We start from the raw sequence: 57671 nt of genomic DNA on the forward strand, positions 1-57671 counted from the left end.
TCAATCCGTTGCAGATCGCGCTCGCTCATCGCAATCAATCCCATCCGCAACCTCCCAGGTCATCAAAACCCGGGGAGAGTGACATTCCAACTTTGCAGGATCAGGACACTTTAACTTTGCGGCTACACATACAGATCGCATAAGATAGATTATGGAACTAACGTATATGCCGGAAAGCATGGATTGCGGCTGAACGTTGCCTTGGCGAGCTTGACCCGGCCTTTCCAGCCTGCTTAGCGTTCCCGAACCAAACACCTCATTTTCAAGGCCAGATGTGATGAGCGAATTGCGCGTTCTTTCAGATGCTTTCATTCCGGAACTGCCAAACCGCTACAAAGGCAAAGTTCGCGAAAACTACGACCTGCCCGATGGCAACCGCATTATAATCGCGACGGACCGCCTCAGCGCCTTCGACGTCATTCTGACGTCGATCCCGAACAAGGGTCACGTGCTGACGCAGACGGCGCGCTACTGGTTTGAGGAAACCGCCGACATCTGCCCGAACCATGTGGTCAGCTATCCCGACCCCAATGTCGTCATCGGCAAGCGGCTCGACATCCTGCCGGTCGAGGTCGTCGTGCGCGGTTATCTCGCCGGAACGACCAGTACCTCGATCCTGACGAAATACCGCAACGGCGAGCGCGAGATGTACGGCATCACCCTGCCGGACGGAATGTGCGACAATGAGAAGCTTCCCCAGGCAATTATCACGCCCACCAGCAAGGCTTTCGACGGCGGCCATGACGAGCCGCTTTCGGTCGAAGCGATCATCGAGCAAGGACTGCTGACGAAGGAACAGCTCGATACCGTCTGGCAATATGCGCTTGCGCTGTTTGCCCGCGGTCAAGAGCGCGCCGCCGAGCGCGGCCTGATCCTCGTCGACACCAAATACGAGTTTGGAACCGACGAAAACGGCACGATCATTCTCGCCGACGAGATCCACACACCCGACAGCAGCCGCTACTGGATCGCCGACAGCTACCAGGAAAGCTTCGAGCGCGGAGAACGTCCCAGGAGTTTCGACAAGGATTTCGTCCGTGCCTGGGTCACTGCGCGCTGCGATCCCTACAAGGATCCGATCCCGGAAATTCCACTTGATCTCATCGAGCAGACCTCGGCGGTCTATATCGAAGCCTTCGAAAAGATCACCGGCCAGCGCTTCGTTCCGGACCTGTCGGGTGCGACGGTTCTGGATCGCATTCGCGCCAACCTGACGCCATATTTCTCGAAATAAATCAGTATATTATAGATTTATTCTAATCTGATTTAGGCGCCGGGCGTAGGATCATCGACATCGAATTCGAGCCGCATCAGGTCGTATGCCGGCTCGATATGATCAGGCGTCTCGCCTTGCACCGTGTCGTAATCCAGCGGCACGTGCATGTGTGTTAGCACCGCCCGCTTCGGCTTGAGGCGCTCGATCCAGCCGAGCGATTGCACCAGTGACAGATGGCTCGGGTGGAACTTGTACTGCAGCGTATCGATCACCAGCAGATCGAGGTCGCCGAGCTTGGCAATGGTCTCGGCCGGAAAATCGCTGACATCGCTGCAATAGGCAAAGTCGCCGATGCGGAAGCCCAGAGAATGAATATTGCCGTGAAACTGCATCAGCGGCCGGAACGCGATCGGCCCGCCGGCGCCTGATATCACCACCGGCGACAGATCATCGGCAATGATGTGCGGCTCGACGATCGGTGGATAGCCGCTGCCTGGCGGTGATTCCAGGCAATAACCAAACCCCTCGCGAATACGGCCCATCGTATAGGCATCGGCCCAGATCGGCACCCGTCTGCGGTTTTCGATGACGTAACCGCGCAAGTCGTCGATCCCGTGCAGATGGTCGGCATGGGAATGGGTATAGATCACCGCATCGATGTGGCGCACGTTCGTTGCGACCATCTGCGCACGAAAATCCGGCCCGGTGTCGATGACGACGGTCGTCTTGCCGCCGCCGGGCGCGATTTGCTCGACGAGCAAGGCCGCGCGCATGCGCCGGTTTTTCGGATTGTCAGGATTGCAGGCGCCCCAGTCCCCGGTAATGCGCGGCACGCCTGGTGACGAGCCGCAGCCGAGGATGGTGAACGTGCGCCGGAACGCCACGTCAGAGCCTCGGCATCTTGGAGAAGACGCGGAAGGCATTCTCCGTGGTGATCCTTGCAATCTCCTCAGTGGTCACGCCGATCGTCTCGGCAAGCACGGCTGCCGTATGGGCAACGTAAGCCGGCTCGTTGCGCTTGCCGCGGAACGGCTTCGGCGCGAGGTACGGCGCGTCGGTTTCGACGATCATCCGGTCATGCGGCACGGTCTTGGCGATGTCACGCAGCTCTTCGGATTTCGGGAAAGTTAGGATGCCCGAAAAGGACACGTAGCCGCCGAGCTCCACGCCGACACGGGCGAGCTCCGGACCGGAAGAGAAGCAGTGCAGAAGGAAAGGGAAGGCCCCCTTCCCGGTTTCCTCGGTCAGGATCGCCGCCATGTCTTCATCGGCCGAGCGGCTGTGAATGACGAGCGGCAGGCCGGTCTCGCGGGCAGCCGCAATGTGACGACGCAGGCCCTCGACCTGGGCCCCGCGCGGCGCATTGTCATAGAAGTAATCAAGACCCGCCTCGCCGATCGCCACCACCTTCGGATGGGCCGAAAGCCGCACGAGATCCTCGGTGGTGATATCAAGCTCCTCGTCCGCATTGTGCGGATGGGTGCCGACGGAACAGAAGACGTTCGGATAGGCCTCGGCGATCGCAAGGATCGTCTCGAACCGCTTCACGCGGGTCGAGATCGTGATCATCTGCCCGACACCGGCCTCGCGCGCCCGCGCGACGATTGCGTCGCGCTCCGCTTCGAAATCGGGGAAGTCCAGATGGCAATGGGTATCGATCAGCATGCTCAAGATGCCTTACTGCGCTTCGGGTGCCACATAGCGCGGGAAGACCGGCTTCGGCGCCTCGAGCGGCGTGCCCGAGACGAGACGTCCGGCCTCGCCGAGCGCTGCGAAGTCGCGCTTGTCGGCGGGTGCAGCCACCAGGTCGAGCAGCTTCGCCGAGGATTCCGGCATGAACGGCTGAAGCAGGATGGCGATCTGGCGCACGACTTCGGCGGTCACGTAGAGCACTGTGCCCATGCGCGCTGGATCGGTCTTCTTCAGTGCCCAGGGCTCCTGGCCGGCGAAGTAGCGGTCGGTCTCGGAGACCACGGCGATGATCGCCGCCAGCGCCCGGTGGATCATCTGCTTACCCATCTCGTCGCGCGTGATCTCGTGCAGCGCGTCGGCGGCGGCCAGCATCGCTTTATCTTCGTCGGTCAAGGGGCCGCAGACCGGAACTTGACCATCGCAGTTCTTGACGATCATCGACAGCGAGCGGCTCGCCAGGTTGCCGATACCGTTGGCGAGGTCGGAGTTGATGCGGGTCGCGATCCCCTCCTCGCTATAGCTGCCGTCCTGGCCGAAGGAGACTTCGCGCAGAAAGAAGTAGCGGATCTGGTCGAGACCGAAATGTTCGACGAGGTTGAAAGGGTCGACGACGTTGCCGAGCGACTTCGACATCTTCTCGCCCTTGTTGAGCAGGAAGCCGTGCGCGAAGACGCGCTTGGGCAGCGGCAGGCAGGCCGACATCAGGAACGCCGGCCAGTAGACCGCGTGGAAGCGGATAATGTCCTTGCCGATCACATGGATGTTCGCTGGCCAGAACTTGGCGCGCGGGCCCTTGGGATCGTCGAGATAACCGGTCGCGGTGATGTAGTTCGTCAGCGCGTCGACCCAGACATACATGACATGCGCCGGATCGTTCGGCACCTTGATGCCCCAGTCGAAGGTGGTGCGCGAAACCGAGAGGTCCTTGAGGCCGGACTTCACGAAGGAGATCACTTCGTTGCGGCGCTCGGCCGGGCCGATGAAATCCGGATTCTCTTCGTAGTGCTTCAACAGCTTGTCCTGGTATTCGGACAGCTTGAAGAAGTAGCTCTGCTCCTCGACCCACTCGACCGGCGTCCCCTGCGGGCCGTAGCGCACGCCGTCGGCGCGCAGCTCGGTCTCGTTCTCCTGATAATAGGCTTCGTCGCGCACCGAATACCAGCCGGCGTAGGAGTCCTTGTAGAGGTCGCCCGCCTCGCCCATGCGGATCCAGATGTCCTGCGACGCCTGATGGTGGCGCGGCTCGGTCGTGCGGATGAAATCGTCGTTGGACGCGTTCAGGGCCACGGCCATCTTCTGGAACTCGGCCGAATTGCGGTCGGCAAGTTCCTGCGGCGTCACGCCTTCCTTGCGCGCCGTCTGCTGCATCTTCTGCCCGTGCTCGTCCGTGCCGGTCAGGAAGAAAACCTCACGCCCGTCGAGGCGCTGGTAGCGCGCCATAGCATCCGTCGCGATCAGTTCATAGGCATGGCCGATGTGCGGCTTGCCGTTCGGGTAGGAAATCGCTGTCGTGATGTAGAAGGGGGACGTGTCTCTCATAGGCGGATTCGATCTATCTCGGATTAAGCTACGCACGCTCTTAGCGCATACGCTGCTAGGAAGAAACATGCGATCCATGAAAAGCCCGGCCGAAGCGGCCGCCGCCACCGCCCTCCTCCTTGCGCGCCCCGCGTGCAAGATTTAGAACAAACAGGAAACAAATGAAGGGGTGAGTCGTGCTGGATCAACTTGGCAGCCAATTTGAAACCGCGTCGGCCGGCTATGCCGCCGCGCACGGGATCGAGCGCGATCCCGACTGGTTCATCTTGAAGATGCAGGAGGAAATGGGGGAACTGACCCAGGCCTGGAACAAGCTGAGCGGTCGCGGGCGGTCCCAGGGGAAATCGCCGGACGACCTCCGGACACAGATGGCCGACGAGACCGCAGACCTTCTTGGGCACGTCCTGCTCTTCGCGCAGCACCACAAGCTGGACCTCCAGGCGGCGATCGAGCGAAAATGGCGTTTTCAGCCGGCGCTATAGCGCCGCTTTCATATCGTCGAGCAGCGACAGAATGGTCTGCTTTCGGTCGAGATTATAGGCATCGCTGACCGTCAGTCGCTCGGTCACGGAGGCTGACAGCCGGGCGAAGCGTTCGGCGCGCATGATATCGCCCGAAACGGCCGCCTCCCGCGCCTCCCGCATGATGCGATCGCTGGCAAGGGCCCGGAAGAAATCGAAGATCGTTTCGCTGTCCTTGCCGGCGAGGGCATCGGCGAGCTTGTGCATGTCTTTCCGGACAGACGGTCCCTGCCCTGCAAGGATGCCCTCGAAGGTTGCCGCGATTTCCAGTCCGCCATAGTTGATCAGCTTCAGCGCCTCGGCGACGCTGCCGCTGGCGGCAGCGATGATGCGCTCGGCATTCTCGCCCTCGAGATCGAAACCGAGATGCGCCAATGCCTGGCCGAGCGGTGCTGCGTCGAGCGGCTTCAGTCGCAGCGGCAGGCAGCGCGAGCGGATCGTCGGCAGCAGTTTTCCGGGTGCATGCGTCAGCACCAGGAACAGCGAGCGGCGCGGCGGTTCCTCGAGGATCTTCAAGATGGCGTTGGCCGCATTGCGATTGAGATCGTCGGCCGGATCGATGATGACGATGCGCCAATTGCCCGTGCCGGAGGTCTGGCTGAAGAACTTGCCGGCGCGCCGGACCTCGTCGACGGTGATCGCCCCCTTCGCCCTGCCCGTCTTTTCATCGATCGGGCGGGCCAGGTGCAGGAGATTGTGTGAGGCGCCGGAGGCAAGCTGCCTGCCGATCGCAGAGCTCGGGTCCGGGTCGGCAAGCGTTTCAGGCGCATCGGCCGGTTCAGGATTTTTTAGGATGTGATGGGCAAAGCGGAAGGCAAGTGTCGCCTTGCCGATCCCTTCCGGCCCTTCGATCAGGATCGCGTGGTGCCCCTTGCCGGAGCGATAGCTCTGCGCCAGAAAGGCTTCCGCCTGCTCATGGCCGAACAGGCGATTGTTCTCCGCGGGCGCAATGGCGCCATCAAGGACCCCGGCTCTTTCGCTCATGACACGGCTTCCTCGGCCGACGTGTCCGTGCCGTCGCCATGCGGCAGAAGCGCTTCGACAAGCGAAAGCACCTCGGCGGTGATGGCCTCAACCGGCTGCGTCGCATCCACCACCCGGCACCGCTCGGAATCGCGTCTGGCAATGTCGAGAAAGGCGTCGCGCCGCTTCTCGTGGGTCTCTAGTTGTTCCTTTTCGAAACGATCGGGATTGTCGTCGCCGGCGCGGCGTTGCGCCCGCTCGAGGCCGACGCTGGCGGGCAGGTCGAAGATCACGGTGCGGTCCGGCACGACACCGTTGATTGCTACGCGCTCCAGGCTTTCGACGAAGCTTTGTTCGAGATTGCCGGTGATGCCCTGGTAGACGCGCGAAGAATCCATGAAGCGATCGCAAAGCACGATGATGCCCTTGTCGAGCGATGGCCGGATGACCTCCTCGACATGGTCGCTGCGGGCTGCGGCAAAGAGAATCGCCTCCATCCGCACTCCGAAGGATTCCGCAGCCCCCGAAAGCAGCACGTGACGCACCGCCTCGGCGCCGGGAGAACCACCCGGCTCGCGCGTCGTCAGCACCTCGTAGCCGCGGGCGCGCAGGGAATCGGCTAGCAGGCGGAGCTGCGTCGACTTGCCGGCACCTTCCCCGCCTTCGAATGTTACGAATAGACCTTTTTTCAGCGACACCATGCTTTCCCGTATCGGCATGCGGTTTGGCCCTGTTTAGCCGATTGGTCCTCCGGGCGAAACCGTCAGGTGACGATTTGAAGAGGCATTCGAGTGAGCGCGGCTCAGAGCCAGAAGAAAAGCAGTTCCTGCAGGGCGTCGACCGCGCGGCTCGTCAGGGTTCCCTGCCCCACCGCGCCGGCCGTCTTGACCGGGACCTCGCGCAACAGTTTCTCGCCGTTCCACAGCTTGACGACGCCGACTTCCGTGCCGGCCGTCACCGGCGCCCGCAAGGGCCACTTGTAGACGATGCGCGCCGTCAGCCGCTCGGGATTGTTGACCGGCAGCAGCACGTCGACCGGACCGCCGGCCACCAACGCGACGTGAGACGCGTCGCCGCCATAGACGGCTGCCTCGCCGATCGCTTCTCCATCGGCGAAGATCCGCTTCTTCTCGAAGGCGGTCATCGCCCAGTCGAGAACCTTGCGGCTTTCTTCGATGCGTTCCTTGTCGGTTTCAAGGCCGCCCATCGCGAGATAAACGCGGCGGTCACCGCGTTGCAGCGACGCGGCGAGCGAAAAGCCGAAACCTTCGGCAAAGCCCGTTGCCAGGCCGTCCACGCCGATATTGGCGGAGATCAGCGGGTTCTTGTTGCGTTGGAGGATCTTGTTCCATTCGAATTCCGGCTGCGAATAGAGCCGGTAGAGATCGGGATGCGCTTCGTGCAGGTGGCGGACGAGCGTCACCAGTTCGCTCATTGTGATCTTGTTGCCGGGATCGGGCAGCCCGGTCGCGTTGCGGAAGGTCGCGACCGGCATGCCGAGTTCGCGCGCGCGCGCCGTCATGCGCTCGGCAAATGCACCTTCGCTGCCGGTCATGCCCTCGGCGAGAATGATGCAGGCATCGTTGGCCAGCTGAACGGCTACGCCCTGCAGGAGATCGGCGACCCGGATGCGCGACTTCAGAGCGGCAAACATCGTCGAGGTGCCGGCCGGCGCGCCGCCGGTCCGCCACGCATGCTCCGATACGTCGTAGAGGGTTTCGGGCGAGACTTCGCCCTTGCCGAGCGCTTCGGCGACGACCTCCATGGTCATCAGCTTGGCAAGCGAAGCGGGTGGGATCGGGTCGTTTTCGGCACGCGAGAAAAGCACCGTGCCGGTTTCTGCATCGACCAGCAGGATCTGCTTTGCCTTGGTGTCGAAGGCGGGTGCCGGCGTTTGCGCGAATGCGGCACCGGCAAACAACGCAAGGCCAAGGAAAGCGGCCGAAAGCATCTTCATGCGCATGGGAAACTCCGGTTTCCCCTCGGGCATAGCAGCGTGGTCATTTTGGCACAACGCCGAGAACTGTTAACGGGCCGAACCGTTCGTTTTCTGGCGCTTGGCGTAGTCGACGATGACTTGCGGCGTTAGCTGCTTCTTGTCGACCATGATCGCTTCGAAGGGCGATTCGGCGTCGCTGACGCGAACTTCGTAATAGGCAGCCGCATAGGCCATGTTGCCGTCGGGCATCGGAATGTACTCCGGCCGCTCGCGCGGGATCGGGCCGATTTCCGGCAGCATGACGAATTCGTTGAACGACGCCGGCTGCTGGGCAAACTGCGGCACGGGCGCGGCCATCGCGGTGACCGGTTCGCTGACGTCGAGCGACGCCTTGGCCGGCACGGTGATGGTGCCGAGGCTTTGCTTGCGGAACGGTTCGTTCGAGGCAACCATCACGCCGGTTGCGATCTGCCCTTCGGGCATGATGCTCGGCCCGCGCTGGCCCTTCTCGACATAGGACGCCATCAGGTAAGGCATGTCGTTGCCTTCGAGCGGTGCGCGGCCGACATATTGCACCTTCACCTGTGCGCTGCCCTTGCGCTTGATGTCGAGCAGGTCCGCCGTTTTCGAGGAAACGTCGATGATGCGGCCGTATTCGTAGGGGCCGCGATCGTTGACGCGCACGATGACCGAGGTGCCGTTTTCCATGTTGGTGACGCGGGCGTAGCTCGGCAGCGGAAACGTCGGATGGGCGGCCGACAGATGCGCCTTGTCGTAGACTTCGCCGTTGGCGGTCAGGCGTCCGTGGAAGGCGGAGCCGTACCAGGATGCCATACCCGTCTTGTTATAGCCGAAGTCTTCCTTGGGCTGGTACCACTTGCCCTTGACCTGATAGGCCTTGCCTACCTGAAAGCGTCCGCCGCCCTTCGGGATGTTGTTGCCGGTGGCAACGCGCGGGCTCGCCTTTACGCCATAGACGGATTCAGGAAAGTACTCCTTGCTCCGCGCAGTTTTCTTGACATTCGACGTGGAGCCGCAGGCGGCAAGCGTTACGCACAGTGCCGGGATCGCCGCAAGGCGCAGTCCCTTGACCAGATATGCCGCATTTTTATTGGAGGTCATCTGTCCCACAACATCGATCGATAAAGCCGTACTCGAAACCTTCCGCTTACCCCCAGCGGAAAGCTCGACGTCCCGAAACGGAACAGGTGTGTATTCATGACATCATCAAGGCAAAAATGCGAACTCATCCACAGGCCGGCTCCGCATTTCGTGAGTTATGGTTTACGGCTGGTTAACGTGATCGGGCCCGGCGCCTGCTCTTCAAAGCGGTCGAGAAAATCTTGCAGCGACGCATGTTAATTCTTGCAAAGCGCCAAGGCTTCGCGCAATAACGCCGTGCCCGGCACGCAGTCGCGCGGTGCTTCAGGCAAGGACAGGTGGCCGAGTGGTTTAAGGCTCTGGTCTTGAAAACCAGCGTACGGGAAACCGTACCGTGGGTTCGAATCCCACCCTGTCCGCCATTTCCCTTTTCTCCACCCATTAGTTGTCGAACCGACGAGATGGGACTACCTTACGAAGCGTAATGACGGTGCCAAGTCCTTTGGGGAGCGGGATCGACATGCGCGTTAAAGATGTGATGACGACGTCGGTCGTCAAGTTGTCCCCTGACAACAGCGTCAGGCAGGCGGCCCGGATTATGCTCGACAATCATGTCAGTGGCCTTCCCGTGGTCGACGGTGATGGAGCCCTGGTGGGCGTCATCAGCGAAGGCGACCTCATTCGCCGGAGCGAGCTTGGCGGCGGCATTCCGGTCGCCGACCCGACCGGGGCCGCGGACGAGCGGGCGAGCGCCTATGTGCGCCGATCCTCCTGGAGGGTCGGTGATGCCATGACGGCCAATCCCGTGACCATCGATGAGGATGCCTCCGTCGCGCGCGTTGCGTCTCTGATGCGGGAGCGCGGCATCAAGCGTGTACCGGTGCTTAGAAACGGCCTTGTTGTCGGTATCGTCAGTCGCGCCGATCTGCTGCAGGCGATCTTGTCTGCAAAGCAAGACGAGACGGCGGCCGGCGACGAAGCCATCCGGCGCAGTATCCTGGTGCGCATCGGCGAAAATACCGGTCTTGAAGGCCTGGACATAAAGGTCGCCGTGACCGACGGCATCGTGCACCTCTGGGGCAACGTGGATACCGCCGATTGCCGTAAGGCGGCCCGCATCCTCGCTGAGAACGTGCGCGGCGTTCGCGGCGTGGTCGAGCACTACGCCGAGCCCTATCCGCAATAAGATATGCGTCGAGACCGCCGCGGCCTGTGTCCGCGGCGCTGCAAGCGTATTCCTGCTGCTGTCGTTCGTACTTCAAGCGTTCCACCATCCTGCCCGCCGCAGAAAAAACAGCAACGACCGTAGCGAATTCGAGAGACTGCGATGGCTTGCGCGACGGCAAGCTGGAGGGAATTTCAGCATAGGTCCTTTTGACCGGGAGGCTCAGATGGTTTCGCCTGAAACAGCATCGATGAAAGAGACGGCATCCGGAAAATCAGCAGCACCGTTGTCGGCCGACGAACTCCGCCTGATGGACGCCTATTGGCGCGCTTCGAACTATCTGTCGGTCGGGCAGATCTATCTGCTCGACAATCCGCTTCTGCGCGAGCCGCTGAAGCGCGAGCACATCAAGCCGCGCCTGCTCGGCCATTGGGGCACGTCGCCGGGCCTCAACATGCTCTACGTGCACCTCAATCGCGTCATCAAACGCGACGACCTCGACATGATCTATATCATCGGTCCCGGCCATGGCGGGCCGTCTCTGGTGGCGCATGCCTATCTGGAAGGGACCTACACGGAGTTTTATCCGAACATCGCCGAAGACGCCGAAGGCATGCAGCGGCTGTTCAAGCAGTTCAGCTTTCCCGGCGGCATCCCGAGCCATGTGGCGCCGGAAACGCCCGGCAGCATCCATGAGGGCGGCGAGCTTGGTTATGCGCTCAGCCACGCCTATGGCGCCGCCTTCGACAATCCCAATCTGGTCGTTGCCTGCATTGTCGGCGATGGCGAGGCCGAGACCGGGCCGCTTGCGACGGGCTGGCAGAGCAACAAGTTTCTCAACCCTGCCCGCGACGGCTGTGTTCTGCCGATCCTGCACCTGAACGGCTACAAGATCGCCAATCCCTGCTTCCTCGCCCGCATTCCGCACGACGAGTTGAAGAAGTTCTTCGAGGGCATGGGCTACAAACCCTATTTCGTCGAAGGGCATGATCCGGCAAAGGTCCACCAGCAACTGGCAGACGTGCTCGATACGGCGACGGCCGAAATCCGGCAGATTTGGGACGATGCCCGCATCAGGGGCAATCTGAAGCGCCCGGCCTGGCCTATGATCATCTTCCGCACGCCAAAGGGCTGGACCTGCCCGCCGGAAATCGACGGTAAGAAATGCGAGGACTACTGGCGCGCGCATCAGGTGCCGATGGGCGAGATGGAGAAGCCCGAGCACATCCGCATCCTCGAACAATGGATGAAGAGCTATCGCCCGGAAGAACTCTTCAGTGACGAGGGCCGGCTGAAGCCCGAGATCGCGGCGCTCGCCCCATCCGGACATCGCCGCATGAGCGACAATCCGCATGCAAACGGCGGCCTGCTGTTGCGCGACCTGAAAATGCCGGGCTTCCGGGACTACGCCGTCGACGTTCCGAGCCCGGGTGCCACGACCGTGGAAGCGGCGCGCGTGATGGGCAAGTTCCTGCGCGACGTGATGAAGAACAACATGGACGCGAAGAACTTCCGGCTGTTCAGCCCGGACGAAAACAACTCCAACCGATGGCAGGATGTGCTCGAGGTCACCGACCGCTGCTACATGGCCGAGATCTATCCCGAGGACGATCACCTCTCACCGGATGGCCGCATCATGGAAGTCTTGAGCGAGCACCAATGCCAGGGTTGGCTTGAAGGCTATCTCTTGACCGGGCGCCACGGCTTCTTCTCCTGCTACGAAGCCTTCATCCACATCATCGATTCCATGTTCAACCAGCACGCCAAGTGGCTGAAGGTCTGCAATGAGATCCCCTGGCGCCGGCCGGTCGCGTCGCTCAATTATTTCTTGAGCTCCCATGTCTGGCGGCAGGATCACAACGGTTTCAGCCATCAGGATCCGGGCTTCATCGATCATGTCGTCAACAAGAAGGCTGAGGTCGTCCGCGTCTACCTGCCGCCGGATGCCAATACGCTGCTGTCGGTCACCGACCATTGCCTGCGCAGCCGCAACTACGTCAACGTCGTCGTCGCCGGCAAGCAGCCGGGCCCGCAATGGCTGACGATGGAACAGGCCGTGCGCCATTGCAGCATGGGTGTGAGCATCTGGGACTGGGCCAGCAACGACGCCAACAGTGAGCCGGACGTCGTCATGGCCTGCTGCGGCGACACTCCGACGCTGGAAACCCTCGCCGCCGTCCAGCTGCTGCGCGAGCATCTGCCTGAAGTGAAGGTCCGGGTCGTCAACGTCGTCAACCTGATGAAACTGCAACCGGCGGAAGAACACCCGCATGGCCTTTCGGACAGCGACTTTGATGGCATCTTCACCAGGGACAAGCCGATTATCTTTGCCTTCCACGGTTATCCCTGGCTGATCCATCGCCTCACCTATCGCCGCACCAATCACGGCAATCTGCATGTTCGCGGCTACAAGGAAGAAGGCACGACCACGACACCCTTCGACATGGTGGTGCTGAACGAACTCGACCGCTTCCACCTGGCCGGCGATGCCATCGATCGCCTGCCGCAGCTCGGCGCGCGGGCGGCCTACTTCAAGCAGGCGATCCAGGCCAAGCTGATCGAGCACCGGGAGTATATCGAGAAGCATGGCGACGACATGCCCTCGATCAGCGGCTGGAAATGGGGCGTTAACGGGGCGCAGCCAGCCAAGGCTGGGACATCGACCGAAGGGGACAACGTCTAAGGCCCGCGCACGGCTGGATTGACGATCACCCTGCCCGGCTTGCCTGAGCTTGCGAGCCGCTCCGCAAGGAGCGTCTCGCGCACACGACACGAACGAACCCTCATCGTCATTGCGGCTGGCTGCCATGTCGGAATTGCTGTCGACAGATCCCGAACTGAACCGCATGCCGACCGAGCAGGATCTTGCCCGGTTGCAGTTCACGACGCTGCTCTACTATCTCCACTGCACCAACCCGGACAACGGCCTGGTCCGTGACAAGACGCAGGAAGACGCGCCTGCAAGTATCGCGGCGGTCGGCATGGCGCTCGCGACGATCCCGGTGTTGGTCGAGCGCGGCATCGTCATCCGCAAGTTTGCCGCAAAGATCGCGCGTCGGCGCTTGCAGTTTCTCCTGGAGTGCCCGCAGGGACCGGAACCCGACGCCTCCGGCTACAAGGGCTTCTTCTACCATTTCCTCGATATCGAAACCGGCAGGCGCGTTTGGGAGTGCGAGCTTTCGACGATCGACTCCGCCTTTCTTTTCGCGGGTGCTCTGACAGTGGCCGCCTATTTCGACGGCGATGGCGCCGAAGAAGTCGAAATCCGCAGGGTGGCAAACGCGCTCTATGAACGGGCCGACTGGAACTGGGCCTGCGATCACGGGCTGACACTCACCCACGGCTGGCGGCCGGAAAACGGCTTCATCCCCTATCGCTGGCGCGGCTACGACGAGGGCCTGCTCCTCTACATCCTCGGCCTCGGCTCACCGACCCACCCGCTCCCGCCGGAAGCCTATGCGGCCTACACCGCAAGCTACGACTGGCGGAACCTTTACGGGCGCGAATTGCTCTATTCGGGACCGCTCTTCACCCACCAACTCTCGCATATGTGGGTCGATTTCCGCGGCATCCGCGACGAATTCATGCGCGAGCACAACAGCGACTATTTCCAGAACAGTCGCCACGCGACCTTCGTCCAGCAGGAATATGCCATCCGCAACCCGCTGAATTTCGTCGGCTACGGCGAGCATTGCTGGGGCTTCACCGCAAGCGACGGTCCCGGCTGGACCAAGCGCACGGTGAACGGTGTCGAGCGGGAGTTCTTCGACTACATCGCCCGCGGCGCCCCCTTCGGTCCTGACGATGGGACCGTGTCGCCCTGGGCAGTCGTCGCCTCCCTGCCCTTCGCGCCGGAAATCGTCATTCCGACGGTCTGGAATTGTGCCCGTATGAATCTCGGCATGACCAGGCTTTACGGCTTCAGGCCCTCCTTCAACCGCAGCTTTCCGGCGGAAGGAACCGAATCCGGCTGGTGGGTCAGCCCCTATCATTTCGGCATCGACCAGGGCCCCGTGGTGCTGATGATCGAGAACTACAGGACCGGCCTGCTGTGGAACATCATGCGCCGCTGCGAGCCGATGGTGGTGGGATTGCGACGGGCAGGCTTCTCCGGCGGCTGGCTCTGACGGCCAAAACAACAAAGGTACTCTGATGGACAGCCAGCCAGTGCCGATCAGAACAACCGCACTTCGCTTCGCACGGGCTGTCCGGATGCTGCTGACCTCCGAGGTCGGAGGCCGTGCCAAGTTGATGTTTGCCGGGCTTATTGCGCTGCTTTTCGGTCTGAACGGCCTCAACGTCGTCAACAACTACGTCGGCCGAAACTTCATGACGGCGATCGCCGAGCGCCAGATGAACGAGTTCATTCGGCAAGCGGTTTTCTACGTATGCGTCTTTGCCGTTCTCACCGTCACCGGTGTTATCGCACGTTTTGTCGAAGAACGGCTGGCGCTGCTGTGGCGTGAATTCATGACGAGACGCGCCGTCGATCTCTATTTGGAGGAGGAGACCTATTATCGCGTGGAAGTCTCGGGGACGCTAAGCAATCCGGACCAGCGGATATCGGAGGACATCCAGGCGTTCACCGTCACCACGCTTTCCTACATCATCATGCTGTTCAGCAGCACGCTGACGGTGGTGACGTTCTCAGGCGTGCTCTGGTCGATCAGCCCGCTGCTGTTTGTCGTCGCTGTTTTCTATGCCGCCTGCGGCTCGTATATGACGATCGTGCTCGGTCGGCCGCTGATCGGCCTGAACTATGAGCGGCTCGACAGGGAGGCGAACTTGAGGTCGAGCCTCATGCACCTGCGCGAAAACGCAGAAGCGGTGATGGTGACCAGCGTCGAGGGGCAGCAGAAGACGCGATTGCTAGATCGCCTTGATGCCTTGGTCGTCAACATCCTGACGATTACCGCCGTCAATCGCAACCTGGCCTTTTTTACCAGCGGCTACAACTGGATGATCCAGATCATCCCGGATTTGATCATCGCTCCGGCTTTCATGCGCAGCGAAATCGAGTTTGGGGTGATTACCCAATCAGGTGCAGCCTTCGCCATGCTTGTCGGCGCATTCTCGCTGATCGTCAGGCAGTTCAACTCGATCTCGAATTTCGCCGTCGTCGTTTCTCGACTGAGCGCCTTGCTGGAGGCGATCGAGGAAAGCCGAAAAAGCAGCGTCTCGAGCATCGAACTGGTGAAGCAAGACGGCGATCTGGCCTTTGACCAGGTAACGCTGGGATCGGCAGTCACCCACCCATTGCTTCGCGATCTGTCGCTGTCGATCCCAATGGGAACGCCTGTGCTGATCTCAGGGCCGCATGCGGCCGCGGGGGCTGCGCTCTTCCGGGCCACCGCGGGAATTCCGACCCCCGGCACCGGGCGGATCGAGCGCCCGGAAAGTCTGATGTTTCTGCCGCAACGACCCTATCTGCCGCCGGGTCCTCTTCGGCAATATCTTCTGCCGCCTGGAAGTTCCGAAGGCATCTCCGATAGCCAGGTGCTCAATGTCTTGCGCAGCCTCGGTCTCGATGGGCTCGCCGATGGCGCCGAGGGGCTGGAGAAGGAACAGGATCGGGATATGTCCTTGGGCGACCAGCAGCTCCTGGCCCTCGCCAAGGTGCTTCTCGCCAGGCCACGGTATGTGTTTCTCGACCGGATCGAGGCAACGCTTGGTCGTGAGGCCTTGCGCAACACCCTGAGCCTTCTCCGCCAGAGTTCGATCACCTGCATCAACAACGGCGAGGAAGGCGATACACGCGACCTTTACGGCGCCTTCCTGGATTGCCGGGAGGATGGCAGCTGGACGTGGAAAGACGATCGGACTTGATCAGCCCCATCCCGGCACGCACTCAAGGCCGAGACCTGACCGGCATGCCCCGCCTGAGCGATCGCCCGATGACCGATTCTGACGCCGGCACCTACCGCGGCGCGACGATGCCCTGGTAGTAGTCGCCATCACCGCCGACGACCCGCGGCGGACCATTGTAGGTTTGTGAACAGGCGGCCAGCGTGGTGAGCGCAAGCAACAATACGATCGTTCTCATGAAGTCCCCTTCTGGCCTGCATGCCGGCTATGTCCTTGAGACTTGGGAGAATCTGAGGCGGAGCCGGTTAGAAAACAAGTACTAAAATGGTGGTATAACAAAATCTATGATCGTTGAAGATGCAATCTTCAACGATTGCCGCCCGCTATGGGGCGGCAATCCGGACACGGTCAACAATGGATGAATAGGTCGCCTAGATCGGGCGCTGCCGGTTGGTCTGTTCGCGCTCTCTCCAGTACTGCAGCCGAAGTCGCGGCGCCATGATCCAGGCGATGAACGGCGTGACGAGGAAACAGCTGACGACCACGATCGGGATCGCATATTTGGCGTTGGCCGTGAGGGCCGGTACCGACAGAACGATCAGGATCCCGATGGCGAATAGGATGGCGTTGATCATCAGGCCGACCATGATCGCGAGTTGCAGGCGGACGGACATTTCGACCTCCCGAAGCTTCGGGGCGCTACGCCCCTTAAGCGTGCATTTGCGCGGCGGATTGTAGCAGACCGCTCTCATTCGCGAAATGGTGGAGTTCGCGCGGCGTCTCGCCCCTGTCGCGGGCGCAAATCTGCTCTATGCTTTTAGGCGAGCGATTGAAGACGCACGCGCCGACCCGGCAAGGCTCGGGGAACGTGGTCGATCCGCGCTCGCCCAAAGGAGATCGCATGACGAGCCCATACGAAACGCTCGGTGTCAGCCGCGACGCGACGCAAAAGGACATCCAGAGCGCCTATCGCAAGCTTGCCAAGATGCTGCACCCGGATCTCAATCCGGGAGACAAGGGCGCGGAGGACCGCTTCAAGGCGGTTTCAGCGGCCTATTCCTTGCTTGGAGACGAAGACAAACGCGGAAAATACGATCGCGGAGAGATAGACGAGACCGGAGCGGAAACGCCGCCCCGGCACTACTACCGCGACTATGCCCAATCAGGCGATGCGGGGGCACGTTACGAAAGCGCGCATGGCTTTTCTGATTTCGCCGAAGCGGACGATATCTTTTCGAGCTTCTTTTCACGGCGCGCGGGCGGGCAGCAGCAGCGCCAGCGCGGTCGCGATACCCATTTCTCGATGGAGATCGCATTTCTCGACGCGGCCAATGGCACCAAGACCCAGATCACCCTGCCCGGCGGCGGACCGGCGCTCGACCTGACCATTCCGCCCGGCACGCGCGATGGCCAGACGCTGAGGCTGCGCGGCAAGGGAGAACCGGGTCGCGACGGCGCACCGGCTGGCGACGCGCTGATCGACATTCGCGTCCGCCCGCATCCGCTCTTTGCCACGGATGGTGACGACGTGCGCTACGAGGTGCCGATATCGCTGAGCGAGGCCGTGCTCGGCGGCAAGATCCGCGTTCCGACGATCGATGGTGCCGTGAACGTTTCGATCGCTCCGCACACCAACACGGGCAAGACGCTTCGGCTGAAGGGCAAGGGACTGCACAAGCCGGGCGGTGGCCATGGCGATGCCTATGTCAGCCTGAAGATCGTGCTGCCGCAGGCCCCCGACCCGGCGCTTTCCGCCTTCGTCGAAGGCTGGGCCGCCGGCAAGACGGAAGATCCGCGCAAGGGCATGGGAGGATGACCTATGAACGACCGTGAATTTTGCGAACATCTCGATATCGAGGTCAAGGTTCTGCGCATCTGGGTCGAGCAGCGCTGGCTGATGCCCCAGGAGGCTGACGCCGGCTGGCTGTTCGAGGATGCCGACCTTGCGCGCGCGCGTCTGATCCAGGATCTGACGGGCCCCATGGGGGTCAATGACAACGGCGTCGACGTGGCCATGCAACTGCTCGACCAGGTCCACAGCCTACGGGGTCGCCTAGCGGTGTTGATGAACGCCATTCGCTCCCAGGAGCCGGCGGTTCAAAAGCTCATCTTGTCGAGCGCCGAGGAGGATTAGGCAACGGCCGGCTCGTTCAGCAGCCCGATCGTTTCGGCGACAAACAGGGTATCGACGAACTCCGTAAGGTCGACGATCCGACCGTCCCGGAACGTGAACTTGTCGATGATTTCGGTTCGCTCGCGGGTCTGCGACGGGATGAAGCGAACAAAGCCGGCGCGGTGGACGATGACTGTATCGCCATCGGCATAGCAGCCGACCATCTCCATCTCGCTCAGGTCCCAGTTCTTGACGAGCGTCGTGAAACTGTCGCGCACTGTTTCCGGCGTGTTGACGGCCAGTGCCATCGTGCCGAGCCTGCCGCTTCCCACGATGCGGAAGCTGAAGTCCGGATCAAGTTGCGCCATCATGGTGTCGAGGTCGTTGACATCGCGGGCGAGATAAAGGGCCCGCACCCTGAATTCCAGCATGCTTCGCTCAGTCATGACAGCCTCCCCGTTTCTATTAGAACGAGTGTGTTTTAACTTTAGCGATCGCGCAAGTATTAGTGGTGTTCCGGCCCGCTTCGCACCGGTCGCAGTGACCATCGTTAGAGTTTTCCTAAAATGCAACCACCAGTTTTTACCCGCCTTCAGGTGAAACTGAGCGACAAGAATGGATTGCTAACGGGAAGGCAGAGAAAACGTGACACAGGTCGTCACAGTATCCGCAACGACGGCGGCTTATGCGGCAGAAGCGCTGAAGCCGTCTGCACGTGTGCGTGGCGACGGTCCGACCGATGAAGCGATCACGTTGCTCTCGGCGCGGCGCACCGAAGAGCCCAAGTTGACGCCGGTCTCGATCCCGAAGACCAAAGGCGCCCTGCCCCTCTCCTTCATGCTGGCCACGGCCGACGGCCGTCTGCCGGAGCGCTCGGAAGCCGAAGCCCTGCGCCGCTATCTCGAATTCATGCGCGATGACGACGGTGGTTCCGAGAAGCAGGAAAACGAAGGCCGGCAGGATGAACCCGCCGGCCAGGAGGATGAAAGCGACGCCGCCTGAGGCGGTATCGCGATTTCTCGGGTCAATGATGCTTTTGGCCGCCGGCTGCCTCACCGCCCTTGGCCGAGCCGACCGGGAACGTCGCATCGACCTTGCCGGCCTTTTCGAAGACGAGCGTGACGGGAACCGTATCGCCTTCCTTGAAGGGCGTCTTCACGTCCATGAACATCAGATGCAGGCCGCCGGCCTTGAGCTCCACCGTTTCGCCGGCCGGCAATGCCACGCCGTCGTCGAGCTTGCGCATCCGCATCACGTCGTTTTCCATCTTCATCTCGTGGATCTCGACACGCGCGGCCGCAGGGCTCTCGACAGCAACGAGCCGGTCTTCACCTGCCCCACCGTTCTTGATCGTCAGGAAGCCGCCGCCGACCTTGGCGCCCGGCAGCATGGCCTTCACCGAGCCACCGGAGATATCGAGATCGCCGACCTTCGCCGAGCCGCCGGCCGCGGCCATATGTCCGCCATGGCCGGCGTGCGGATCGGCGGCATCGGCCATCGTCACCGTTACGGTCGGTGCCGGGCTTTTCAGGTCATGTGCGTTCTGGCCCTCGGCAGCCACCTGGTCCCAGACGACCTTGCCTTCGGTGCCGCAAAGCTGTGTGGTCGGGAAGGCCAGCACTGTCTCCTTGTCGAAGCCCGAGACTTTGCCGCGCACGACAAAGGTGTCGTAGTATTCGTTGGGAAGATTGCCGCCCTTCCACCGGATCTCCAGTGGGCCGGACGAGACCTTCTTGCCGTGATTGTCATAGGTCTTCTGGTAATCGCCCTTGATGATCTCGATTTCCCAGCCGGGCTTCGGCTGCGGTTGGGCGAAAACGAAGCCTTCCGGCAGCTTGATCTGTACTTCCGTCGTCGGCTTGCCGTCGCAGCCATGCGGAACCTGCAGCACCGCCTTGAAGGTGGTCTCCACCGGCGCCGTGTCTTTCTCGAAGGTGGCATGGGCGTGGGCGATGCCGCTTGCGGCAAGGGTAAGGCCGAGCGAAAGCGAAACGATCCTGGTCTTTGTCATGTCGGAATCTCCTGACCACGCGCCGGGCTTTGCCCGATGTCCGGTGGTCCAAGCCGCTTGAACGCGGCAAATTGTATTGGGATGCGAGAGGAGAGTTACGAACGCGCCGGAGGCCCGCGCGAAGGCGGCAGCAACCGCAGATGCGGATGGGGCGTCGCGTATTCAGCGACAACTGTCGAAACCTGCCAGGCGCCCGTTTCGGCGCGAACGCTCTCGGTTGGCGGAGCCGGCAGCAGGATAGAGCCCGAAAGACGGCAGGCCTCGCAGACCGGGGCCATCGCTTGGCCCTTGCCGCTTTCATGGTCGACGCCATCCATGCCGAAGCAGATTTCGGCGATCGTTCCGTCAGGCAGCTTATAGGCGGAAATTTCGGCCGGGCTGAGCGTCTTGGCGCTGAGCGGCTTGTGGGCAAAGGTCAGGAAAACGAGCGCAAAGACGGCGATCAGCCGCACTGCTATCCCGAATTTTCCGTCGCGCCCTGTCATGGTTATCCCCGGTATCTGTCTTGGGTTATCCTCAACCGGAGAAGAATGCAAAGGCAGAATTGCCGCACCCTGCCCGGCTGCGTCTTTTGGTCATGCGACAAAAATGTGTTTCGGCGCGACACCGCCCTCTTGCCAAGCTCTGGCCTTCGCCGTTATCTGGAGACGATCTTGTTGGGAGAAGCCGGTTCATTCCGGTGCCGAAGGAGCAACCGCCCCGGAAACTCTCAGGCCAAAGGACCAGCAAGGTGCCGGTAGGACTCTGGAGAGAAGCGTTTTTACGCTCGCCGAAGGGATAACAATCTCAGGCAAAGGGACAGAGGGGGCTCGAATCGACGGCGATTGACGCCGGAAGTGTGAGCCGGCGCGGGAGCGCCAGACCTGGAGGCCGGATTTGGAAAACAATCCTCATTTGAAACAGACGCCGCTGCATGCGCTGCACCTTTCGCTGGGCGCGCGCATGGTACCCTTTGCCGGTTACGACATGCCGGTGCAGTACCCCGATGGCGTGATGAAGGAACACCAGCACACCCGTGTTGCTGCCGGTCTCTTCGATGTATCGCATATGGGCCAGGTCATCGTTCGGCCGAAGTCCGGCAAGATCGAGGACGCGGCCCTGGCGCTCGAAAAGCTGGTGCCGGTCGATGTGCTCGGCCTTGCCGAGGGCCGCCAGCGTTATGGCCTCTTCACCAATGCCGAAGGCGGCATCCTCGACGACCTGATGATCACCAACCGCGGCGACCATCTCTTCCTCGTCGTCAACGCCGCCTGCAAGGACGCCGACTTCGAGCTCCTGAAGGCCGGTCTCTCCGATACCTGCGACGTGACGATGCTCGACGATCGCGCGCTGATCGCGCTTCAGGGCCCGCACGCCGAAGCCGTGCTCGGAGAACTCTGGGCTGATGTCTCCGCCATGCGCTTCATGGACGTCGCCGAAGCCGACCTGCATGACGTCACCTGCATCATTTCCCGCTCGGGCTATACCGGCGAAGACGGTTTCGAGATCTCCATTCCCGTTGCCTCCGCCGTCGATGTTACCCAGCGCCTGCTCGAACATCCCGATGTGAAGCCGATCGGCCTTGGCGCCCGCGATTCGCTGCGCCTTGAAGCCGGTCTTTGTCTCTATGGCAACGACATCGACACCACCACGACCCCGGTCGAAGGGGCGCTCGAATGGGCACTGCAGAAGGCGCGCCGCGCCGGTGGCGCCCGCGAAGGTGGTTTCCCCGGTGCCGATCGTATCCTCGGCCAGTTCGCCACTGGCGCGTCGCGCCGCCGCGTCGGCCTGAAGCCCGAGGGACGCGCGCCGGTTCGCGGCGGCGCTAACCTCTTTGCCGATGCCGAGGGCAAGACCCCGGTCGGCCAGGTGACCTCGGGTGGCTTCGGCCCCTCGGTCGATGGCCCGGTCGCCATGGGCTATGTCGATGCCGGCCATATCGAGAACGGCACCACCCTTTTTGCGGAAGTGCGCGGCAAGTACCTGCCGGTGGCGGTCGCCGCCCTTCCCTTCGTCAAACAAACCTACAAACGCTGATCAGGAGAGAGCGCACATGTTGAAGTTCACTGAGGAACACGAGTGGCTGAAGATCGAAGCTGGTGTCGCAACCGTCGGCATCACCGAGCATGCCGCCGGCCAGCTCGGCGATCTCGTCTTCGTTGAACTGCCGGAAACCGGCTCGAACTTTGCCAAGGGCGATAGCGCCGCCACCGTCGAATCCGTCAAGGCAGCTTCCGACGTCTATTGTCCGCTTGACGGCGAAATCGTCGAAGTGAACCAGGCGATCGTCGACGACCCGTCGCTCGTCAACAGCGACCCGCAGGGTGCTGCCTGGTTCTTCAAGCTGAAGCTTGCCAACCCCAGCGATGCCGATGCCCTCCTCGAGGAAGCGGCCTACAAGGAGCTCGTCGCCTGATGAGCATGCCCAAGGATTTCACCTTTACGGACTACAAGCCGTATGATTTCGCCAATCGGCGTCATATCGGCCCGTCGCCGGCCGAAATGGACGAGATGCTGAAGGTCGTCGGTTATCCGACGCTCGATGCGCTGATCGACGACACCGTGCCGCCGTCGATCCGCCAGAAAACGCCGCTTGCCTGGGGCGCGCCGATGACCGAACGCGAGGCGCTCGACAAGATGCGCGAAACGGCCAACCGCAACCAGAAGCTCGTGTCGCTGATCGGCCAGGGCTACTACGGCACGATCACGCCGCCGGTCATCCAGCGCAACATCCTGGAAAACCCGGCCTGGTACACGGCCTATACGCCCTACCAGCCGGAAATCAGCCAGGGCCGCCTCGAAGCGCTGCTCAACTACCAGACCATGGTCTGCGACCTGACTGGCCTCGACGTTGCCAACGCGTCGCTTCTCGATGAAGCGACGGCAGCCGCTGAAGCGATGGCGATGGCCGAGCGCGTTTCGAAGTCGAAGGCCAAGTCCTTCTTCGTCGACGAAAATTGCCATCCGCAGACGATCGCGCTTCTGAAGACCCGCGCCGAGCCGCTCGGCTGGCAGATCGTCATCGGCAATCCCTTCACCGATCTCGATCCGGTCGACGTCTTCGGCGCGATCTTCCAGTATCCGGGCACCTACGGCCATGTGAACGACTTCACCGGCCTGATTGCCCGCCTGCACCAGACCGGCGCGATCGCGACCGTCGCCGCCGATCCGCTGGCGCTGGCGCTTCTGAAGTCGCCTGGCGAAATGGGCGCCGATATCGCCATCGGCTGCACCCAGCGCTTCGGCGTTCCGGTCGGCTATGGGGGGCCGCATGCGGCCTATATGGCCGTCAAGGATGCACACAAGCGCTCGATGCCCGGCCGTCTCGTCGGCGTCTCGGTCGACGCGCGCGGCAACCGTGCCTATCGCCTGTCGCTGCAGACCCGCGAACAGCACATCCGCCGCGAAAAGGCGACGTCGAACATCTGCACCGCGCAGGTTCTGCTCGCCGTCATGGCCTCGATGTACGCCGTCTTCCATGGACCGAAGGGCATCAAGGCGATCGCCCAGAGCGTTCACCAGAAGACCGTTCGTCTCGCCATGGGTCTCGAAAAGCTCGGCTACACGGTCGAGCCCGATGTGTTTTTCGACACGATCACCGTCGAAGTCGGCAAGCTGCAGGGCATCATCCTCAAGACCGCAGTCGCCGAGGAAGTGAACCTGCGCAAGATCGGCGAGACCAAGATCGGCATCAGCCTCGACGAGCGCTCGCGCCCCGTCACGCTCGAAGCCGTCTGGCGCGCCTTCGGTGGCGACTTCAAGGTGGAAGAGTTCGAGCCGGGTTACCGCCTGCCGCAGCCGCTGCTGCGCACCAGCGAATACCTGATGCACCCGATCTTCCACATGAACCGCGCCGAGAGCGAGATGACGCGCTACATCCGCCGTCTGTCGGACCGCGACCTGGCGCTCGATCGGGCGATGATCCCGCTCGGCTCGTGCACGATGAAGCTGAACGCGACCGCCGAGATGCTGCCGATCACCTGGCCGGAATTCTCGGAGATCCATCCCTTCGTGCCGAAGGATCAGGCGGCTGGCTACCAGCACATGATCGAGGACCTGTCGGAGAAGCTCTGCGCCGTCACCGGCTATGACGCGATCTCCATGCAGCCGAACTCCGGTGCACAGGGCGAATATGCCGGTCTCCTGACGATCCGTGCATACCACCTTGCGCAGGGCAACGCCCATCGCGACGTCTGCCTGATCCCGACCTCGGCGCACGGCACCAACCCTGCGTCGGCCCAGATGGCCGGCATGAAGGTGGTCGTCATCAAGGTCAGCGAGAACGGCGACATCGACATGGAAGATTTCCGTGCGAAAGCCGAGCAGTATGCCGAAAATCTCTCGTGCTGCATGATCACCTATCCTTCGACGCACGGTGTGTTCGAGGAGAATGTGCGCGAGGTCTGCGAAATCGTGCACAAGCACGGCGGCCAGGTCTACATGGACGGCGCCAACATGAACGCCATGGTCGGCCTTGCCCGCCCCGGCGACATCGGTTCCGACGTCAGCCATCTCAACCTGCACAAGACCTTCTGCATTCCGCACGGCGGCGGCGGTCCCGGCATGGGCCCGATCGGCGTCAAGGCGCATTTGGCGCCATACCTGCCCGGCCACCCGGAAACGGACGGCCAGGACGGCGCGGTTTCGGCGGCTCCCTTCGGTTCGGCCTCGATCCTGCCGATCTCCTGGAGCTACTGCCTGATGATGGGTGGCGAAGGCCTGACCCAGGCGACGAAGGTGGCGATCCTCAACGCCAACTACATTGCAGCAAGGCTCAAGGGCGCCTACGAGGTACTCTACAAGTCGTCGAAGGGGCGTGTCGCGCATGAATGCATCATCGACACCCGTCCGCTGGTCGAAAGCGCCGGCGTGACCGTTGACGACGTCGCCAAGCGCCTGATCGACTGCGGTTTTCACGCCCCGACCATGAGCTGGCCGGTTGCCGGCACGCTGATGATCGAGCCGACGGAATCGGAAACCAAGGCCGAGATCGACCGATTCTGCGAGGCGATGCTTGCCATCCGCGAGGAAGCCCGTGCGATCGAGGAAGGTCGCATGGACAAGACCAATAACCCGCTGAAGAACGCTCCGCACACGGTCGAAGACCTGGTCGGCGAATGGGATCGCCCCTATTCGCGCGAGCAGGCCTGCTACCCGCCGGGCGCCTTCCGGGTCGACAAGTACTGGTCGCCGGTCAATCGTGTCGACAACGTCTTCGGTGACCGCAACCTCGTCTGCACCTGCCCGCCGCTCGAAAGCTACGCGGAAGCCGCAGAGTAACGACATCGACCGGCGGAGCAGCAATGCTCCGCCGGTTGTTTTCTCCGGCGTGGCCACGCCCGGACGGATGCGCGCCTGTGCGCTCGACCCCATTCCCCAAAAAAAGTGGCGTGTAATACCGATCGCGTGAAGACAGCTGGCCTATCGGCGCGCGCTCATGCCCGGTGGCAGGATTGTGCTTTCGACCCAGAAGCGAATGAACGCTTCGGCGAAGCGACGATATTCGATGACCGAAGACGGCTTTGCCGCATAGGCATTGGCGCCGGCAGCGTAGCAGTGAAGCACGTCGGCCGGATTGATCGAGGACGTCAGCACGATGATCGGGATGAGCGCAGTGGCACGGCTCTTGCGCACGCGCCTTAGGAGCTCGATCCCATCGCTGCCGGGCAGCTTGATATCCATCAGCACGTAGTCGAAGTGCCCGCTGGAGAGCTGTTCCACGGCCTCGTCCGCGTCGGTCACCAGGACGAGTTCGATCGATTTGTCGATCTGGGCAAAGGCGCGCATCACGAAACGCGCATCGTGCGCGTCGTCTTCCACCAAGAGCAATCGCTTTGGCGTCGAGGTCACCTTGTTCCGCCCTACTTCGCCTTCCTCAGCCACCTCGGAAGCAACACGATGAAACGTGCGCCTTCTCGGAAGCTCGTGTCAAGGCAGATCGAACCGCCATGGCTTTCGGCGATGCGTTTGGCGAGCGACAAGCCGATTCCCGTGCCGCCATAGACCGTCTCATCCTTGTGCAGCCGCTGGAACACTTCGAAGATGCGCGTCGCAAACCGCGGATCGATGCCGATGCCGTTGTCCTCTACGACCAGTTCCACCGTTTGGTGCAAAACGCTGCCGTGGATGCGGATGACCGGGGGGCGGTCGGCGTGCCGGTACTTGATCGCATTGCCGACGAGGTTCTGGACCAGGCGGCGCAGCAGCTCGGGATCCCCTTCCAGTTCCGGCAGTGGGCCTACCTCGAAGGTTGCGTTTGCGTCGTTTGCGTCACCGGCGAGAATCGTCAGCGTCTCCGAGACGACGTCGCTCAGCCGCACCTGGGTCCAGTCGGTGATGCGATGCGCGATCTGCGCATAGTCGAGCAGGCTGTCGACCACGCGGTTCATGCGCCGGACGCTGTCGCGCAGGTGCCGGGCATTTTCCGCAAGTTCGGTCTGATTGCCTGCCTTGAGGTCGTCTTCGATCATCTCGGAGAACATCGAGATGTGCCGAAGCGGCGCCTTGAGATCGTGGGAGACGGTGGCGGTGAACTGATCGAGCGCCTCGTTCTTGTGTTCCAGTTCCTGCCGTTGCCGCTCGAGCGCGAGCTCGGCGCGCTTCAGATCCGTGACATCGACACGCGCGACGACCGTGTTGCCATCCTTGGCCTTGATGTTCTCCACCCTCAGCCAGCGGTCGTCGGCATAGCGGTGGATCTTCGGCTTTCCGTCCGGATAGCGGAAATCGCGCAGACGCGAGGCGATCCATTCGTTGCCTTCGCGCGTGCCCGGCAAGGCGTCCGGGTAGTGACCGCCCTGGCGCGCCAAGAGCAGGATTTCCTCGGCGGTGATGCCGGGCTTGAGTGCCGGACCGGCAGGCCCGCAGATCGCCTGATAGGCCCTGTTATAGACGACCAGCCGTTCCTCCCTGTCGAAGATGGCAAAGCCTTCAGGCATTGCTTCGAGGGCTGCATTCAGCATCTCGGAAGCCTTCTGCCGTTCGCTCACCGCTTCGGTCAGGTCCGAAACGTCTCTGATGATACCGATAAGCGCCAGTTCCTCGCCTTGGTCGTTGATCAGGGGCGTGGTGCGCAGATGCCCGGAAAATGTCGATCCGTCACGCCTGATATAAAGATAGTTCGAAGTCCGGGGGGCGGTTTCGTCCACGCGCGCCGCCCGGTTCTGCAGGCGCTTGGCATATTCCGCATCGGTCGCGTAGATCAGGCGCACGGATCTGTCGATGAACTCCGCGGCCGGATAACCGAACTGGCGAAGTGCTGCATTGTTCGCGGAACGGATGATACGCTCGGCGTCGATGATGATCACGGGATCGGGAAACGTTTCGTAGAGCGCCTTGAAGACGAGATCTTCGTTCAACGCCGCCATGTCCCTCTCCCTATTCCATAGATGTGTATCTCAGCAGAAAAAAGGCCCGGCGAAAACCGGGCCGACCTATTCAATTGAAGGAATGGTAAAACTCAGTTGGCGCGCACTACGGCGTCACCCTGTGCCGCAAGTGCGGCCAGATCGGCCGGCTTCAGCTCGACCGATTCGCCACATCCGCAGGCGGATGTCTGGTTGGGATTGTGGAAGGTGAATCCGGAGCGCAGCGTCGTCACTTCGAAATCCATCTGCGTGCCGAGCAGATAGAGCACGGCTTCCGGCGCAATCCAGACGTTGGCGCCCTGATGCTCGATCAGGTCGTCCTTGGGGTTCGGCTCGGTCACGAGATCGACGGCATATTCCATGCCGGCGCAGCCACCCTTCTTGATGCCGACGCGAATGCCCTTGGCATCGGCGCCGGAATTCTCGACGATCGCGCGCACGCGGCCGGCAGCGGCATCGGTCAGGCTCATCACGGCAAAGCCCATGGGCTCATTCTCCTTGTCGTCACCGGGGTAAAGGCCCGGCGCCTTACAGAATCAAATGTAGTATCCGTGCCTTAACGGATCAATACGCGAGGCTCAGTACCACCCGACGGCGACCTGTGCTTCCTCGGACATCCGGTCCGGCGTCCACGGCGGATCGAAGGTCATTTTGACCTCCACACCCGAGACGCCCTCGACGGCGCCGACGGCGTTCTCGACCCAGCCCGGCATCTCGCCCGCCACCGGGCAGCCGGGTGCTGTCAGCGTCATGTCGATCTTGACCATGCGGTCGTCTTCGATGTCGATCTTGTAGATGAGACCGAGTTCGAAGATGTCGGCCGGGATTTCCGGGTCGTAGACGGTCTTCAGCGCCGCGATGATGTCGTCGCTGAGGCGCGCAATCTCTTCGGTTGGGATCGCCGAATGCACGATGCCCTCGCGGACGTCGACCTTTTCTTCCGTTGCATCAAGGCTCATGTCGGCCTCCTGGACTTTCTCTAGTGGTTCAGCAGATTGGGATAAATCCCTGAACCTTTTACAAATTTCTTAGGCGAAGAACTTTCGTGCATGCTCCAGCGCGTCGACCAGCGCATCGACCTCGGCCCGTGTGTTGTAGAGCCCGAAGGATGCACGGCATGTGGAGGTCACGCCGAAACGTTTCAAGAGCGGCTGGGCGCAATGGGTACCGGCGCGAACAGCGACACCGGCACGGTCGATTACCATCGACACATCGTGCGAATGAATGCCGGCAAGCTCGAAGGCGAAAATGCTACCCTTGTCGGGCGTGTTGCCGAAGACCCGCAGCGAATTGACCGACGAGAGGCGCTCGCGCGCATAGGCCGTCAGATCGGCTTCATGCGCCTGGATCGCTGCACGACCAAGCTTGTCCATGTAATCGAGCGCATAGCCAAGGCCGATTGCCTGCACGATCGGGGGCGTGCCGGCCTCGAAGCGGTGCGGCGGATCGTTGTAGGTAACATAATCCTCGGTCACCACCTCGATCATCTCACCGCCGCCGAGGAACGGTCGCATCTCCTTCAGCCGGTCCGTCTTGCCGTAGAGCACACCGACACCGGAGGGGCCGTAGAGCTTGTGGCCGGTCATCACGTACCAGTCGCAATCGATGTCCTGGACGTCGACCGGCATGTGCACGGCGCCCTGGCTGCCGTCGACGAGTACAGGGATGCCGCGCTCGCGGGCGATGCGGCAGATTTCCTTGACCGGAACAACGGTTCCGAGCGCATTCGACATATGGGTGATGGCGATGAGCTTGGTCTTGTCCGTCAGGCACTTGCCGAAATCTTCGACGTGCAACGCGCCGTCGTCATCGACCGGGATCCAGACGAGCTTGGCGCCCTGGCGTTCGCGGATGAAATGCCAGGGAACGATGTTGGAGTGGTGCTCCATGATCGACAGCACGATCTCGTCGCCCTCGCCGAGCTTCGGCATGCCGTAGCCATAGGCGACCGTGTTGATCGCCTCGGTCGAAGACTTGGTGAAGATGACGTTGTCGACCGACGGGGCATTGAGGAAGCGGCGCACCTTTTCGCGTGCCGCCTCATAGGCTTCCGTCGCGGCATTCGACAGGAAATGCAGGCCGCGATGGACGTTGGCGTATTCGTTGGAATAGGCATGGGAGATCGCATCGATCACGACCTGTGGCTTCTGTGCCGATGCGCCGTTGTCGAGATAGACGAGCGGCTTGCCGTAGACGGTTTTCGACAGGATCGGAAAATCCTTGCGGATCGTTTCGACGTCGTAGGCGGGCACCGGTACAGAGTGTTCCATGTCTTCAATCCAATTTCGCCACGTCGCCGCGCGTCCCTGAGGACGCGTTAAGCGCACTGCAACATGTTGAAGTCCTGCGCAATTTTACCCCAAATCGACGCCGATTTAAGGAATTACGCAGACAGCCCGTCAGGCGTGCCTGTCGAGCCAGGTCGAGATGACCTCTTCCAGCGCCTCGACCAGCGCCTCGTCATCTTCCAGCTCTTCGACGATCTCGGCAACAAAGGCATTGACGAGCATGGCCCGAGCCTTGTTTTCCGGAACACCGCGCGCCATCAGGTAGAAGAGCTGCGTGTGGTCGATATCGGCAACCGTCGCACCGTGGCCGCACTGCACGTCGTCGGCGAAGATCTCCAGCTCAGGCTTCGCCGAGAGATCGGCGTCGTCGGACAGAAGCAGCGTGTTGCATGCCATCTTCGCGTCGGTCTTCTGCGCGTCCTTGGCAACCAGGATCTTGCCCTGGAACACGCCCTTGGCACGATCGAACACGACGTTGCGGATGATCTCCGTCGACGTGGTGTGCGGTACGTTGTGGCCGAGCGTGAAGGTCACGTCCGTGTGGCTCTCGCCGCCGAGCAGGTTGATGCCGCGCAATTTGAAATCCGCACCCTCGCCGCTCGTCTTGCCATGGATCTCCTGGCGCACCAGCTTGCCGCCGGCGTTGATCACGAAGAGATGCAGCTTGGCATTCTTGCCGAGGTCGAAGCGGATCTGGCCGAGATGGGTATCGGCAGCGCCCTGCTGCTGCAGGATGATCCAGATGACATCGGCACCGTCGGCGAGCGTAATGTCGCTAACGGAGGAGACGAAGCTCTCGCCGTCTTTGGTCGACAGATGCCGCTCGATCACGGTTGCCTTGGCGTTGGCGCCGAACGTCACCGGGAAGCGCGTATGCGCCTGGCCGACACTCTGTACCAGCTGAATTTCCAGCGGATTTTCGACCGTTGCATCATCGCCGACGGCGATTTCGAGACCGCCGCGCACGAGACCGCCGTTGATGCGGCCGATCGCGTCGTCAAAGCCGAGCACAGCGAGGCCAGCCGTGGCCGAACCGTCGAGCAGGCTGTCGACATAGGAGCGGACCGTCACGCCCTCGGGAAGGTTGCCCTTGATCTCGGCCTGGCCGTTTCGGACCGAAAACACCGTAGAGCCCGGAACCAGCGCGTCGACGCGATCGGCAAAAGCCGTCGGATCGGCAGCCGGCACCGCGCGCAGCAGCGTGCGCAGGTCGGTGTAGTGCCAGGATTCGACACGGCGGGTCGGCAGACCCGCAGTCCTCAGTTCGTGCACCAGCGTGTCACGAACCGAAAGCACCGAACCGTCACCCGGCAGATCGCCGATCTGCGCGGTATAGGCGTCGACGAGCGCCGTCTCGGCCGCCGTCATCTTGATTGCCTGTTGCATATTCATTCGAACACTCCTTCAACAGGCTCTAAGCTGCGGCCTCGATGATATCCGCGTAGCCGTTGGCTTCGAGTTCGTGCGCCAGCGTCTTGTCGCCCGACTTGATCACCTGGCCCTTGTAGAGGACGTGCACCGTGTCGGGCACGATGTAGTCGAGCAGGCGCTGGTAGTGGGTGATGACGACGACGGCGCGATCCGGCGAACGCAGGGCGTTGACGCCGTCGGCGACGATCTTCAGCGCATCGATGTCGAGGCCGGAGTCGGTTTCGTCGAGCACGCAAAGCTTCGGCTGGAGCAGCGACATCTGCAGGATTTCGGCGCGCTTCTTCTCACCGCCGGAAAAGCCGACGTTGAGCGGGCGACGCAGCATTTCCGGTGCGATCTTCAGCTCGGCAGCGGCTTCCTTGACGCGGCGCATGAATTCCGGCGTCGTCAGCTCGTCTTCACCGCGATACTTGCGCTGTTCGTTCATCGCCACCTTCAGGAACTGCATGGTGGCAACGCCCGGGATTTCGACCGGGTACTGGAAGGCAAGGAAGATGCCCTTGGCCGCACGCTCGGACGCGTCGAGTTCCAGGATGCTTTCGCCGTTGTAGAGGATGTCGCCTTCGGTGACTTCGTAATCTTCGCGGCCCGACAGGATGTAGGAGAGCGTCGACTTGCCGGAGCCGTTCGGGCCCATGATGGCGGCAACTTCGCCGGCCTTCACGGTCAGGTTCAGGCCACGGATGATCTCGGTGCCGTCTTCGGCGATGCGGGCGTGCAGGTTCTTGATTTCAAGCATTTCTATCGTCCTCTTGGGAAACGAACGTTCGTTCGCGCGCAAACTCTCGGTGCGCGCCATTCAATTTTCAGTCCAGGGCCTTAGCCCACCGAGCCTTCAAGCGAGATGCCGATCAGCTTCTGCGCTTCGACGGCGAATTCCATCGGCAGTTCCTGGATGACTTCCTTGACGAAGCCGTTGACGATCAGCGCGATCGCCGCTTCGGTCGGGATGCCGCGCTGCAGGCAGTAGAACAGCTGGTCCTCGGAAATCTTCGACGTCGTGGCTTCGTGCTCGAACTGTGCCGTCGAGTTCTTCGCCTCGATGTAAGGAACGGTATGCGCGCCGCACTTGTCGCCGATCAGCAGCGAATCGCACTGGGTGAAGTTGCGGGCATTCTCGGCCTTGCGGTGGGCCGAAACCTGGCCGCGATAGGTGTTTTCCGAGACGCCGGCAGCAATACCCTTGGAGACGATGCGGCTCGACGTGTTCTTGCCGAGGTGGATCATCTTGGTGCCACTGTCGATCTGCTGGTGGCCGTTCGATACCGCGATCGAGTAGAACTCGCCGCGCGAACCGTCGCCGCGCAGGATGCAGGACGGATACTTCCAGGTGATCGCCGAACCGGTTTCGACCTGCGTCCAGGAGATCTTGGAGTTCTTGCCACGGCAATCGCCACGCTTGGTGACGAAGTTGTAGATGCCGCCCTTGCCTTCCTTGTCGCCCGGGTACCAGTTCTGCACGGTCGAGTACTTGATCTCGGCATCATCGAGCGCAACCAACTCGACGACGGCAGCATGCAGCTGGTTCTCGTCGCGCTGCGGTGCGGTGCAGCCTTCGAGATAGGACACGTAGGCGCCCTCTTCGCAGATGATCAGCGTGCGCTCGAACTGGCCGGTGTTCTTCTCGTTGATACGGAAGTAGGTGGACAGTTCCATCGGGCAACGAACGCCCTTCGGCACGTAGACGAAGGAGCCGTCGGTGAAGACTGCGGAGTTCAGCGTCGCATAGTAGTTGTCGGTCGTCGGAACGACGGAACCGAGATACTTCTTGACGAGATCAGGGTGCTCGCGGATCGCCTCGGAGATCGACATGAAGATCACGCCGGCCTTCTTCAACTCTTCCTTGAAGGTGGTGACGACCGAGACGCTGTCGAAGACGGCGTCGACGGCGATCTTCGACTTCTGTACGCCGGCGAGGATCTCCTGTTCCTTCAGCGGAATGCCGAGCTTCTCGTAGACCTTGAGGATTTCGGGATCGACCTCGTCAAGCGACTTCGGGCCCGTCACGCCCTTGGGAGCGGCGTAATAGTAGATCTCGTTGAAGTCGATCTTCGGATAGCTGACGCGTGCCCAGGTCGGCTCGTCGAGCGTCAGCCAGCGGCGATAGGCCTCAAGACGCCATTCCAGCATCCATTCCGGCTCGTTCTTCTTCTCGGAGATGAAGCGAATGATGTCTTCCGAGAGACCCTTTGGGGCCTTCTCGACTTCGATGGTCGTCTCAAAACCGTATTTGTACTGGTCAACGTCGATCTGACGGACCTGATCAATGGTCTCCTGCACGGCAGGCATGTCGTTCTCCAATCTTGCCGGATCCAAGGTCCGGCAGCTTGTCAACACGATGCGCTTGGCACACCGCTTATGTAATGGCTAAAAGGCGCTTTTCACCCTGTTTGCCAAGCGGAAAATTGCTTTTCCGCAATTTCGTCCGGTCGTTCCGCTCAGGCTGCTTGCCCGGGCGCTCGTCTTCTTGCTGCTACCTTTGCAAAGACCGCGGCGCAACGGTCGATATCAGCCTTTGTCGTGCCCTCGCCGATCGAGATTCGAAGTGCGCCCTGGCGCGGATCGTAACCCATCGCCGTCAGCACGTGGCTCTGCCCGACCTTGCCGGAGGAGCAGGCGGAACCCGCCGACAACGCCACACCTTCGAGATCGAAGGCAATCTGCCCGGTCTCGGCCTTGAGGCCAGGAAGCGTGAAGAAGATCGTGTTGCCAACGCGCGAAACGTCGCGGCCGTGAATAACCACGTCGGTTGCCGCGGCCAGCATCTCGCCTTCGAGCTTGTCGCGCAACGCGGTGACCACGCCCATTCGTTGGCCGACATCTTCGCCGACCTTCCGGGCGGCTGCTGCAAAGCCGGCAATCGCCACCGGATTTTCAGTCCCGGAACGGTGCCCCTTTTCCTGTCCGCCGCCGCGGATCAGCGGTGCGGGCATCATAACCTCGCCGCGCGCCACCAGCGCGCCGGCGCCCTTCGGGCCGCCGATCTTGTGCGAGGAGACGATCAGGAAGTCGGCGCCGAGGTCTTCAATCGAAAGGGGCACGCGGCCGGCGGCCTGCACCGCGTCGACGACGAGAATGCCGCCATGGGCGCGAACGATCTCGGCGATCGCGGCGATCGGCTGGATGATGCCCGTCTCGTTGTTGACCAGCATGACGGCAACCATCGGCAAGCCGAGCTGGCGATCATGCGCGGATAACAGCTCCCTCAGCACCGGGAGATCGACGACGCCGTCTGAAATCACCGGGATTTCGCTGAGGGCTTCGCGCGGAAAGCGTCCGCCTTCGCGCACAGCCGGGTGCTCGATCGCCGAGGCATAGAGCCGGCCGATCTTCAGCGGCGTGCGGCCCATGCGGAAATCGGGCGTAAGCACCAGGTTGGCCGCTTCCGTGGCGCCGCTGGTAAAGATGACGCTGCCAGGCTTGGCGCCGCAGAGCGCTGCCACGTCGCGACGGGCGTTTTCGATCAACGTGCGCAACGCGCGGCCCTCTCCGTGAACGGAAGAAGGGTTGCCAAGGAGGTCGAGCGCCGACAGGCAAGCCTCGCGCGCTTCGGGCAGAAGCGGCGCCGTGGCGTTCCAGTCCATATAGATGCGCGAACTCGACATGATTTCCTTCGCTAGATCAACAGGACACAGGCCCGCAACCTCTGGCGATGCATTTTCCTTGAATTTTCCGCGCCGCTTGCCTTATGAGACGAAGCACAAGGCGGAATGCCCGCACAGAAGTTTTGAACGGTTCTAAACTAGGTTTTAGAAAAGCTGACTGCTTTCGTCAAGACTCATCGCGATCTGAACCCAAGATTCGAACCAGGAACACTCCCGGAGAGCCAATGCCCGAAATCATCTTCAACGGACCCGCCGGCCGCCTCGAAGGCCGTTATCAGCCTTCGAAGCAGAAGAGCGCGCCGATCGCCATCATCCTGCACCCGCACCCGCAGTTCGGCGGCACGATGAACAACCAGATCGTCTACCAGCTCTTCTATATGTTCCAGAAGCGCGGCTTCACCACGCTCCGGTTCAACTTCCGCGGCATCGGCCGCAGCCAGGGCGAATTCGACCACGGCGCCGGCGAGCTTTCGGATGCGGCATCGGCGCTCGACTGGGTGCAGAGCCTGCATCCGGATTCGAAGAGCTGCTGGGTTGCCGGCTATTCCTTCGGTGCCTGGATCGGTATGCAGCTCCTGATGCGCCGCCCGGAAATCGAAGGCTTCATGGCCGTCGCGCCACAGCCGAACATCTACGACTTCTCGTTCCTCGCGCCCTGCCCGTCCTCGGGCCTGATCATCAATGGTGATTCCGACAAGGTCGCGCCGGAAAAGGACGTCAACGGCCTCGTCGAGAAGCTGAAGGCGCAGAAGGGCATTCTCATCACCCACAAGACGGTGCCCGGCGCCAACCACTTCTTCAACGGCCAGGTCGAAGGCCTGATGACGGAATGCGAGGACTACCTCGACCGTCGTCTCAACGGCGAACTGACACCGGAGCCGGCCGCCAAGCGTATTCGCTGAAAACCCGGGCCACGTACAGGAGCGCCGCGTACCCCTTCGGGTGCGCGGCGTTTTCTTATGGACAAATGCGCCCCATGGTCGTGCGCCCGAAGGCTGCAACAACTCTCACCCGATAGGATGAGTTTCAGCGCCGTGTGATCGGCGTATAGTGCAAGTCTAGGCTGTCTGGGTGGGGCAGAGCCGAGCAGCATTCACGGGAGGGAGCCATGTCGCAGGTGTCGAATGTGTCGGCATGCGAGCCGAGGTGGCTAACCCTGCCCGCCACTCCGCAGCTTCCGGCTGGCGGACGTGAGGGTGTTGTCGAGCTCGCGGACGCCAGGATCTGGCACGCGGTGTATGGTTCGGGTGCTCCCGTCATTTTGCTACACGGCGGGCTCGGCAATTCCGACTATTGGGGGCTTCAGGTCGCGGAGCTCGCCAAAACCTGTCAGGTCATCGTGATGGACAGCCGGGGTCACGGACGCAGCTCCCGAGGTAGTGGGAGCATGAGCTATGATCTCATGGCAGGCGATGTCATGGCACTGATGGCTCACCTGAGGTTGCCAAAGGCGGTCATCATCGGTTGGAGCGACGGCGCGATTATCGGGCTCCTGCTGGCGATGGGGCATCCCGATCTCATAGCCGGTGTCTTTTCCTTCGGGGCAAACAGCAATCCATCCGGAACACACGATTTTACCAAGAGCGTCGTCTTCAACGCCTATATCGCGCGAACGGGCGAAGAGTACGCCCTGCTGTCGTCGACGCCAGGGGGATTTAAGCGCTTCTTCGACGAGATGATGGCGATGTGGACTTCGCAGCCGAACATCACGGCCGACGACCTTCAGAAAATCCGGGTCCCTGTCTGGGTGGTGGATGGCGACCATGAGGAAGCCATCAAACGGGACGACACGCTGTTCATCGCCGACAACATTCCGGGGGCCGGCCTGTTGATCCAGCCTGAGGTCAGCCATTTTTCGATACTGCAGAACCCGCACCAGTTCACCGAAGACATCCTCCGGTTTCTCCGAGAGAAATGCATCGCCTAGACGCCGGTCGTCTATGACCGCCCGATCCAGTGTGGAACGCTTGGGTTGACGACCGTGGTCGGTGCTTCGGCACATTCGACACGGTTGCGACCGTTGGCCTTGGCCGTATAGAGCGCCTCGTCGGCGCGCTGTATCACCGGATCGAGCGCCTCGCCGATGCCGACGGCCGTGACTCCGAAGCTCGCCGTCACCCTTGCTGCTTCCGGAAGTCCGCCGATCTGCTGGGACATGATCGCCGCACGCATGCCGTGGGCGACGACGCGCGCTTCCGACAGGTCCGTGCAGGGCAGAAACACCGCGAACTCTTCGCCGCCGAGACGGCCGGCGACGGCACGGTTGGGCATCACGTCCATCAGCACCCGGGCGAATCGGCGAATGACTTCGTCGCCCGTGAGGTGGCCATAGGTGTCGTTGACCAACTTGAAGCGATCGAGGTCGGCGAGAATGACTGTTCCCGGCGTCTGGGTGGTGCGGGCGTGCAGGAGCGGCATGACCCGTTCGATGAAGCCACGGCGATTGTAGAGGCCGGAGAGCAGGTCGATTTCCGAGCGCGCCTGCGCGTCGTCGACAATCTCCTTGACCATCACGCCGAGCATGGCAAGGCCGGCGCCGACGATGAGGATCGCACCGAGCGCCTGCGAGATGAGCGCAAACGGGCTGGAAACATAGTCCTGGGCCGTTACGCCCGAGCCTGCGACGACCGCGGCATAGATCTTTACGAGGTAGTAGGCGGCCGAGAGCGCCAGCAGGCCGAACAACAGCCAGTCAAAGAAGGTGCGACGGCCGGAGCGAAGGACGACCGATGCCGTCCACGCCTGGATCACGACAAAGGGCGCCTGGTACGGGATCGCATGCTCCCAGGTGCCTCTCGGCAGGTCGTAGATCGCCAGGTCCAGGGAAACGCCGGCAACGAAGAAGGCGCCGAGCAACGGCACGCGCACCGGCACTTGATAGAAAAGGCCGAGGCCAAAACGCAGAAGACAGAAGCCGCCGAGCACGCAGGCAAAGGCGCTGACGGCAAAGAGCCGCGGGGTCGAGGAAAAGGGAACGATCGTTTCGCAGACGGCTGCAAGCGAGGCGACGGCAAATCCGGCAGCGCACCAGAGCGCCGCACGCCGCTGCCGGCTCTTTGCGGCAATGATGAGAAATGCGGCCGTGAAGATCTGCGCGATGATGAAATTCACGGCCAGCAGAGAAATCGCACCACCCATCGACGAACCCGAAACCCTCGTGCGGCACCAAGCCGCTCCTCGCCACCTCCAGTGGCAGCGGCTGAGATCCTAATTCGCTGTTGCGAAAATTTGATTAATCCGTTGGGATGACGGACTTATGGCGAAACGCGAGATCAACTTCAAGTTCTTGCCGCGCGCCGGCCGCCGCTGACCGGTTGCCGCACGCCCGTCGTTCCCGGATAGGTAAGCGGCAGGCCTCGCAAGGCACGCACGGCGAGGTAGGCCCAGGCCTCGGCCTCCATCGAATCGCCGTTGAAGCCCACCGCCTCCGCCGCAAGCACTGTCGCGCCCTCTACTTCGGCAAGCGAAGCGAGGTCACGCATGATCACCGGATTGAGCCGGCCGCCGCCGCAGACGACGTAGGTCACAGGCGGCTGTGGCAAGTGCCCCGCCGATTTGATGATCGCTGCCGCCGTGACATGGGCAAGCGTACGTGCGCCGTCGGCAAGGCCGGCATCGCTTCCGGCCGGAGGTGCAAAATCGTTCCGGTCCAGCGAGCGGCGCGTGGCGGCGGTGAAGAAGGCATTGGAGAGATAGCGTTCGGCAAGCGCCGGCAGCACCGTTCCCTCGCTGGCGATCATGCCGCCCTGGTCGAAGGGAATGCCGACATGCGCTTCGACCCACTGGTCGATCAGCGTGTTGCCGGGACCGCTGTCATAGGCAATGAGCGTCTCGCCTTCGCCAATGAAGGTCAGGTTGGAAATGCCGCCGATGTTGACGAAGACAACCGGTGCTGGAAGGCCGGCCGCGCCTCGCGCCAGTGCCGCGTGGTAGGCGGGGATCAGCGGCGCGCCCTGCCCTCCATGTTCCATGTCGTTGGCGCGCATGTCGTAGACGACATCGATGCCCGTTTCTCCGGCAAGGAGCGCGCCGTCGCCGATCTGCACCGTCAGGGCCTCGTCCGGGCGGTGCAGCACGGTCTGTCCGTGAAAGCCGAGCACGTCGATATCAGCCGCCGACAGGTTGTTCTGTTTGAGGAAGGTCCTAACCGCTTCTGCGTGTCGCAGCGTCAGGTCGCGCTCAAGCGCATCAAGGGCGCCCGGCCTTTGGTCACGTTGCGTGATCGCCTTCGCTTCAACCAGTCCCTGCTTCAAGCGATCCCGAAATCGCGCGTCATAGGGAAAGCTGGCGGATGGTCCGCGCTCGACGACGGTCTCCCCGTCGGTTCGCAACAGGGCCACGTCGATGCCGTCCATGCTCGTGCCACTCATCAGGCCGATTGCGGTTCTTGTCTGTGTCATGCGGGTCAATATTTCCAGAATCACTTTTGAAGTGATTATGCGCAAAAACAGTGCTAAACGCCCGTTCGTTCAAAAACTCCCCCCGCAAGAGAGACAGATCATGTCCGGTTTCAAGTCCGATTTCCTTCACACCCTCAGCGAGCGTGGCTTCATCCACCAGATCTCCGACGAGACTGGCCTGGACGAACTGTTCCGGAAGGAAACCGTGACGGCCTATATCGGCTTCGACCCGACGGCGCCGAGCCTGCATGCCGGCGGCCTGATCCAGATCATGATGCTGCACTGGATGCAGGCGACCGGCCACCGGCCGATCTCGCTGATGGGCGGCGGCACCGGCATGGTCGGCGACCCGTCCTTCAAGGACGAGGCTCGCCAGCTGATGACGCCGGCGACGATCGACGCCAACATCGCCAGCATCAAGACGGTGTTCTCCAACTACCTCAGCTATGGCGAAGGCCCCAAGGACGCGTTGATGATCAACAACGCCGACTGGCTGCTCGGCATCAACTACCTCGAATTCCTGCGCGACGTCGGCCGTCATTTCTCGGTCAACCGCATGTTGTCCTTCGACAGCGTCAAGACGCGGCTTGATCGCGAGCAGTCGCTGTCCTTCCTCGAATTCAACTACATGATCCTGCAGGCCTACGACTTCGTCGAGCTGCACAAGCGCACCGGCTGCCGCCTGCAGATGGGGGGCTCGGACCAGTGGGGCAACATCATCAACGGCATCGACCTCGGCCACCGCATGGGCACCGAGCAGCTCTATGCCCTGACCTCGCCGCTTCTGACCACCTCGTCGGGCGCAAAGATGGGCAAGTCGGTCAACGGCGCCATCTGGCTGAACCCGGACATGCTGTCGGCCTATGACTTCTGGCAGTACTGGCGCAACACCGAGGATGCGGACGTCACCCGCTTCCTGAAGCTCTACACGACCCTGCCTATGGCCGAGATCGATCGGCTCTCCGAGCTTGGCGGCTCTGAGATCAACGAGGTCAAGAAGATCCTGGCAACCGAGATCACCGCCATGCTGCACGGCCGACCGGCCGCCGAGCAGGCGGCGGAGACCGCTCGGAAGACTTTCGAGGAAGGCGCGCTCGCCGCCGACCTGCCCTCGGTCGAGATCCCGACTGCTGAGCTTGAAGCCGGCCTCGGCCTGCTGACGCTGATCGTACGCGCCGGTCTTGCCGCTTCCAACGGCGAGGCTCGTCGCCATGTCCAGGGCGGTGCCGTCAGGATCAACGACGAGGCCGTCAGCGACGAGCGTCGGATCATCGGCACCGGCGACGTGACCGCCGACAATGTCGTCAAGCTGTCGCTCGGCAAGAAGAAGCACATTCTGGTGCGCCCGGCCTGAACCGGAACGCCACTCAAGAATTTGAAGGGCCGGCCCTACAGCGCCGCGTGTCTGTTAAGACGCGCAAAGGTCGCTGTAGAACTTTGAAGTGCTGCATGTTTTGTCCTTAAATCGGCGACGATTTAAGGAACATGCAGTGCGCCGGCCTTCTTCATTGGAACTCGAAGATGCTGCGGAAGACGCCCGGCGCGATGATCGACAAAGGATTGATCGTCAGCTTCGGCTGGTTGAACGGGCCGTTGAGCTTGAAGGTGATGCCGAGCAGGCCGCGGTCGCGGCCGTTGCCGAGCAGCACGCCGATCAGCGGCAGTTCGCCGAAGATGCGGTTCAGCCCATAGGCCGGCATGAAAGTGCCAGTCATGTCCATGATGCCATTGTTGTCGCGCACCGTTCCCTGGAAGGTCGCGCCGACATCGGTGCCGCGCAGCACGCCGCCCTCGACGCGGATCGCGCCACGGTCGAGCGCCAGTTGCGCGAAGCCGCGTTCGAAGCGGGCCGAGCTGACGTCGATGTCACGGCGCACGGCCTGGTTCAGGCTTCGGCCGTCGGCACCGGTGGGCGTCGACACCATCGATTGCAGGCGCTGCTCGCCGACGAGCTGGAACTTTCGGATATCGACGCTGCCCCGCCAGGAGCGCCCGCCACGGTCACGCAGTTTGAGATTGAGCAGGCCGCCGCGCATGTTCTGGTAGATGTCGGCAAACCGCGCCAGCGCGCCGGCATCTCCCGTAGTCAGCTCTAGCGTGTTGTCGGCACCGGCCTTGGCGAGCCGGGCAACCAGCGCCTGACCGCTGCTCGTCACGGCCGAGAGGTTGACGTCCTCGATCTGACGTCCGCGCTCGCCGTAGACCAGATTGACGTTCGAGAGCGATTCGCCGTTGAAACCGGTGACGCGATCGAGCTGGGCCTTGATGGCAATGTCGTCGCCACCACCCTGGTTCTGGTCGCTTCCGGTCTTCAATTGCGCCAGGATCGGCCTGATATCGGCTGCAGCGCCGCTGAGCGACGCCGTGTAGCCGCCCCTGGTGCGGTCGATGGAGACCTTGAAGTCGTCGCCCTGCGCCAGGCGGACATTGTCGAGATCCGCCGAGAGCAGACCGCCATCGTCGATCTGCAGCTTGCCGCGCGCACCAAAGCCGTCGCCGGCAACCGCGAAATTGCTGATTGTTGCGATCTTGCCGTCCATCGAGGACGTGAACTGCGCCTCGGCCGGAATCCCGACGCCCTTGCTCCAGCCGATCCAGGGAAGCGAGAGCTGGGCTTTCGTGAGGTCGATCTCTGCCGTCTGCCGGCTCGCCTCGTCGATTGCAACGTCGATCGTGATCGGTCCGGAAACGATCCGAGAAAGCCCAGGTATCAGTTTCTGCCAGACACCCTGCTCCAGCGAGCCCGAAATCTCGCGCGAACGCTTGACGGTCGAACCGGAATCGACCGGTTCCGTCAGCGCGACCTTGACCTTCGCGCCTTCGATACGGGCATCCGCTTCGAGGACCGCCTGCTGATTGTCGACCCGAAATGTGCCGACGAGATCCTCTACGGCGCGCCCGAACATGGCCTTCTGGACGGTGACCTTGTCGAGCTGCATCTGTACCTGATAGAGCGGTTTCGGCGGCTTCTGATCCGAGATCAGGCCGAAACGGGCGCCCACGACGGCGGTCAGAGGACCGCTGAAATCTTCCGGCAGCAGCGGGGTCTTCTGCAGCGCCTGAATCGGCTTGTAGCTCACGAGCTCGGCGATCGCATCGGCATCGCCGCCAACCTCGATCTTCATCTCCGCCATCAGTGGTTTCGTGTAGACGTCGGGAAGGATGAAGTCGCCGCCGTTGAGCGCGACCGCGCGTCCAGACGGGAAGAAGGCGGTCCCCTTCTCGATCTCGGCTGTCATGCGCTGGCCGCTCAGTTTGAACTTGCCGGAGGTGTCGCGCAGCGGGGGTATCTCGCCGGTGATGTTGATGCGCGTGTCGTCGATATCGAAGTTGATATTGAGCTCCTGCTCGTTGAGCTTGAGCTCGCCTTCGTTGGTGGCGATCCGCCCCTCGGCGACCGATACTTCGATGCGGGCATTGGTGACCGTGCCGCCGAAGAGGTTGGCGATCGCCCAGCGCCGCGCGCCCTTGGCCAACCACCACGGCCACAATTGCTTGACGGCGGTCGCCTCCATGCGATCGCTGACCGAGGCGAAGCTGATCTGCGGTGATGTCTTGCCGAAGGCGACGGAAAGCGATCCGAACATCGAACCGAGCGGGGTCGACACGGCGAGCTGGTCGAAGATCAGTTGGCGCTTGTCCGACACAAACCGGCCATTTGCCTTGGCATCGAAGATCAGCGGCGCGTCGGCGACGTCTTCCGGGGCGGAGCTTGCGTTCTTGAGCAGGAGGTCGATGGCAAACCCCTTCTCCGTTGCGCCGGCAATCTTGTCGAGGTCGATAATCGCCCCGGTAAACGGAAAGGTCGAACGGCCGATCTTGACGGCCGACGGCAGAATTTCGACGGACGAGCGCTCGAAGTCATAGGCGACGTCCATTTGCGAGGCATTGAGCGTCGAGACGAGGTTGCCTGCGTGGAACTCGCCCTTGGACGTGCGCACTGTCACGCGCAGATCCGGTTTCGCATTGCCCGCGGCCCGCGTCGCCTTCAGCGACAGCCCGGCCGATGCGACGACGCCGAAGGGCGGCTCCGAGCCGACTTTACCGTGGTAGAAGAACGGTGCGAGCGGCAGATTGGTGATCGACGCTTCGAAGCCGGTCATGTGCCCCTTGTCGCCAAGGGCGTCGGCGCTGAGATCGACGTCCACCCCGTCGACGGTGACGCTGCCCTTGACACTCATCGAGCCGCCGGCGTCACGGTTGAACTCGAGCGCGTTGGCGACGACGGGCACGACGCGATCGCGGGAGCCGATGACGGAGAAGCTGAAATCCGACAGCGTGACCTTCTGGCTGCCGCGGCCGGCCGCCATCTGCGATATGCGGTCGACGTGGGAGAAGATTGCCTCCAGCGTATCGCCAACGTCGGCAATGCGGATCTTGGTGAGATCGAGCGGTTCGCCGCGCGGCAGCAACCCGGAATCGAAATCGCCGCCTTCCGCTTCGAGGTTGGAGACGGTGATGCGTCCGGTCATCAACGCCAGCGGGTCGAGCGCGATCGAGATCGCGCGGAGCTTGGCGACCGGCTGGCCTGAGGACGCTTCGCTGAGCGCCACTTCGCGGGCTCTGAGCGCAATCGCGCCGCTCGCGGTCATGCGCACCACAGTGCTGCCGACCTCTACGCGGTAGGCATCGCCGAGCGCTGCATTGAGTGCGGTGCGGGCGCGCGCGTTAAGCGTGCTGTCCATCACCCCGCTTTCGATGACGACAATGAGGATCGCCGCGATGGAAAGCGCGAGCAGCGATGTCAGCAGTGCGATCTTGGCACAGAAGCGCGCGGCTCTGTTCTTGCGCGGCGCGTGCACGATCATGGGTTCGTGCGCCTGCGCCGAAGGCAACGCATGCAACGCGACGATGTCTTTCTTGCGAAAGCCGACTTTTTCGCCGCGGATCTCACTCATCAGCGCGGGCGTCCTCCATACGATACGAGCTTCGTCGTCGCCCTCCGTCTCTGTCATTTCGGGGCGACCACTTCTCGCTTCTTGTAGACCACATGTCATCGTGCCGAGTCACCAAGGGACGCGGGACCATGCTGTGGAAAGCGACCACCTGCGATGGAATTCGCGCGCGCAGGCGACTGCAACGTTTCGTAGCGGCCCATGCCGTCCGAAACCTGTCGAATCTAGCACAAATGCGCTGGACGGCAGTCGACGATTTTCGCTATGCCCAACAGCGCCGCGTGCCTTGTGGCGCGCAAATGTCACTCGACTAGCTTGAGCACTGCACGTTTTGCCCTCTGGTCGGCAAAGACCAATGAAAACATGCAGTAGCGCCCGATTGTCTGCAAAACTTGGCGGAAGGAAGGTTTAATCATGGCAAGACCCGGTCCCGGAGATGTCGCTCCCGACTTCACCCTGCCGCGTGACGGCGGCGGTACGATTTCGCTCTCGGCCCTGCGCGGCCGCCCGGTTGTTCTGTTCTTCTATCCGAAGGACGATACGCAGGCCTGCACGCTTGAGGCGATCTCGTTTTCGGAACTTGCCGACGACTTCGCCGCAGCCGGCATAGCCCTGATCGGGCTTTCGCCCGACTCGGTGAAGAAGCACGACCGCTTCGCCAAGAAGCACAACCTGACGGTGCCGCTCGCTGCCGACGAGGAGAAGTCGGTCGTCGAAGCCTATGGCGTCTGGGTCGAGAAGATGATGTACGGGCGCAAGTACATGGGTGTCGAGCGCAGTACCTTCCTGATCGGCGCCGACGGTGTCGTCGTCAGAGTTTGGGAAAAGGTGAAGGTGGACGGCCACGCCCGCGAGGTCCTTGACGCCGCAAAGGCGATCTGAGGGCGCCGATGACGGAGTTGCCCGTGTTCCACAGCCTGCGGGGCGGTGCAGTCGAAGCGATCCGCGCCGCCGACCTCGAGGTCAAGACGGCGCTCGCGCAGGAAGCCGCCCGGCGCTGGCAGCGCCGCACGCTGTCGCTGCGCTCGCCGCTCGACCGGCCGGTGCCGGTGCGCCCAGGCCGACCGGACAAGCCGGTGCTGACGCCACCGACGCAGGTCAAGCGCCGGTCTCTCGGTTCGCTGAAGGGCCGAATCGCACTTCTGCACTCCATCGCCCATATCGAATTGAACGCCGTCGATCTCGCCCTTGATATCGTCGCCCGCTTTGCAACCGAGCCGGTGCCCAATTCCTTCTTCGACGGCTGGATGCGTGTCGCCTTCGAAGAGGCGAAGCACTTCCGCATGGTCCGCCAGCGCCTGAACGACCTCGGCGCCGACTATGGCGACCTGCCTGCCCATGACGGCCTCTGGCAGGCGGCGCACGATACGCGCAACGACCTGACGGCGCGGCTCGCCGTCGTGCCGCTCATTCTCGAAGCGCGCGGTCTCGACGTGACGCCAGCGCTTCAGGCCAAGATGCGCGAAACCGGCGACTTCGAGAGTGCGGCCGTGCTCGACGTCATCTACGAGGACGAGAAGGGCCACGTCGCCGTTGGCGCCAAATGGTTCCGCTTTCTCTGCGCCCGCGAGAAGAAGGACCCGGCAGCGACCTTCCAGCAGCTGGTGCGCGCCAATTTCCGCGGTCCCCTGAAGGCGCCGTTCAACGATATCGCCCGCGCCGAGGCCGGCCTGACGCCGTCGTTCTACCGCTCGATGACCGCTTCGACCAATCGATAGCGGACATCACCTTCCCGCAATCTTGCTTACCGATTGTTAACCCTAACAAAGTGTAATGATCCCCAGGTGATGCGAGGCAACGCGCACATGGCGGGAGAGAACGGGTGTCTGGACATCAGGCAAATCGTACCTTTGGAAAACGCAAGCAGAATCACGTCCTGATCCTGGCCAGCGGCGACAAGGTCCGGCACATGACCGTGCGCCCGTGGATGGCGGCGATCGCTGTCTCCTTTGCAGGCGTCTGCAGCATCGGCTATCTCGCGGCCACTTCCTATCTGGTTTTGCGCGACGACCTGATCGGCGGCACGATTGCCCGCCAGGCCCGCATGCAGCATGAATACGAGGATCGGATCACAGCGCTGCGGGCGCAGGTCGATCGGGTCACCAGCCGGCAACTGCTCGACCAGCAAGTGGTCGAGGAAAAGGTCGAGAAGCTGCTGCGCCAGCAGATGGCGCTGACCTCGCGCAACGGAAAGCTCGGCGCCCTGGTCGAAAGGGCCGAAAATTCCGGCGTCACGACCGCAACCGATGCGCCTGCGGCCGTCGAGCCGCTTGCCTATGAAAAACGCGCCGATGCGAGCAGCAGCGGCAGTGTCAAGGCAATTGAGAAGCTGATGGGACTGAACGTTGCGCCGGTCAGTGCTGCAGCTGTCCCCGCCCTCGCCTATGCAGCACCCGATGCCGGCGAATCAAGTTCCGACCGCGCCGACCGGATTTTCTCAAAAGTGACGCTCTCGCTGAAAGATGTCGAGCGCGAGCAGATGACGCGGGTCCAGCGACTGACGGACGGTGCGGCGAAGACATCGGATGCGATTCGTTCGATCGTCGGGCGCACCGGTGTCGACCTGCCCGTTGACGATGTCGCCGAGTTGATTCCGGCCAACGACATATCCGGCTCCGCCGAGACGGCGATCGGCGGCCCCTTCGTCGAGCCTGTGAACGATGACGATTTCGGCCGTTCGCTTGCCGCACTCGATACCGCACTCCTGGAGCTCGACCGCACGCGCGCCGAGGTCCGCAAGCTGCCCTTCGGCAACCCCTCGCCGGCCAGCGACATCACCAGCGATTTCGGCAACCGGCTTGATCCGTTTCTCGGGCGTCTGGCGCTGCATGCCGGCATCGACTTTCGCGCAACGGTCGGCACGCGCATCCGCTCGGCAGCGCCTGGAACGGTGACCAATGCAGGGTTGACGGGCGGCTATGGAAACATGGTCGAGATCGACCACGGCAATGGTGTCGCGACGCGCTACGCCCACCTTTCCACCGTGCTGGTGAAAGCCGGCGACCGGGTGAAGGCTGGCGAAGTCATTGCCAAGTCCGGCAACACCGGGCGCTCCACCGGACCGCACCTGCACTATGAAATCCGGCTGAACGGCAATGCCGTGGATCCCATGCGGTTTCTGGATGCGAGCACCAAGCTTGCGAGCTATATGAACTGACGCTGCCGCGTGGTTCCGCTTGACAAGAAATGCGACAGATTCGCCACTATTTACCTTTTACTGCTTCAACGTGCTGGATTTCTTGACTTTCGGCGGCGTTCAGCTTAAGAGCGCGGCCACGTGCTCGTGCGTTTTCCATCGATCGATCAGTGTTCTATTGAACCGGAACGGAAACAGATTTCCCTTTGACCAATTTTGCTGACCTTGGCCTGAGCCAAAAAGTTCTCTCCGCTGTCACCGATGCGGGCTACACAATCCCGACCCCGATCCAGACAGGCGCTATCCCGCCGGCGCTGCAGCGTCGTGATATTCTGGGCATCGCCCAGACGGGCACGGGCAAGACCGCTTCGTTCGTGCTGCCGATGCTGACGCTGCTCGAAAAGGGCCGCGCCCGCGCGCGCATGCCGCGTACGCTCATTCTGGAGCCGACGCGCGAACTCGCCGCACAGGTCGCAGAGAACTTCGACAAGTACGGCAAGAACCACAAACTCAACATCGCGCTTCTGATCGGCGGCGTGTCCTTCGACGAGCAGGACCGCAAGCTTGAGCGTGGCGCTGACGTGCTGATCTGCACGCCCGGCCGCCTGCTCGACCACTTCGAGCGCGGCAAGCTGCTGATGAGCGGCGTGGAAATCCTGGTCATCGACGAAGCCGACCGTATGCTCGACATGGGCTTCATTCCCGATATCGAGCGCATCGCCAAGCTGATCCCGTTCACGCGCCAGACGTTGTTCTTCTCGGCGACGATGCCGCCGGAAATCCAGAAGCTTGCCGACCGCTTCCTGCAGAACCCGGAGCGCGTCGAAGTCGCCCGCCCGGCTTCCACGGCTCAGACGGTGACGCAGCGCTTCGTTGCGGCGCATGCCAAGGATTACGAGAAGCGCGCGGTACTGCGTGATCTGATTCGCGCCCAGGACGAACTGAAGAACGCGATCATCTTCTGCAATCGCAAGAAGGATGTCGCCGACCTCTTCCGTTCGCTCGACCGCCACGGCTTCTCCGTCGGTGCGCTGCATGGCGACATGGACCAGCGGTCGCGCATGACGATGCTGGCCAACTTCAAGGACGGCAACATCAAGCTGCTCGTCGCCTCCGACGTTGCGGCCCGCGGCCTCGATATCCCTGATGTCAGCCACGTCTTCAACTTCGACGTTCCGATCCATGCGGAAGACTACGTCCACCGCATCGGCCGTACCGGCCGTGCCGGCCGCTCGGGCGCGTCCTTCACGCTGGTGACCAAGCGCGACACGAAATTCTCCGACGCCATCGAAAAGCTGATCGGCCAGAAGGTCGAATGGCTGAACGGCGACCTTTCCAATCTGCCTGAGCCGATGGAAAGCCACGATACCGGCCGCCGTGAACGCGGTCGTGATGGCCGCAAGGACCGGAAAAAAGATGGGGATCGCGGCTCCAAGGCCCGTTCCGATCATAAATCCGATACCGTGCGCGCCGATAGTGAGGCCGAAATTGAAACAGTCGTGGAAAGGGCGGAATCGGTGAAACCGGCACGCAGCGCAGAGAACAAGCAGGCACAGAACAACCGTGGCGATCGTCCGGTGCGTGCATCGAACCCTGCCAACGACGACAATCGCGACCGCCGCAACCGTCACCGCCGCGACTATGACGACGGCCCGACGCCCGTCGGCTTCGGCGACGAAATCCCTGCCTTCATGCTGATTGCCGGCAAGGCCTAATCCGAACGGATGGGCCAGCCGGGCATCGATTTTCCGGGCTTCGGCTGCGGACTTGTCATCGTGCGCGATGGCAAGATTCTGCTCTACAGGCGCGTCAATGCGCCTGAGGCCGGGCATTGGAACATCGTCGGCGGCAAGGTAGATCACATGGAGCGTTCGCAGGCTGCGGCCTGCCGCGAGGCCGAAGAAGAATCCGGCCTCAAGATTGGCTCGACCGAATTCCTCTGCCTCAGCGAACAGGTGATCGACGCTGACCGCCAGCACTGGATCTCGATGATCTATGTGACCCGGGATTTCTCAGGTGAACCTCAACTCACCGAACCGGACAAGCTTTCCGAATTCGGCTGGTTTAGCCTCGACGCCCTGCCCCAACCGCTATCCCGCTTTACCGCCGATGCCGCCGATGCCTTGCGCAGGCATGAACAGGGCGTCGCCGCATAGCAGCCGCCCACCGGGGGCCGGTGTTCTTCGTACGTCCCTCGTTCTGTGCATTGCTGGTGCCGCTGTCGGCGGCGTTCCGCGGGCACCAACGGATCCGGCCGATGTCACTTAGGCGCGCCGATGGGAAACGTGGTGATCGTGTCAATATTTTCATCTGAGGCGCAGCTGCCGCGCATAGGCTGGACGGCCTACTTCCTGGAGCGTAGCGCCGCCTCATAGGCAAGCCGCACCCACCGCGCCATCTCGTCGGGATCGTCGAATGCGTCGTCCGGAATGCTCCAATAGGGCATCTTCACCGGCTTGCCCTTGCCGTCATAGGCCCATTGCCGCGAACCGGCCGCCTCCAGCGCAGGCGCTGTTTGCTCGTCGCCCTTCAGCAGAATTTCGCCATCGACCTCAAGGGCGAAGATCACACCCTGGCAATAAATGCCCTTGCCGCCGAACATCCGCTTGATGGTCACCGGCCCGAGGACCGCGAACATGTCTTCGATTGCGGCATTATTCACGCGTCTGTTCCTCCAAGATACCGCCGGCGGCGACGATCTGTTCCGGCGTGTCGAGATCGAGGCGCGCCGCCGCGCCGAGTTCGACATCGATGACCGGCAGCCCGCTCTTTTCGATAATGTGCCTTGCACCAACGTCTCCGACCAGTTGCTTGATCGCCGAAAATGTCTGTCGCGGCAGGATCACCGGATTGCCGCGCTGTCCGCCTGCGGTCGCGCGGATGATGGAGCGGCCACCTTCGGCGACGAAACGTTCGATGAGCCGGCGCAGATCGTCGCCGGTTATCCCGGGCATGTCTGCAAGCATCACCAGCATGCCCGGCGCCCGCGCCCCGACTGCCGAAAGCCCGGCCGTCAGCGAAGAGGCCATGCCCGAAATGTAGTCGGGGTTGGAAACGAACGTCACCGGCAGCCCTTGCAGCGCGTGGCGGATATCGGCCTCGCGGTGGCCGGTCACGACGCTGACCTTGCCCGGAGCGGCCTTAAGCGCGGCTTCGACGCTGCGGCGCACGAGCGGCACGCCATCGAAAGTTGCGAGAAGTTTGTGCCCGCCGTCAGCGCCCATACGGCTGGCCCGGCCAGCGGCCAGAACGACGACTGAAACCGAGCCGGATGACAACTCCGTTGCATGTTCGCGTGGCTGCGGCCGGGTCGGGATCTCACTCAACAAGCCGCCGACGCCAAGGCCGGTAATATCGTCGAAACTCGGCCACTCGCCGGCAAGGATACGGTCGAGGATCCAGTCGAAACCATTCTCGCGCGGGCTGCGGGCGCAGCCGGGTGCACCGATGACCGGCGTTTCGCCGACGCGGCCGAGAACGAGAAGATTGCCGGGGTCAACAGGCATTCCCACATGATCGACCACGCCGCCGGCCCGCCGGATCGCCGCCGGAATGACGTCTTCGGGATCGGCAACCGCCGAAGCGCCGAAGACGAGCAGCAGGTCGTGCGTTGATCGCATTTCGGCGATCGCCGCCGCCACGGCGTCTTCCCTATGCGCGACGCGCCGTTCGGTGAAGAGTTCGCTTCCGGCCTGTCGCAGCCGTGCCGCGAGGATGGCATGGGTCTTGTCCATGACCTGGGATTTGAGGTTCGGCAACTCCGTTGCTATCAAGGCCGCGCGGCGCGGCGCAAACGGCTTGACCTCGAAGGCGCGATGGTCGCGCAGAAGCCTCTCCGCCTGCTCGACGAAGGCGCCTGCGACCGCAAGCGGGATGATCTTGATCGTTGCGACCATATCGCCGGGCTGCACCGGCATATGGTCGTCGAGACAGGCGAAGGTGATGGAGGGATCTAGGCGGTTCAAGCGATCGACAATTTCGCGGCTCGCAACGAAGAGGCCTGCGACCTCGGAATAGACGTTGACGCGGCCGGTCGCTGCCCGCGAAAACCGGAGATGATCGGGGGCTACGGCCGCGGCAATGCGCGTGGCCGCCTCATCTTCCGGGAGGTCGCCGGCATCAAGGCGGGCGGCCACCACCTGCTCGACGCCTGCAGCGGTCAAAGCGACGATGTCGGCGGCTGTGACCCGGTGCCCCTTCGGCAGCCTGGCATCACCGACCTTCACCGCATGCGCGAGCATCGCGCCCTCTGCTTCTGCGACCTTGATCGGGCCGAACCTCATACTCCACTCCCTGCGGAAGCAACGTCCCGCCGTCGCAGCGCCTCGATGATTTCGGCGAGGATCGCAACCGCGATTTCGGCGGGACTTGCCGCGCCGATATCGAGACCGATCGGCGCACGGATGCGAGCCATGTCGGCATCGGCGACACCCGCACGCCGCAGTCTTTCGATCCGTGTGGCATGTGTCTTGAGGCTGCCGAGCGCACCGACATAGAAACAACCGGCCGACAGTGCCGCCCGGATCGGTTCGTCGTCGATCTTCGGGTCATGCGTCACGGCTGCAAGTGCCGTGAAGCGGTCGAGCGGTCTGAGTTTCAGTGCGTCCTCCGGCCAATCGGCGATGAGGTCGACGCCCGCAAAACGTTCCGGCGTGGCAAAGGCCGTACGCGGATCGATGATGGTCATGTCGAAGCCGGCAACGGGCGCAAGCTGCGCCAGGGCCTGTGAAATATGCACCGCGCCGATGACGAGGATGCGCGGCGGCGGCAGGTAGACATTGAGGAAGAAGGAGCCCTGCCCGGTCTCGACGATGCCGGCCCGGCCGGACCGCAAGGCACGGGCAACGGCTTCGCCCCAGGGTTCTGGACAGTCGTCACCTTCGAGGTAGACGCGGACACCACCGGTAAGATCGCTGACGGTGACGGCGGCGCGGCGGGCCGCGCGCGCAAGATTGAGTGTTTCCAGGATCGCCTGTTCCATCGTCAGCCGTTAACCCGTTCCACGAGGACCCGGATCCGGCCGCCGCAGGAAAGCCCGACGCGCCAGGCGGTCTCGTCCGCGACGCCGAAGTCGAGAACGCGCGAGGTGCCAGAGGCGATCACGTCGGCCGCTTCGGTGATGACCGCGCCCTCGACGCATCCTCCCGAAACAGAGCCCTGAAAATTGCCGTCACTATCGATCACCAGATGGCTGCCGACCGGCCGTGGTGCCGAGCCCCAGGTCTCGATCACTGTTGCGATCGCCACCCGGCGTCCTTCCTTCAGCCAGGCTTCGGCGATGTCGAGCGGATCGAGAACATTCACTGCCTGCCTCATGCCTGCCACCTCCCATGCGCGCCGGTCACCGTGGCCCGGCCAGGATCTAGGAACCGCCGCGGGTCTGCCTGGCGGGAGCGCTGCCCGGACAGCGCCTTCACCAGTTCGCCAATCGATTCAAGATTGTGCACGGCCCGGAATTCGTCAACATGCGGCAGCATCGCCCGCACACCGCGCGCCCGCGCCTCGAAGCCGTCGAAGCGCAGCAGCGGGTTCAGCCAGATCAGCCGCCGACAGGATCGGTGCAGGCGGTCGATTTCGATTTCGAGATCGGCGACGTCATCGCGCTCCAGACCGTCGGTGATCAGAAGCACGATCGCGCCCTGCCCGAGCACGCGCCGCGACCAGCGCCGGTTGAACTCATGCAAGGTCTCGCCGATGCGCGTGCCGCCGGACCAGTCCTTGACCGCAGCGACGCAGTCGTCGATCGCCGCATCGGGATCACGATTGCGCAATTGGCGCGAGACATTGGTCAGCCGGGTTCCGAAGAGGAAGGTATGAACGCGCCGCCGTTCCTCGGTCAGCGCATGCAGAAAGTGCAGAAAGATGCGGGTGTACTGGCTCATCGATCCGGAGATGTCGGCGAGCACGACAAGCGGCGGATGGACGACGCGCCGCTCCCGAAACCTCGGAAGGATCAGTTCGCCGCCAAAGCGCATGGCGTCGCGCATGGTGGCGCGCGGGTCGATGCGGATCTGCCGCTTCGAGGGGCGGAAGCGCCGCGTGACGACGCGGTCCATCGGTAGCGTCAATGCCGAAAGCGCGCGCTTGGCCTCGGCGAGCTCGGCAATGCTCATCTGCGCGAAGTCCGCCCGGCGCAGAAGCTCGCGACCGGAGACCGTGAAGCGTGCATCGACTTCGATCTCCGGCTCGTCGCGCGGCGGTCGATCGGCCTCGTGACCAGAAAGCAGCGCGTCGCTGACGCGGGTCTCGCCTGCCCGGCGCTGCTGCCGTTCGCTCTCGCGTTCCGGCGCCAGCGGCGACATCATCGCGATCATTTTTTCGACGAGACCGCGCGACCGCCAGAACAAGCGAAACGCCTCGTCGAAGACCGGCTGGTCCTCGTGACGTTTGACGAAGACGCATTGCAGCGCGGCGTAGAACGCGTCCCGTCCACCGATCCCGATCAGCGCCACCGCATCGATGGCGTCGGCGATGGCGCCTGGCCCGATCTTGATGCCGGCGCGCCGGAGCGCGCGCGCGAAGAAGACAAAATTGTCGGCAAGCCGTCCGTCGCCTGCCGCGATTGGCGGGGGAACATCGTCCCTGTGCTGTTCCCGCGCCTCCGTCATCAGCTTGCCGCCAGCAATTCCGCCTTGACCTCAGAGAGCAGCTTTCGCCCCTCTGCCCCCTCTATCCTGGCGATGTCGTCCTGGTATTTGAGTAGGGTGCCAAGCGTATCGGCGATCGTCTCTGGATCGAGCGCCAGCCGGTCGAGTTCCGTCAGCGCCGTTGCCCAGTCGATGGTTTCGGCAACGCCCGGGTTCTTGAAGAGGTCGATCGTGCGCAGCCGCTGCACATAGGCGATGACTTCCCGTGACAAGGTGGCATTGCAGCCGGGAACCTTGCGGCGAATGATCTCCAGTTCCTGCGCCGCCTTGGGATAATCGACCCAATGATAGAGGCAGCGGCGCTTCAGTGCGTCATGGATCTCGCGGGTGCGATTGGTGGTGATGATGACAACAGGCGGTTCGTGCGCCCGGATCGTACCAAGTTCCGGAATTGTCACCTGGAAATCGGACAAAACTTCCAGCAGGAATGCCTCGAAGGCTTCATCTGTCCGGTCGAGCTCGTCGATCAGGAAAACGGGCGCGCGTCCCGAATTGGAGGAAATGGCCTGCAGAACAGGACGGCGGATCAGGAAACGTTCGGAGAAGATGTCGCTTTCGACCCGCTTGCGGTCGACCTTGCCGGATGCTTCCGACAGGCGGATTTCGAGCATCTGCGCCGGATAGTTCCACTCGTAGACGGCCGAGGCGACGTCGAGCCCCTCGTAACATTGCAGCCGGATCAGCGGCCGGTCGAGCGCCTTGGCCAGAACCTTGGCGATCTCCGTCTTGCCGACGCCGGCTTCGCCCTCAAGAAAAAGCGGGCGCTTCATCCGGAGTGCAAGAAAAAGCACCGTCGCCAGCGCCGTGCCGGCGAGATAATCATGTGCCTCCAGCAGTGCCATCGTCTCTTCGATGGACTGTGGCAGGCCCGTTGCCGCCTGTGCCATGTCTCCTCCACCACGGCCCGAATCGATCGCTGGATGCTGGAAAGGGGCAAAATCCACCTGCCAACTCAACGACTTAGAGCGATCTTCTCATGTTGCGATGAGCAGTCGACCGCTGAGCAAAAAACTTATAGCGAGTGGTATCCGCGGTCCACATAAATGAGCGGCGGGCGGGACGGCCCGATCGCGACGTCGACGACCTCGCCAAATAGCACCAGATGCGTGGCGATCGTCTTCACCTCGACCAGACGGCAATCGAAAGCGGCGGTGGCATTGACGAGGATTGGCGCACCGGTCCTAAGCCGCGTCCACTGTCCGAGCGCAAAACGCAGATCCATGTCGAGCTGGTCGCGGCCGGAGAAGCCATGGGCAAGCGCCCGGTGCTCGTCGCCGAGCAGGTTGAGTGCAAAGCTGTCGCTGCGCGTGAAGATATCGTTGCGCGGATTGGCGCCGTTCAGGCAGACGAGAACCGTCGGCGGGCTATCGGAAACCGAGCAGGCCGCAGTCACAGTGACGCCGCGCCGCTCGCTGCCGTCAGCGGCGGTGATGATCTGCACGTGACCGGCCAGGCGGCTCATCGCGTCGCGATAACTGATAGGGTCCAGCCGGGTCTTCTCCAACACATCTTTCTCCGGGCGATGTCAGGCACATACATAGACGCTGGCGGAAAATATGAAACCCGCCGGAGGGAGAATCTTGCACATCTGCGACGTGGCCGTGACGCAGATTGAACCTTCTTCGCCAGGAGCGGCATCTTTTCCTTTGACGCCGGGAGGCACATCCTTAAAACATGCGGCAACGACCGTGCCTCGCGTCTGACGCGAGCGGCAACGGAACAGGAAGCTGTGGTGGCTCGCCGTAGGACTTTGCCCCGGATCGGTTCGGTCGGGAAAGCCTGCGGCGGCGGAGTAAGTGAATGCGTCGATCCATTGTCAGCAGCCTTATCCTTGCCGGACTGGTACAGGCAACGCCGGCTTTGGCTGCCGGCATCAAGGTGGCGGTCGTGGCGCCTGTGGAAGGTCCGTTCGCGCCGCTCGGCAAGCAGATTGTCGACGGCGCCGGCTTCAAGGCCGGTGATCGTGGCAGCGAGATCGTCGTCATTCCCGAGACCTGCGATACCGCCGGCAGCGAGGCACTGACCAAAGCGCTGCTTGCCGCAGGTGCCGAGGCCGCAGTCGGCTTTCTCTGCACCGAAAGCCTGGATGCGGCGCTTCCGGCACTGACCGAGGCGGGCTTGCCGGCGATCACGCTCAGCGTGCGCTCCGATATCCTGATGGAAGACGCGCTCAAGAACAAATGGCCGCTCTTCCGCCTCGCACCGAGCGGCAATGCCGAGGCTACGGCGATCGTCGATGCCATCGTCAACCGCTGGAAGGACAAGCCCATCGCGCTCGTCGACGATGGCACAATCCACAGCCGGGAACTGGTCGAGGCGGTGCGCGCAGCACTCGCCGAAATCGGCATGACGCCGGTCTTCAGCGACACCTACCGGCCGGCGCAGGAGCAGCAGATCAACCTCGTGCGGCGCCTGGTGAAAAGCGGTGCAACCCACGTCTTCACCGGCGGCGACCGGCAGGATACCGCCGTGATCGCCCGCGATGCCATTGGCGAAGGCGCGAGCCTTACCTTGCTTGGCGGCGATGCCTTGAATGCGGCCGATCTCACTGTCCCGCTTGCCGATGGCGTGCTTGCGGTAACGCTGCCGGATGCGGCGCAGTCGCCGGAGGGCAAGCCCTTTGCCGACGAAATGCGCGCCGCCGGCATCGAGCCGGAAGGCTATGTGATGCCGGCCTTCGCCGTGATGGCGTTGCTGGAGGAAGCCAAGGACCGGGCAGCACAGGACGACAAGTCGCTGATCGAAGCGATCGCCGGCAAGGGGCCCTACCCGACCGTTCTCGGCCTCACCGCCTTCAACGCTGGGCACGAGCGCGCCGACAATCCCTACCGTTTGATGCAGTGGCAAGGCGGCCATTTCGCGCCCGCGGCCGCTGAAGGAGCCGCCCCATGATGCGTCCCGGACCGCTGAACCTGATCACCGATGTCAAAGGTCTGACGGTCGGCAACGCCGAAGACCATCGCCTGAAATCGGGCGTCACCGCGATCGTCTGCAACCCCCCGGCGACGGCTGCGGTCCAGGTCCTGGGCGGTGCGCCGGGAACCCGGGAGACCGACCTGCTCGATCCGCACAATACGGTACAGACGGTCGATGCGCTCGTTCTTTCCGGCGGTTCAGCCTTCGGGCTCGATGCCGCGTCCGGTGCTCAGGCGGCGCTCAGGGAAATGGGTCGCGGCTTCGCCGTCGGCCCACACCGGATACCGATCGTACCGACGGCGATCCTCTTCGACCTCATCAACGGTGGCGACAAGGATTGGGGCCGATTCCCGCCCTATCGCGAACTCGGCTTCGAGGCCGTCGGGCGGGCCGGCGCGACATTTTCGACCGGTTCGGCAGGCGCCGGCACAGGCGCGCTGACCGCTAGCCTGAAGGGCGGTCTCGGTTCGGCATCCACGGTTCTGCCGAACGGTATCACCATCGGCGCCCTCGTCGCCGTCAATGCGCTCGGATCCGCCACCGTCGGCGACACCGGGCATTTCTGGTCTGCGCCCTTCGAACTGGAGAGCGAGTTCGGCGGACTTGGCCTGCCCCACCCGATGCCGGCCGATGTTGCCGACATCCGCATCAAGTTCCGCGACCGCCAGGCCGCCGTCGCCAACACGACGATCGCGGTCATTGCGACGGACGCGGTGCTGACGAAGGCCGAAGCCAAGCGCCTGGCGATTGCGGCCCATGACGGCTTCGCCCGCGGGCTCTGGCCGGCGCACACGCCGCTCGACGGCGATCTGATCTTCGCGCTTGCGACCGGCGCCAGCGGCAAGACGCCGACAACAGAGGATTTCATCGATCTCGGCGCCGTTGCAGCCTCGACCATGGCGCGCGCGATCGCCCGCGGCGTCCACGACGCAACGCCGGCGG

General features: G+C 62.6%; 52 protein-coding genes, 1 tRNA gene, 1 pseudogene and 1 riboswitch (1 of these 55 running past the window's edge). Of the genes and pseudogenes, 23 read left to right on the forward strand and 31 right to left on the reverse strand.

Annotation, left to right across the window (positions count from 1 at the left end):
• Positions 1-286 precede the first annotated feature (286 nt).
• Positions 287-1234 (forward strand): phosphoribosylaminoimidazolesuccinocarboxamide synthase, encoded by a 948-nt coding sequence (locus tag IB263_RS06660; RefSeq protein ID WP_192438573.1) that lies wholly within the window; start codon positions 287-289, stop codon positions 1232-1234.
• A 32-nt stretch (positions 1235-1266) separates the two neighbouring features.
• Here IB263_RS06660 and IB263_RS06665 read toward each other — a convergent pair whose 3' ends face one another.
• The 3 genes from IB263_RS06665 to metG are packed head-to-tail and all read right to left on the reverse strand — an operon-like array spanning position 1267 to position 4447.
• Complete coding sequence (locus IB263_RS06665; protein WP_192438033.1) at positions 1267-2100, reverse strand: MBL fold metallo-hydrolase; 834 nt, start codon at positions 2098-2100, stop codon at positions 1267-1269.
• 1 nt (position 2101) lies between these two features.
• The gene (locus IB263_RS06670; RefSeq protein ID WP_192438035.1) at positions 2102-2881 is read right to left on the reverse strand and encodes a TatD family hydrolase; all 780 of its coding nucleotides are present in this window, start codon (positions 2879-2881) and stop codon (positions 2102-2104) included.
• A gap of 12 nt (positions 2882-2893) precedes the next feature.
• Entirely contained in the window at positions 2894-4447 is a 1554-nt protein-coding gene (gene metG / locus IB263_RS06675) for a methionine--tRNA ligase (RefSeq protein ID WP_192438038.1), read from the reverse strand.
• 176 nt (positions 4448-4623) lie between these two features.
• Between metG and IB263_RS06680 the strand changes: the two genes are divergently transcribed.
• A complete protein-coding gene (locus IB263_RS06680; protein WP_060610969.1) occupies positions 4624-4929 on the forward strand; it encodes a hypothetical protein in 306 nt (101 codons plus the stop codon).
• On the opposite strand, the gene IB263_RS06685 is transcribed toward IB263_RS06680, so the two are convergent.
• From IB263_RS06685 to IB263_RS06700, 4 genes are all read right to left on the reverse strand, one after another.
• Positions 4924-5952 (reverse strand): DNA polymerase III subunit delta', encoded by a 1029-nt coding sequence (locus IB263_RS06685; RefSeq protein ID WP_192438040.1) that lies wholly within the window; start codon positions 5950-5952, stop codon positions 4924-4926. The two genes, IB263_RS06680 and IB263_RS06685, sit on opposite strands and share 6 nt — an antisense overlap.
• Positions 5949-6650 carry a dTMP kinase gene (gene tmk / locus IB263_RS06690; protein ID WP_110819176.1) on the reverse strand — a complete coding sequence of 234 codons (702 nt, stop codon included), beginning with the start codon at positions 6648-6650 and terminating at the stop codon, positions 5949-5951. Before tmk ends, IB263_RS06685 begins: the two co-directional genes overlap by 4 nt.
• Positions 6651-6733: 83 nt before the next feature.
• Entirely contained in the window at positions 6734-7894 is a 1161-nt protein-coding gene (locus IB263_RS06695; RefSeq protein WP_060517170.1) for a D-alanyl-D-alanine carboxypeptidase family protein, read from the reverse strand.
• Positions 7895-7957: 63 nt separating this feature from the next.
• On the reverse strand, positions 7958-8992 hold the full coding sequence (locus IB263_RS06700) for a septal ring lytic transglycosylase RlpA family protein (RefSeq protein WP_060517172.1): 1035 nt from the start codon (positions 8990-8992) through the stop codon (positions 7958-7960).
• Between the two features lie 311 nt (positions 8993-9303).
• Between IB263_RS06700 and IB263_RS06705 the strand changes: the two genes are divergently transcribed.
• The 5 genes from IB263_RS06705 to IB263_RS06725 all read left to right on the forward strand — a co-directional run bounded on the left by IB263_RS06705 (position 9304) and on the right by IB263_RS06725 (position 15962).
• A tRNA-Ser gene (locus IB263_RS06705) sits at positions 9304-9393 on the forward strand.
• 98 nt (positions 9394-9491) lie between these two features.
• On the forward strand, positions 9492-10157 hold the full coding sequence (locus tag IB263_RS06710) for a CBS domain-containing protein (protein WP_060600651.1): 666 nt from the start codon (positions 9492-9494) through the stop codon (positions 10155-10157).
• A 205-nt stretch (positions 10158-10362) separates the two neighbouring features.
• Positions 10363-12819: a phosphoketolase gene (locus IB263_RS06715; RefSeq protein WP_192438042.1), complete on the forward strand. Its 2457-nt coding sequence runs from the start codon at positions 10363-10365 to the stop codon at positions 12817-12819.
• A 124-nt stretch (positions 12820-12943) separates the two neighbouring features.
• Positions 12944-14263: a glucoamylase family protein gene (locus tag IB263_RS06720; protein ID WP_060600654.1), complete on the forward strand. Its 1320-nt coding sequence runs from the start codon at positions 12944-12946 to the stop codon at positions 14261-14263.
• Between the two features lie 25 nt (positions 14264-14288).
• Positions 14289-15962 (forward strand): ABC transporter ATP-binding protein/permease, encoded by a 1674-nt coding sequence (locus tag IB263_RS06725; protein WP_192438045.1) that lies wholly within the window; start codon positions 14289-14291, stop codon positions 15960-15962.
• Between the two features lie 91 nt (positions 15963-16053).
• Here IB263_RS06725 and IB263_RS34440 read toward each other — a convergent pair whose 3' ends face one another.
• Both IB263_RS34440 and IB263_RS06730 read right to left on the reverse strand, forming a co-directional pair.
• Positions 16054-16179: a hypothetical protein gene (locus tag IB263_RS34440; RefSeq protein ID WP_255380881.1), complete on the reverse strand. Its 126-nt coding sequence runs from the start codon at positions 16177-16179 to the stop codon at positions 16054-16056.
• A gap of 193 nt (positions 16180-16372) precedes the next feature.
• Complete coding sequence (locus IB263_RS06730; RefSeq protein WP_060520773.1) at positions 16373-16615, reverse strand: hypothetical protein; 243 nt, start codon at positions 16613-16615, stop codon at positions 16373-16375.
• Positions 16616-16842: 227 nt separating this feature from the next.
• On the opposite strand from IB263_RS06730, the gene IB263_RS06735 reads away from it, so the two are divergent.
• Positions 16843-17757: a DnaJ C-terminal domain-containing protein gene (locus IB263_RS06735; RefSeq protein WP_090293829.1), complete on the forward strand. Its 915-nt coding sequence runs from the start codon at positions 16843-16845 to the stop codon at positions 17755-17757.
• A gap of 3 nt (positions 17758-17760) precedes the next feature.
• Positions 17761-18075, forward strand: coding sequence for a chaperone modulator CbpM (locus IB263_RS06740; protein ID WP_060520771.1), 315 nt, complete (start codon positions 17761-17763; stop codon positions 18073-18075).
• Here IB263_RS06740 and IB263_RS06745 read toward each other — a convergent pair.
• Positions 18072-18500 carry a nuclear transport factor 2 family protein gene (locus IB263_RS06745; protein ID WP_192438047.1) on the reverse strand — a complete coding sequence of 143 codons (429 nt, stop codon included), beginning with the start codon at positions 18498-18500 and terminating at the stop codon, positions 18072-18074. The two genes, IB263_RS06740 and IB263_RS06745, sit on opposite strands and share 4 nt — an antisense overlap.
• 199 nt (positions 18501-18699) lie before the next feature.
• On the opposite strand from IB263_RS06745, the gene IB263_RS06750 reads away from it, so the two are divergent.
• On the forward strand, positions 18700-19056 hold the full coding sequence (locus IB263_RS06750; RefSeq protein WP_034794298.1) for a hypothetical protein: 357 nt from the start codon (positions 18700-18702) through the stop codon (positions 19054-19056).
• Between the two features lie 22 nt (positions 19057-19078).
• Here the strand turns inward: IB263_RS06750 and IB263_RS06755 are convergent, their stop codons facing one another.
• The gene (locus IB263_RS06755) at positions 19079-20065 is read right to left on the reverse strand and encodes a copper chaperone PCu(A)C (RefSeq protein WP_034794300.1); all 987 of its coding nucleotides are present in this window, start codon (positions 20063-20065) and stop codon (positions 19079-19081) included.
• A gap of 95 nt (positions 20066-20160) precedes the next feature.
• Positions 20161-20550 (reverse strand): hypothetical protein, encoded by a 390-nt coding sequence (locus IB263_RS06760; RefSeq protein ID WP_192438049.1) that lies wholly within the window; start codon positions 20548-20550, stop codon positions 20161-20163.
• Between the two features lie 162 nt (positions 20551-20712).
• Positions 20713-20800: riboswitch (glycine riboswitch) on the forward strand.
• A 141-nt stretch (positions 20801-20941) separates the two neighbouring features.
• Here IB263_RS06760 and gcvT point away from each other — a divergent pair.
• Genes gcvT through gcvP form a run of 3 tightly spaced genes read left to right on the forward strand, consistent with a single transcriptional unit; the run spans position 20942 to position 25324 of the window.
• On the forward strand, positions 20942-22081 hold the full coding sequence (gene gcvT, locus IB263_RS06765) for a glycine cleavage system aminomethyltransferase GcvT (RefSeq protein ID WP_060585129.1): 1140 nt from the start codon (positions 20942-20944) through the stop codon (positions 22079-22081).
• A 16-nt stretch (positions 22082-22097) separates the two neighbouring features.
• The gene (gene gcvH / locus IB263_RS06770) at positions 22098-22460 is read left to right on the forward strand and encodes a glycine cleavage system protein GcvH (RefSeq protein ID WP_034794310.1); all 363 of its coding nucleotides are present in this window, start codon (positions 22098-22100) and stop codon (positions 22458-22460) included.
• Positions 22460-25324 (forward strand): aminomethyl-transferring glycine dehydrogenase, encoded by a 2865-nt coding sequence (gene gcvP / locus IB263_RS06775; protein ID WP_090293832.1) that lies wholly within the window; start codon positions 22460-22462, stop codon positions 25322-25324. The genes gcvH and gcvP overlap by 1 nt, the downstream gene beginning before the upstream one ends.
• A gap of 141 nt (positions 25325-25465) precedes the next feature.
• On the opposite strand, the gene IB263_RS06780 is transcribed toward gcvP, so the two are convergent.
• The 9 genes from IB263_RS06780 to IB263_RS06820 all read right to left on the reverse strand — a co-directional run bounded on the left by IB263_RS06780 (position 25466) and on the right by IB263_RS06820 (position 34735).
• Positions 25466-25894: a response regulator gene (locus IB263_RS06780; protein WP_192438051.1), complete on the reverse strand. Its 429-nt coding sequence runs from the start codon at positions 25892-25894 to the stop codon at positions 25466-25468.
• Positions 25895-25905: 11 nt separating this feature from the next.
• On the reverse strand, positions 25906-27411 hold the full coding sequence (locus IB263_RS06785; protein ID WP_113505035.1) for an ATP-binding protein: 1506 nt from the start codon (positions 27409-27411) through the stop codon (positions 25906-25908).
• A 92-nt stretch (positions 27412-27503) separates the two neighbouring features.
• A complete protein-coding gene (gene sufA, locus IB263_RS06790; RefSeq protein ID WP_113554800.1) occupies positions 27504-27896 on the reverse strand; it encodes a Fe-S cluster assembly scaffold SufA in 393 nt (130 codons plus the stop codon).
• Positions 27897-27989: 93 nt separating this feature from the next.
• On the reverse strand, positions 27990-28370 hold the full coding sequence (locus tag IB263_RS06795) for an SUF system Fe-S cluster assembly protein (protein WP_034794321.1): 381 nt from the start codon (positions 28368-28370) through the stop codon (positions 27990-27992).
• 69 nt (positions 28371-28439) lie between these two features.
• Entirely contained in the window at positions 28440-29681 is a 1242-nt protein-coding gene (locus IB263_RS06800; protein WP_192438053.1) for a cysteine desulfurase, read from the reverse strand.
• 129 nt (positions 29682-29810) lie between these two features.
• Positions 29811-31091: a Fe-S cluster assembly protein SufD gene (gene sufD / locus IB263_RS06805; protein ID WP_113554799.1), complete on the reverse strand. Its 1281-nt coding sequence runs from the start codon at positions 31089-31091 to the stop codon at positions 29811-29813.
• 22 nt (positions 31092-31113) lie between these two features.
• Positions 31114-31869 (reverse strand): Fe-S cluster assembly ATPase SufC, encoded by a 756-nt coding sequence (gene sufC / locus IB263_RS06810; RefSeq protein ID WP_034794631.1) that lies wholly within the window; start codon positions 31867-31869, stop codon positions 31114-31116.
• 80 nt (positions 31870-31949) lie between these two features.
• Complete coding sequence (gene sufB, locus IB263_RS06815; protein ID WP_060585120.1) at positions 31950-33419, reverse strand: Fe-S cluster assembly protein SufB; 1470 nt, start codon at positions 33417-33419, stop codon at positions 31950-31952.
• 149 nt (positions 33420-33568) lie between these two features.
• Positions 33569-34735 (reverse strand): cysteine desulfurase family protein, encoded by a 1167-nt coding sequence (locus IB263_RS06820; protein WP_192438055.1) that lies wholly within the window; start codon positions 34733-34735, stop codon positions 33569-33571.
• Between the two features lie 224 nt (positions 34736-34959).
• Here IB263_RS06820 and IB263_RS06825 point away from each other — a divergent pair, with 224 nt between their 5' ends.
• Together IB263_RS06825 and IB263_RS06830 are read left to right on the forward strand one after the other, a co-directional pair.
• The gene (locus IB263_RS06825) at positions 34960-35637 is read left to right on the forward strand and encodes an alpha/beta hydrolase (RefSeq protein ID WP_034794344.1); all 678 of its coding nucleotides are present in this window, start codon (positions 34960-34962) and stop codon (positions 35635-35637) included.
• 206 nt (positions 35638-35843) lie between these two features.
• Entirely contained in the window at positions 35844-36662 is an 819-nt protein-coding gene (locus IB263_RS06830; protein ID WP_134887055.1) for an alpha/beta fold hydrolase, read from the forward strand.
• An 11-nt stretch (positions 36663-36673) separates the two neighbouring features.
• Here IB263_RS06830 and IB263_RS06835 read toward each other — a convergent pair whose 3' ends face one another.
• The gene (locus IB263_RS06835) at positions 36674-37873 is read right to left on the reverse strand and encodes a diguanylate cyclase (protein WP_060585115.1); all 1200 of its coding nucleotides are present in this window, start codon (positions 37871-37873) and stop codon (positions 36674-36676) included.
• A gap of 140 nt (positions 37874-38013) precedes the next feature.
• Positions 38014-39135, reverse strand: coding sequence for an anhydro-N-acetylmuramic acid kinase (locus tag IB263_RS06840; RefSeq protein WP_192438057.1), 1122 nt, complete (start codon positions 39133-39135; stop codon positions 38014-38016).
• A gap of 100 nt (positions 39136-39235) precedes the next feature.
• On the opposite strand from IB263_RS06840, the gene tyrS reads away from it, so the two are divergent.
• Positions 39236-40489 carry a tyrosine--tRNA ligase gene (tyrS, locus tag IB263_RS06845; RefSeq protein ID WP_034794357.1) on the forward strand — a complete coding sequence of 418 codons (1254 nt, stop codon included), beginning with the start codon at positions 39236-39238 and terminating at the stop codon, positions 40487-40489.
• A gap of 151 nt (positions 40490-40640) precedes the next feature.
• Here tyrS and IB263_RS06850 read toward each other — a convergent pair whose 3' ends face one another.
• On the reverse strand, positions 40641-44033 hold the full coding sequence (locus IB263_RS06850; protein ID WP_192438060.1) for a DUF3971 domain-containing protein: 3393 nt from the start codon (positions 44031-44033) through the stop codon (positions 40641-40643).
• A gap of 411 nt (positions 44034-44444) precedes the next feature.
• Between IB263_RS06850 and IB263_RS06855 the strand changes: the two genes are divergently transcribed.
• From IB263_RS06855 to IB263_RS06875, 5 genes are all read left to right on the forward strand, one after another.
• Positions 44445-44912 carry a peroxiredoxin gene (locus IB263_RS06855; protein ID WP_034794362.1) on the forward strand — a complete coding sequence of 156 codons (468 nt, stop codon included), beginning with the start codon at positions 44445-44447 and terminating at the stop codon, positions 44910-44912.
• Between the two features lie 8 nt (positions 44913-44920).
• Positions 44921-45748, forward strand: coding sequence for a ferritin-like domain-containing protein (locus IB263_RS06860; protein ID WP_034794364.1), 828 nt, complete (start codon positions 44921-44923; stop codon positions 45746-45748).
• A gap of 104 nt (positions 45749-45852) precedes the next feature.
• A complete protein-coding gene (locus IB263_RS06865; RefSeq protein ID WP_060585112.1) occupies positions 45853-47187 on the forward strand; it encodes a M23 family metallopeptidase in 1335 nt (444 codons plus the stop codon).
• Positions 47188-47372: 185 nt separating this feature from the next.
• Complete coding sequence (locus IB263_RS06870; protein ID WP_034794369.1) at positions 47373-48881, forward strand: DEAD/DEAH box helicase; 1509 nt, start codon at positions 47373-47375, stop codon at positions 48879-48881.
• Between the two features lie 9 nt (positions 48882-48890).
• On the forward strand, positions 48891-49322 hold the full coding sequence (locus IB263_RS06875; RefSeq protein ID WP_034794370.1) for an NUDIX domain-containing protein: 432 nt from the start codon (positions 48891-48893) through the stop codon (positions 49320-49322).
• Between the two features lie 188 nt (positions 49323-49510).
• On the opposite strand, the gene IB263_RS06880 is transcribed toward IB263_RS06875, so the two are convergent.
• The 7 genes and pseudogenes from IB263_RS06880 to IB263_RS06910 all read right to left on the reverse strand — a co-directional run bounded on the left by IB263_RS06880 (position 49511) and on the right by IB263_RS06910 (position 55352).
• Positions 49511-49828 carry a TfoX/Sxy family protein gene (locus tag IB263_RS06880; RefSeq protein WP_192438062.1) on the reverse strand — a complete coding sequence of 106 codons (318 nt, stop codon included), beginning with the start codon at positions 49826-49828 and terminating at the stop codon, positions 49511-49513.
• A complete protein-coding gene (locus IB263_RS06885) occupies positions 49821-51449 on the reverse strand; it encodes an NTP transferase domain-containing protein (RefSeq protein WP_192438064.1) in 1629 nt (542 codons plus the stop codon). Before IB263_RS06885 ends, IB263_RS06880 begins: the two co-directional genes overlap by 8 nt.
• On the reverse strand, positions 51446-52147 hold the full coding sequence (locus IB263_RS06890; RefSeq protein ID WP_060520755.1) for an XdhC family protein: 702 nt from the start codon (positions 52145-52147) through the stop codon (positions 51446-51448). Before IB263_RS06890 ends, IB263_RS06885 begins: the two co-directional genes overlap by 4 nt.
• A 2-nt stretch (positions 52148-52149) precedes the next feature.
• Positions 52150-52482 carry an XdhC family protein gene (locus IB263_RS06895; RefSeq protein WP_060520754.1) on the reverse strand — a complete coding sequence of 111 codons (333 nt, stop codon included), beginning with the start codon at positions 52480-52482 and terminating at the stop codon, positions 52150-52152.
• Positions 52479-53774: a VWA domain-containing protein gene (locus IB263_RS06900; RefSeq protein ID WP_192438066.1), complete on the reverse strand. Its 1296-nt coding sequence runs from the start codon at positions 53772-53774 to the stop codon at positions 52479-52481. Before IB263_RS06900 ends, IB263_RS06895 begins: the two co-directional genes overlap by 4 nt.
• Positions 53774-54700: a MoxR family ATPase gene (locus IB263_RS06905; RefSeq protein WP_192438068.1), complete on the reverse strand. Its 927-nt coding sequence runs from the start codon at positions 54698-54700 to the stop codon at positions 53774-53776. The genes IB263_RS06900 and IB263_RS06905 overlap by 1 nt, the downstream gene beginning before the upstream one ends.
• Positions 54701-54825: 125 nt before the next feature.
• Positions 54826-55352 (reverse strand): annotated as a pseudogene (locus tag IB263_RS06910) (flavin reductase family protein).
• Between the two features lie 261 nt (positions 55353-55613).
• On the opposite strand from IB263_RS06910, the gene IB263_RS06915 reads away from it, so the two are divergent.
• Complete coding sequence (locus tag IB263_RS06915; protein WP_034794390.1) at positions 55614-56705, forward strand: branched-chain amino acid ABC transporter substrate-binding protein; 1092 nt, start codon at positions 55614-55616, stop codon at positions 56703-56705.
• Positions 56702-57671, forward strand: the 5' portion of a protein-coding gene (locus IB263_RS06920; RefSeq protein WP_192438071.1) for a P1 family peptidase. Its footprint extends 38 nt past the window's final position; only the first 970 of its 1008 coding nucleotides appear in the window; it begins with the start codon at positions 56702-56704; the stop codon falls past the right edge of the window. Before IB263_RS06915 ends, IB263_RS06920 begins: the two co-directional genes overlap by 4 nt.

It is taken from the genome of Ensifer sp. ENS03, assembly GCF_014852035.1.
GTDB classification, from domain to species: Bacteria; Pseudomonadota; Alphaproteobacteria; order Rhizobiales; family Rhizobiaceae; genus Ensifer; species Ensifer adhaerens.

Bases quoted from the DNA above. Each gene is read 5' to 3' on its own strand.
- IB263_RS06670 (WP_192438035.1), bottom strand. From the start codon at position 2,881: ATGCTGATCGATACCCATTGCCATCTGGACTTCCCCGATTTCGAAGCG.
- metG (WP_192438038.1), bottom strand. From the start codon at position 4,447: ATGAGAGACACGTCCCCCTTCTACATCACGACAGCGATTTCCTACCCG.
- IB263_RS06685 (WP_192438040.1), bottom strand. From the start codon at position 5,952: ATGAGCGAAAGAGCCGGGGTCCTTGATGGCGCCATTGCGCCCGCGGAG.
- tmk (WP_110819176.1), bottom strand. From the start codon at position 6,650: ATGCCGATACGGGAAAGCATGGTGTCGCTGAAAAAAGGTCTATTCGTA.
- IB263_RS06695 (WP_060517170.1), bottom strand. From the start codon at position 7,894: ATGCGCATGAAGATGCTTTCGGCCGCTTTCCTTGGCCTTGCGTTGTTT.
- IB263_RS06700 (WP_060517172.1), bottom strand. From the start codon at position 8,992: ATGACCTCCAATAAAAATGCGGCATATCTGGTCAAGGGACTGCGCCTT.
- IB263_RS06710 (WP_060600651.1), top strand. From the start codon at position 9,492: ATGCGCGTTAAAGATGTGATGACGACGTCGGTCGTCAAGTTGTCCCCT.
- IB263_RS06715 (WP_192438042.1), top strand. From the start codon at position 10,363: ATGGTTTCGCCTGAAACAGCATCGATGAAAGAGACGGCATCCGGAAAA.
- IB263_RS06720 (WP_060600654.1), top strand. From the start codon at position 12,944: ATGTCGGAATTGCTGTCGACAGATCCCGAACTGAACCGCATGCCGACC.
- IB263_RS06725 (WP_192438045.1), top strand. From the start codon at position 14,289: ATGGACAGCCAGCCAGTGCCGATCAGAACAACCGCACTTCGCTTCGCA.
- IB263_RS34440 (WP_255380881.1), bottom strand. From the start codon at position 16,179: ATGAGAACGATCGTATTGTTGCTTGCGCTCACCACGCTGGCCGCCTGT.
- IB263_RS06730 (WP_060520773.1), bottom strand. From the start codon at position 16,615: ATGTCCGTCCGCCTGCAACTCGCGATCATGGTCGGCCTGATGATCAAC.
- IB263_RS06735 (WP_090293829.1), top strand. From the start codon at position 16,843: ATGACGAGCCCATACGAAACGCTCGGTGTCAGCCGCGACGCGACGCAA.
- IB263_RS06740 (WP_060520771.1), top strand. From the start codon at position 17,761: ATGAACGACCGTGAATTTTGCGAACATCTCGATATCGAGGTCAAGGTT.
- IB263_RS06745 (WP_192438047.1), bottom strand. From the start codon at position 18,500: ATGACTGAGCGAAGCATGCTGGAATTCAGGGTGCGGGCCCTTTATCTC.
- IB263_RS06755 (WP_034794300.1), bottom strand. From the start codon at position 20,065: ATGACAAAGACCAGGATCGTTTCGCTTTCGCTCGGCCTTACCCTTGCC.
- IB263_RS06760 (WP_192438049.1), bottom strand. From the start codon at position 20,550: ATGACAGGGCGCGACGGAAAATTCGGGATAGCAGTGCGGCTGATCGCC.
- gcvH (WP_034794310.1), top strand. From the start codon at position 22,098: ATGTTGAAGTTCACTGAGGAACACGAGTGGCTGAAGATCGAAGCTGGT.
- gcvP (WP_090293832.1), top strand. From the start codon at position 22,460: ATGAGCATGCCCAAGGATTTCACCTTTACGGACTACAAGCCGTATGAT.
- IB263_RS06785 (WP_113505035.1), bottom strand. From the start codon at position 27,411: ATGGCGGCGTTGAACGAAGATCTCGTCTTCAAGGCGCTCTACGAAACG.
- sufA (WP_113554800.1), bottom strand. From the start codon at position 27,896: ATGGGCTTTGCCGTGATGAGCCTGACCGATGCCGCTGCCGGCCGCGTG.
- IB263_RS06795 (WP_034794321.1), bottom strand. From the start codon at position 28,370: ATGAGCCTTGATGCAACGGAAGAAAAGGTCGACGTCCGCGAGGGCATC.
- IB263_RS06800 (WP_192438053.1), bottom strand. From the start codon at position 29,681: ATGGAACACTCTGTACCGGTGCCCGCCTACGACGTCGAAACGATCCGC.
- sufD (WP_113554799.1), bottom strand. From the start codon at position 31,091: ATGAATATGCAACAGGCAATCAAGATGACGGCGGCCGAGACGGCGCTC.
- sufC (WP_034794631.1), bottom strand. From the start codon at position 31,869: ATGCTTGAAATCAAGAACCTGCACGCCCGCATCGCCGAAGACGGCACC.
- sufB (WP_060585120.1), bottom strand. From the start codon at position 33,419: ATGCCTGCCGTGCAGGAGACCATTGATCAGGTCCGTCAGATCGACGTT.
- IB263_RS06820 (WP_192438055.1), bottom strand. From the start codon at position 34,735: ATGTCGAGTTCGCGCATCTATATGGACTGGAACGCCACGGCGCCGCTT.
- IB263_RS06825 (WP_034794344.1), top strand. From the start codon at position 34,960: ATGCCCGAAATCATCTTCAACGGACCCGCCGGCCGCCTCGAAGGCCGT.
- IB263_RS06830 (WP_134887055.1), top strand. From the start codon at position 35,844: ATGTCGCAGGTGTCGAATGTGTCGGCATGCGAGCCGAGGTGGCTAACC.
- IB263_RS06835 (WP_060585115.1), bottom strand. From the start codon at position 37,873: ATGGGTGGTGCGATTTCTCTGCTGGCCGTGAATTTCATCATCGCGCAG.
- IB263_RS06840 (WP_192438057.1), bottom strand. From the start codon at position 39,135: ATGACACAGACAAGAACCGCAATCGGCCTGATGAGTGGCACGAGCATG.
- tyrS (WP_034794357.1), top strand. From the start codon at position 39,236: ATGTCCGGTTTCAAGTCCGATTTCCTTCACACCCTCAGCGAGCGTGGC.
- IB263_RS06850 (WP_192438060.1), bottom strand. From the start codon at position 44,033: ATGAGTGAGATCCGCGGCGAAAAAGTCGGCTTTCGCAAGAAAGACATC.
- IB263_RS06855 (WP_034794362.1), top strand. From the start codon at position 44,445: ATGGCAAGACCCGGTCCCGGAGATGTCGCTCCCGACTTCACCCTGCCG.
- IB263_RS06860 (WP_034794364.1), top strand. From the start codon at position 44,921: ATGACGGAGTTGCCCGTGTTCCACAGCCTGCGGGGCGGTGCAGTCGAA.
- IB263_RS06875 (WP_034794370.1), top strand. From the start codon at position 48,891: ATGGGCCAGCCGGGCATCGATTTTCCGGGCTTCGGCTGCGGACTTGTC.
- IB263_RS06885 (WP_192438064.1), bottom strand. From the start codon at position 51,449: ATGAGGTTCGGCCCGATCAAGGTCGCAGAAGCAGAGGGCGCGATGCTC.
- IB263_RS06890 (WP_060520755.1), bottom strand. From the start codon at position 52,147: ATGGAACAGGCGATCCTGGAAACACTCAATCTTGCGCGCGCGGCCCGC.
- IB263_RS06895 (WP_060520754.1), bottom strand. From the start codon at position 52,482: ATGAGGCAGGCAGTGAATGTTCTCGATCCGCTCGACATCGCCGAAGCC.
- IB263_RS06900 (WP_192438066.1), bottom strand. From the start codon at position 53,774: ATGACGGAGGCGCGGGAACAGCACAGGGACGATGTTCCCCCGCCAATC.
- IB263_RS06905 (WP_192438068.1), bottom strand. From the start codon at position 54,700: ATGGCACAGGCGGCAACGGGCCTGCCACAGTCCATCGAAGAGACGATG.
- IB263_RS06915 (WP_034794390.1), top strand. From the start codon at position 55,614: ATGCGTCGATCCATTGTCAGCAGCCTTATCCTTGCCGGACTGGTACAG.